At 37.4% G+C, this 57,671-nt stretch carries 50 protein-coding genes, 4 tRNA genes and 1 riboswitch (1 of these 55 running past the window's edge); of the genes, 46 read left to right on the forward strand and 8 right to left on the reverse strand.

The features are described 5' to 3' along the window. Positions 1-162 precede the first annotated feature (162 nt). The 6 genes from FC46_RS03955 (at position 163) to FC46_RS03980 (ending at position 5,679) form a co-directional block, all read left to right on the forward strand. Entirely contained in the window at positions 163-1,038 is an 876-nt protein-coding gene (locus tag FC46_RS03955) for a metal ABC transporter solute-binding protein, Zn/Mn family (protein ID WP_057798086.1), read from the forward strand. A 72-nt stretch (positions 1,039-1,110) separates the two neighbouring features. Further along, positions 1,111-1,182 (forward strand) — tRNA-Glu (locus FC46_RS03960). 4 nt (positions 1,183-1,186) lie between these two features. Next, positions 1,187-1,259: transfer RNA gene (locus FC46_RS03965), tRNA-Val, on the forward strand. Positions 1,260-1,399: 140 nt separating this feature from the next. Continuing rightward, the gene (locus tag FC46_RS10315) at positions 1,400-2,605 is read left to right on the forward strand and encodes a glucosaminidase domain-containing protein (protein ID WP_057798088.1); all 1,206 of its coding nucleotides are present in this window, start codon (positions 1,400-1,402) and stop codon (positions 2,603-2,605) included. A gap of 48 nt (positions 2,606-2,653) precedes the next feature. Continuing rightward, on the forward strand, positions 2,654-3,793 hold the full coding sequence (locus FC46_RS03975; protein WP_057798090.1) for an SLAP domain-containing protein: 1,140 nt from the start codon (positions 2,654-2,656) through the stop codon (positions 3,791-3,793). Between the two features lie 53 nt (positions 3,794-3,846). Beyond that, the gene (locus FC46_RS03980; RefSeq protein ID WP_057798092.1) at positions 3,847-5,679 is read left to right on the forward strand and encodes a monovalent cation:proton antiporter family protein; all 1,833 of its coding nucleotides are present in this window, start codon (positions 3,847-3,849) and stop codon (positions 5,677-5,679) included. Positions 5,680-5,726: 47 nt separating this feature from the next. Here FC46_RS03980 and FC46_RS03985 read toward each other — a convergent pair whose 3' ends face one another. Beyond that, a complete protein-coding gene (locus FC46_RS03985; protein WP_057798094.1) occupies positions 5,727-6,527 on the reverse strand; it encodes a DUF6612 family protein in 801 nt (266 codons plus the stop codon). Positions 6,528-6,566: 39 nt separating this feature from the next. Next, entirely contained in the window at positions 6,567-7,331 is a 765-nt protein-coding gene (locus tag FC46_RS03990) for a hypothetical protein (protein WP_057798096.1), read from the reverse strand. A 167-nt stretch (positions 7,332-7,498) separates the two neighbouring features. Between FC46_RS03990 and FC46_RS03995 the strand changes: the two genes are divergently transcribed. The 17 genes from FC46_RS03995 to FC46_RS04075 all read left to right on the forward strand — a co-directional run bounded on the left by FC46_RS03995 (position 7,499) and on the right by FC46_RS04075 (position 27,129). Further along, complete coding sequence (locus FC46_RS03995) at positions 7,499-8,191, forward strand: 2,3-diphosphoglycerate-dependent phosphoglycerate mutase (protein WP_057798098.1); 693 nt, start codon at positions 7,499-7,501, stop codon at positions 8,189-8,191. Positions 8,192-8,458: 267 nt separating this feature from the next. After that, a complete protein-coding gene (locus tag FC46_RS04000; RefSeq protein ID WP_057798101.1) occupies positions 8,459-9,022 on the forward strand; it encodes an aldose epimerase family protein in 564 nt (187 codons plus the stop codon). A gap of 114 nt (positions 9,023-9,136) precedes the next feature. Beyond that, positions 9,137-10,240, forward strand: a complete 1,104-nt coding sequence (locus tag FC46_RS04005) for an LCP family glycopolymer transferase (RefSeq protein ID WP_057798103.1) — start codon at positions 9,137-9,139, stop codon at positions 10,238-10,240. Further along, on the forward strand, positions 10,240-10,857 hold the full coding sequence (locus FC46_RS04010; protein ID WP_057798105.1) for a glycerol-3-phosphate acyltransferase: 618 nt from the start codon (positions 10,240-10,242) through the stop codon (positions 10,855-10,857). Before FC46_RS04005 ends, FC46_RS04010 begins: the two co-directional genes overlap by 1 nt. Before the next feature lie 46 nt (positions 10,858-10,903). Continuing rightward, complete coding sequence (locus tag FC46_RS04015) at positions 10,904-13,885, forward strand: LTA synthase family protein (protein ID WP_057798199.1); 2,982 nt, start codon at positions 10,904-10,906, stop codon at positions 13,883-13,885. A 318-nt stretch (positions 13,886-14,203) separates the two neighbouring features. After that, positions 14,204-15,469 carry a tyrosine--tRNA ligase gene (gene tyrS / locus FC46_RS04020; RefSeq protein ID WP_057798107.1) on the forward strand — a complete coding sequence of 422 codons (1,266 nt, stop codon included), beginning with the start codon at positions 14,204-14,206 and terminating at the stop codon, positions 15,467-15,469. A 151-nt stretch (positions 15,470-15,620) separates the two neighbouring features. After that, positions 15,621-15,977, forward strand: a complete 357-nt coding sequence (locus FC46_RS04025; protein WP_057798109.1) for an SLAP domain-containing protein — start codon at positions 15,621-15,623, stop codon at positions 15,975-15,977. 76 nt (positions 15,978-16,053) lie between these two features. After that, positions 16,054-16,126 (forward strand) — tRNA-Thr (locus tag FC46_RS04030). Between the two features lie 27 nt (positions 16,127-16,153). Then, positions 16,154-17,467, forward strand: a complete 1,314-nt coding sequence (locus FC46_RS04035; protein ID WP_057798111.1) for a C1 family peptidase — start codon at positions 16,154-16,156, stop codon at positions 17,465-17,467. A gap of 9 nt (positions 17,468-17,476) precedes the next feature. Then, on the forward strand, positions 17,477-18,130 hold the full coding sequence (locus FC46_RS04040; protein ID WP_057798113.1) for an HD domain-containing protein: 654 nt from the start codon (positions 17,477-17,479) through the stop codon (positions 18,128-18,130). Positions 18,131-18,293: 163 nt separating this feature from the next. Then, on the forward strand, positions 18,294-19,916 hold the full coding sequence (locus FC46_RS04045; RefSeq protein WP_057798116.1) for a peptide ABC transporter substrate-binding protein: 1,623 nt from the start codon (positions 18,294-18,296) through the stop codon (positions 19,914-19,916). 83 nt (positions 19,917-19,999) lie between these two features. Then, complete coding sequence (locus FC46_RS04050) at positions 20,000-21,637, forward strand: peptide ABC transporter substrate-binding protein (RefSeq protein WP_057798117.1); 1,638 nt, start codon at positions 20,000-20,002, stop codon at positions 21,635-21,637. A gap of 199 nt (positions 21,638-21,836) precedes the next feature. Continuing rightward, positions 21,837-22,979, forward strand: a complete 1,143-nt coding sequence (gene guaB, locus FC46_RS04055) for an IMP dehydrogenase (RefSeq protein ID WP_057798119.1) — start codon at positions 21,837-21,839, stop codon at positions 22,977-22,979. Positions 22,980-23,154: 175 nt separating this feature from the next. Continuing rightward, complete coding sequence (opp3b, locus tag FC46_RS04060; protein WP_057798121.1) at positions 23,155-24,084, forward strand: oligopeptide ABC transporter permease; 930 nt, start codon at positions 23,155-23,157, stop codon at positions 24,082-24,084. Positions 24,085-24,090: 6 nt separating this feature from the next. Further along, positions 24,091-25,122, forward strand: a complete 1,032-nt coding sequence (locus tag FC46_RS04065; protein ID WP_057798124.1) for an ABC transporter permease — start codon at positions 24,091-24,093, stop codon at positions 25,120-25,122. Positions 25,123-25,133: 11 nt separating this feature from the next. Beyond that, positions 25,134-26,168 (forward strand): ABC transporter ATP-binding protein, encoded by a 1,035-nt coding sequence (locus FC46_RS04070; RefSeq protein ID WP_057798126.1) that lies wholly within the window; start codon positions 25,134-25,136, stop codon positions 26,166-26,168. Between the two features lie 19 nt (positions 26,169-26,187). Continuing rightward, entirely contained in the window at positions 26,188-27,129 is a 942-nt protein-coding gene (locus tag FC46_RS04075; RefSeq protein ID WP_057798128.1) for an ABC transporter ATP-binding protein, read from the forward strand. A gap of 99 nt (positions 27,130-27,228) precedes the next feature. Here FC46_RS04075 and FC46_RS04080 read toward each other — a convergent pair whose 3' ends face one another. Beyond that, entirely contained in the window at positions 27,229-28,422 is a 1,194-nt protein-coding gene (locus tag FC46_RS04080; protein WP_057798201.1) for an AEC family transporter, read from the reverse strand. Between the two features lie 379 nt (positions 28,423-28,801). Between FC46_RS04080 and oxc the strand changes: the two genes are divergently transcribed. Both oxc and frc read left to right on the forward strand, forming a co-directional pair. Further along, positions 28,802-30,502: an oxalyl-CoA decarboxylase gene (gene oxc, locus FC46_RS04085; RefSeq protein ID WP_057798130.1), complete on the forward strand. Its 1,701-nt coding sequence runs from the start codon at positions 28,802-28,804 to the stop codon at positions 30,500-30,502. 47 nt (positions 30,503-30,549) lie between these two features. Next, on the forward strand, positions 30,550-31,896 hold the full coding sequence (gene frc / locus FC46_RS04090) for a formyl-CoA transferase (RefSeq protein ID WP_057798132.1): 1,347 nt from the start codon (positions 30,550-30,552) through the stop codon (positions 31,894-31,896). Between the two features lie 80 nt (positions 31,897-31,976). Here the strand turns inward: frc and FC46_RS04095 are convergent, their stop codons facing one another. Further along, a complete protein-coding gene (locus FC46_RS04095; RefSeq protein WP_057798134.1) occupies positions 31,977-33,293 on the reverse strand; it encodes a C1 family peptidase in 1,317 nt (438 codons plus the stop codon). A gap of 147 nt (positions 33,294-33,440) precedes the next feature. Then, entirely contained in the window at positions 33,441-33,869 is a 429-nt protein-coding gene (locus tag FC46_RS04100) for an Hsp20/alpha crystallin family protein (RefSeq protein WP_057798137.1), read from the reverse strand. A gap of 157 nt (positions 33,870-34,026) precedes the next feature. Here FC46_RS04100 and greA point away from each other — a divergent pair, with 157 nt between their 5' ends. From greA to FC46_RS04120, 4 genes are all read left to right on the forward strand, one after another. Beyond that, the gene (gene greA, locus FC46_RS04105; RefSeq protein ID WP_057798139.1) at positions 34,027-34,488 is read left to right on the forward strand and encodes a transcription elongation factor GreA; all 462 of its coding nucleotides are present in this window, start codon (positions 34,027-34,029) and stop codon (positions 34,486-34,488) included. Between the two features lie 124 nt (positions 34,489-34,612). Then, positions 34,613-35,932 (forward strand): Y-family DNA polymerase, encoded by a 1,320-nt coding sequence (locus tag FC46_RS04110; protein ID WP_057798140.1) that lies wholly within the window; start codon positions 34,613-34,615, stop codon positions 35,930-35,932. Next, on the forward strand, positions 35,925-36,299 hold the full coding sequence (locus FC46_RS04115) for a hypothetical protein (protein ID WP_057798142.1): 375 nt from the start codon (positions 35,925-35,927) through the stop codon (positions 36,297-36,299). The genes FC46_RS04110 and FC46_RS04115 overlap by 8 nt, the downstream gene beginning before the upstream one ends. A 68-nt stretch (positions 36,300-36,367) precedes the next feature. Beyond that, on the forward strand, positions 36,368-37,027 hold the full coding sequence (locus FC46_RS04120; protein ID WP_057798144.1) for a CPBP family intramembrane glutamic endopeptidase: 660 nt from the start codon (positions 36,368-36,370) through the stop codon (positions 37,025-37,027). Positions 37,028-37,077: 50 nt separating this feature from the next. Here the strand turns inward: FC46_RS04120 and FC46_RS04125 are convergent. Both FC46_RS04125 and FC46_RS04130 read right to left on the reverse strand, forming a co-directional pair. Then, positions 37,078-37,148: transfer RNA gene (locus tag FC46_RS04125), tRNA-Gly, on the reverse strand. A 41-nt stretch (positions 37,149-37,189) separates the two neighbouring features. After that, positions 37,190-37,786 carry an SOS response-associated peptidase gene (locus FC46_RS04130; RefSeq protein WP_057798147.1) on the reverse strand — a complete coding sequence of 199 codons (597 nt, stop codon included), beginning with the start codon at positions 37,784-37,786 and terminating at the stop codon, positions 37,190-37,192. 122 nt (positions 37,787-37,908) lie between these two features. Between FC46_RS04130 and trpS the strand changes: the two genes are divergently transcribed. From trpS to FC46_RS04210, 16 genes are all read left to right on the forward strand, one after another. After that, on the forward strand, positions 37,909-38,937 hold the full coding sequence (gene trpS / locus FC46_RS04135) for a tryptophan--tRNA ligase (RefSeq protein ID WP_057798149.1): 1,029 nt from the start codon (positions 37,909-37,911) through the stop codon (positions 38,935-38,937). A 12-nt stretch (positions 38,938-38,949) separates the two neighbouring features. Continuing rightward, positions 38,950-39,432, forward strand: coding sequence for a deoxycytidylate deaminase (locus FC46_RS04140; RefSeq protein WP_057798151.1), 483 nt, complete (start codon positions 38,950-38,952; stop codon positions 39,430-39,432). A 22-nt stretch (positions 39,433-39,454) separates the two neighbouring features. After that, positions 39,455-40,030 carry a TPM domain-containing protein gene (locus tag FC46_RS04145; protein ID WP_236702289.1) on the forward strand — a complete coding sequence of 192 codons (576 nt, stop codon included), beginning with the start codon at positions 39,455-39,457 and terminating at the stop codon, positions 40,028-40,030. Between the two features lie 51 nt (positions 40,031-40,081). Next, a riboswitch (M-box (ykoK) riboswitch) is annotated at positions 40,082-40,245 on the forward strand. Positions 40,246-40,327: 82 nt separating this feature from the next. Continuing rightward, positions 40,328-43,021 carry a magnesium-translocating P-type ATPase gene (gene mgtA / locus FC46_RS04150; protein ID WP_057798155.1) on the forward strand — a complete coding sequence of 898 codons (2,694 nt, stop codon included), beginning with the start codon at positions 40,328-40,330 and terminating at the stop codon, positions 43,019-43,021. A 98-nt stretch (positions 43,022-43,119) separates the two neighbouring features. Beyond that, entirely contained in the window at positions 43,120-45,096 is a 1,977-nt protein-coding gene (metG, locus tag FC46_RS04155; protein WP_057798157.1) for a methionine--tRNA ligase, read from the forward strand. Next, complete coding sequence (locus FC46_RS04160) at positions 45,096-45,863, forward strand: TatD family hydrolase (RefSeq protein WP_057798159.1); 768 nt, start codon at positions 45,096-45,098, stop codon at positions 45,861-45,863. The genes metG and FC46_RS04160 overlap by 1 nt, the downstream gene beginning before the upstream one ends. Then, the gene (gene rnmV / locus FC46_RS04165) at positions 45,850-46,419 is read left to right on the forward strand and encodes a ribonuclease M5 (RefSeq protein ID WP_057798160.1); all 570 of its coding nucleotides are present in this window, start codon (positions 45,850-45,852) and stop codon (positions 46,417-46,419) included. Before FC46_RS04160 ends, rnmV begins: the two co-directional genes overlap by 14 nt. Then, complete coding sequence (gene rsmA, locus FC46_RS04170; protein WP_057798162.1) at positions 46,409-47,293, forward strand: 16S rRNA (adenine(1518)-N(6)/adenine(1519)-N(6))-dimethyltransferase RsmA; 885 nt, start codon at positions 46,409-46,411, stop codon at positions 47,291-47,293. Before rnmV ends, rsmA begins: the two co-directional genes overlap by 11 nt. 80 nt (positions 47,294-47,373) lie before the next feature. Further along, positions 47,374-47,622, forward strand: coding sequence for a Veg family protein (locus FC46_RS04175; protein WP_057798164.1), 249 nt, complete (start codon positions 47,374-47,376; stop codon positions 47,620-47,622). A gap of 107 nt (positions 47,623-47,729) precedes the next feature. Next, positions 47,730-48,569, forward strand: a complete 840-nt coding sequence (purR, locus tag FC46_RS04180; protein ID WP_057798166.1) for a pur operon repressor — start codon at positions 47,730-47,732, stop codon at positions 48,567-48,569. Positions 48,570-48,608: 39 nt separating this feature from the next. Further along, a complete protein-coding gene (gene glmU / locus FC46_RS04185) occupies positions 48,609-49,994 on the forward strand; it encodes a bifunctional UDP-N-acetylglucosamine diphosphorylase/glucosamine-1-phosphate N-acetyltransferase GlmU (protein WP_057798168.1) in 1,386 nt (461 codons plus the stop codon). Positions 49,995-50,084: 90 nt separating this feature from the next. Continuing rightward, complete coding sequence (locus tag FC46_RS04190) at positions 50,085-50,762, forward strand: SLAP domain-containing protein (RefSeq protein ID WP_057798169.1); 678 nt, start codon at positions 50,085-50,087, stop codon at positions 50,760-50,762. Positions 50,763-50,853: 91 nt separating this feature from the next. Next, positions 50,854-51,549 carry an SLAP domain-containing protein gene (locus FC46_RS04195; RefSeq protein ID WP_057798171.1) on the forward strand — a complete coding sequence of 232 codons (696 nt, stop codon included), beginning with the start codon at positions 50,854-50,856 and terminating at the stop codon, positions 51,547-51,549. 137 nt (positions 51,550-51,686) lie between these two features. Next, a complete protein-coding gene (locus tag FC46_RS04200) occupies positions 51,687-53,480 on the forward strand; it encodes an SLAP domain-containing protein (protein WP_057798173.1) in 1,794 nt (597 codons plus the stop codon). A gap of 376 nt (positions 53,481-53,856) precedes the next feature. Further along, positions 53,857-54,915 carry a DUF871 domain-containing protein gene (locus tag FC46_RS04205; protein WP_057798176.1) on the forward strand — a complete coding sequence of 353 codons (1,059 nt, stop codon included), beginning with the start codon at positions 53,857-53,859 and terminating at the stop codon, positions 54,913-54,915. Positions 54,916-55,011: 96 nt separating this feature from the next. Next, positions 55,012-56,010, forward strand: a complete 999-nt coding sequence (locus FC46_RS04210; protein ID WP_057798178.1) for a ribose-phosphate diphosphokinase — start codon at positions 55,012-55,014, stop codon at positions 56,008-56,010. Between the two features lie 38 nt (positions 56,011-56,048). Here FC46_RS04210 and FC46_RS04215 read toward each other — a convergent pair whose 3' ends face one another. Further along, positions 56,049-57,413 (reverse strand): HD domain-containing protein, encoded by a 1,365-nt coding sequence (locus tag FC46_RS04215; protein WP_057798180.1) that lies wholly within the window; start codon positions 57,411-57,413, stop codon positions 56,049-56,051. An 87-nt stretch (positions 57,414-57,500) separates the two neighbouring features. Here FC46_RS04215 and FC46_RS04220 point away from each other — a divergent pair, with 87 nt between their 5' ends. Next, positions 57,501-57,671, forward strand: the start of a protein-coding gene (locus tag FC46_RS04220) for a YwiB family protein (protein ID WP_057798182.1). Its footprint extends 234 nt past the window's final position; the window shows 171 of its 405 coding nt (coding positions 1-171); its start codon is at positions 57,501-57,503; its stop codon lies off the right edge, out of view.

Here is a 57,671-nt window from a genome sequence, read left to right on the forward strand (position 1 = left end):
AGAGCGCTTGACTGTTAATCAAGATGTCGTCAGTTCGAGTCTGACAGCCGGAGCTAGCGGAATATGGAAAATAAGAGAAGCGTATGCTTCTCTTATTTTTTTTGCCTTTTTTAAAAACAAAGTCTATCCTTATCTTATAATTGGTAACTAGCGAGGATAATAATGAAGAAAAAATGTATTTTTTTGATGATTTTAGTTTCATTAGTAATAGTTCTAACAGCATGTGCAAATAATAAATCAGAAGAAAATTCCGCACATCATAAAGTTGATATTGTTACTTCAACTAATATCTATGCTGACATTGCTAAGCAAGTTATTGGTAAATACGGTAGAGTTACTGCAATCATTACTAATGGGGATACTGATCCACATGATTTTGAACCAACTGCCGACTCTGCTAAGGAAGTTGCAGAGGCAAATATCGTTATTTCAAATGGTTTAGGCTATGACGATTGGATGGATCGTTTAGCCGATGCTAACAATCTTCACCTAACTAAGGTAAGTAGCCTATTGCATAAGAAAAACGGCGCAAATCCACATATTTGGTACGACTTAGATATGCCTAAGGTCTACGTTGATTATATTGTTGAACAGGCAAGTAAAATTGATTCTGCACACGAAAACTACTACAAAACAAATGGACAAAAATATTTAAATAAGATTAATCAAATTAAAAAAATTGCTGACAAGATTGATGGTAAGCATACAAAACCAGTTTTTGTAAGTGAACCAGTATTTGATTATGCTTTAGAGCGTTGTAATTTTAGAATCGGTGACAAAGAGTTTGAAGAAGCTGTTGAAAACGAAACTGATCCTAGTGGACGCAGTATCTATCAAATGCAAAATTCTATTAAGAATAAAAAGATTGCTTTCTTTGTTAATAATGTTCAAGCATCTAGTTCTACCGTTAATGGTTTGGTCAAAATGTGCCAACAAAATAATATTCCTATTTTGAATGTAAGAGAGACAATGCCCAATGGAATCAGCTATTATCACTGGATGAAAAGTAATTATCAGAGACTTGCAAAAATTAATTAAACTTTTTTTGAAAAAAAACTTGCATTTTTTACTGAAGCTAGTATACTTATTATTGTTCTTGTGATGAGACATGACCCGTTGGTCAAGTGGTTAAGACACGGCCCTTTCACGGCCGTAACATGGGTTCAAATCCCGTACGGGTCATCATGGAGGATTAGCTCAGCTGGGAGAGCATCTGCCTTACAAGCAGGAGGTCACAGGTTCGAGCCCTGTATCCTCCATATTTTTAAAGAAGGTCTTCGGACCTTCTTTTTTGTTTTATTTCAAAACCATTATAATTTCAAAACAAATAGGTTTAAATGTTGTTTACCTTCCAATAACTAGATACAATGGAATTGTCATCTTAAGGGGGAAAACTCATTTGAAAAAGAAACTTTTAACAGGCTTAGCTGCTGCAACAGTTCTTTCTTCAACTGTTGTTACTGGACTAAGCAGCATGCCAATCGCAACTTTATCCAAAAATCATACTGTTAAAGCAGATTCAGTTCAAGATGCATTCTTAAATACTGCTGCCAAACAAGCACAAAAAGCAGCCAAGAGATACGGTGTGTATCCATCAGTTATGATTGCTCAAGCTATTCTTGAATCAGGTTGGGGTCGCTCAACTTTAGCAGTTGAAGCTAATAACTTATTCGGAATTAAGGCTGGAGCCGACTGGACTGGTCCAACTTATACCGCTAGAACGCGTGAAGAAGATTCTAAAGGTAAAAGTTATTATATTAATGCGGCCTTTAGAAAGTATGCTTCGTATGAAGATTCTTTTGAAGACAATGGTTCAAAATTGCGTTTGGGTGTCTCATGGCAACCTGACCGCTACAAGGGCGCATGGATTGAAAATGCTGCAACATATGCTCAAGCAACTAAAGCTTTGACGGGTACTTATGCTACTGATAGCAAGTACGATCAATCTTTAAATAGTAGAATTACGGAATACAATTTAAATAAGTATGATCCAACTATTTCTAAGACTGCTAAGAGCTATAAGGTTGAAAAAGATGCTGCAACTTATTCTTGGCCAACAGACCACGATGTAACTAGTAAGTCTGGTTCAGTCAAGAAGGGGCAAACTGTAAACGTTGATCAAACGATTACTTACTATAATGGTACAAAACGAATGCATATTGCTGGTCAAGGCTGGGTTAACTCAGATGTTTTCTCAAAGAATAGCGCACTTCCAGCTACTCAGGCTTCTAAAGGTACCAAGGTAAATAAAAATTTGATGCACAATGCCTACGTTTATGATGCTAAAGGCAAGCGAATTGCTGGTATGAAGGCACTTAAGGAAGATAACGTTATTGCTACTTATGGTACTAAGACTATTAATGGCAAGAAGTACTACAGAATTGGCACTGATCAATACATTTCAGCTGGCAATATCGACGGTACAATGCGTCTTCTTAAGCGTAATACCTATGTTTACAACGGTAGCGGCAATCGTGATAACGATACCAAGTATAAGAAAGGTCAATCTCTTAACACTTATGGTAGCCGTGTAACTATTGTTAACCAGAAGTACTATAAGATTGGGATCAACCAATACGTTAAGGTTGCTAACTTTGTTAAATAGATGAATTTCCTCTTTAAAAAGCGAGATAGATAAGGACTGAAACAAAGTTTGAATTTGAAAAAATTTTTTACTGCAACTGCAATGGTCGTTTTGTCTGCAGTTGCAGTTTCTTTTATCCATCCAAAGACAGCCACTGTTTACGCGGAAGAATCAATTAATAGTTTAGCCAAAAAACAAAAATATGTTGGTACAAGCTACTTATATCAGATTCTGGCAGCACAAAATATTACTTACAATAAATTTTATACGCAAAATAAAATTGAATACCGCAATGGTAAGCCGGAAGGAATTGTAATTCACGAAACAGCTGATCCAGGTGCAACTGCTATGAATGAGGCCATTTACTTCAATCGTGAGTGGCCTAATATGTACGCCTATGTTCATGCCTTCATCGATTCAACGACTGTTATTCAGATGATGACGCCTGATTACGGTGCTTGGGGTGCAGGTCCAATGGCTAACGACCGTTTCATTCATATTGAGCTGTGTGAAGAAGATAATCGCGCTGATTTTATCAAGAGTGTCAATAATGATGCTATCTATACTGCACGGCTTCTTCACCGCTATAATTTAAAGCCAGTTAATGCTACTCATGATGGTAAGGGAACGATCTGGTCACATGCTGCTGTTTCCAAGTTTTTAGGTGGGACAGATCACGGAGACCCTGATGGGTATTTTGCTAAATGGGGCTACTCAATGGATCAATTCTTTGATCTTGTTAAGTACTACTATGATTTGCAAAATAATAAAAACGAACCTACCAAGAAGGATAATCCTGAAGACAATATAACTAAGATTCCTGATGTTAAGAAGGGCGAAACCACCTTGATGCACGATGCTTATGTATATGATGCAAAAGGTAAGCGCGTTAAGAATAAAGCAGTTAAGCGTGCTGGTACTGCAGTTAATATTATTGATGCTAAGATGATCAATAAGACTAAGTATTATCAAATTGCTAAGAATGAATACATTAATGCTGCCAATATTGATGGTACGTTGCGTTTATTAGTCAAGAATTCTTATATCTACGACACTGTCGGAGTCAAGACTGGTAATACTAAGCTGCTTAAGGATAGTAAAGTTAAAACTTATGGTAGTGCTGTTAAAATTGCTGGTGAAAGTTACTATGCAATTGGTGCTACACAGTTTGTTAAAACAGATAATTTCAAAGCAATTAAAAGTCGCTAATCAGCGGCTTTTTTTATATAATAGACTGTGATTTTTAAGAAAGGGAGTTTGAAATGTCACAGTTATCACTTTTCTTAGTGGTTCTACTAGCACTAGTGATTCCGATCTTTATGGCGCGCTTCAGAGTGAACAATGTTCCAACTGCTGTTGCCGAAATCATCGTCGGAATAATTATGGGAACTAGTGGATTTAATTTGATTTCTAGTACGCATGACCTAACCTTCCTGTCGAACTTAGGCGTGATTTTGCTGATGTTTTTGTCGGGGATGGAAATCGACTTTGAATTATTAAGTAGAAAAAATAACCAAAAGACTCGCAGTCAAGCGGGTAAAATGGTTGATCCATTAACAACTGCTCTATTTGCATTTGTCGGGATAGCAATTACTTCTTGTGTTTTAGCTTATATTTTGAAAGTAATTGGCTTATTTAGTGAAGTTCCACTAGCTGCAATCATCTTCATGACCGTTGCTCTTGGCGTAGTTATTGCTACTTTGAAGGAAAAAGACATTTTGGGTCGACCAATTGGACAGACGATTTTATTAACAGCAGTTCTTGGTGAAGTTATTCCGCTCTTACTCTTAACGATTTATGCCAGTGTGCACGGCGGAGACGCAACTAGATTATGGTTGATCATTTTGTTATTTGTAGCTGCGATTTTCTTATTATGGCGCTTCCAGCAGCCATACTTGTGGTTTGTTAAAGTTACTAAGGCCACTACGCAACTAGATATTCGCTTAGCTTTCTTCTTGATTTTTGCATTAGTTACCGTTGCAGAAACGGTTGGTGCCGAAAACATCCTGGGTGCATTTTTAGCAGGGACAGTCATGAAATTACTTGAGCCGAGCGAGGCCACTAAAGACAAGTTAACTTCAATTGGGTACGGCTTTTTTATCCCCATCTTCTTCATTATGACTGGGGCGAGATTGAACTTGCGTAGCGTGTTTGCTCACCCAGAAGCATTGATGTTATTACCAATTTTGGTTATTTTCTTACTTCTTGCCAAAGCACCTGTTGTTGGCGTCTTTATGAGAAAATTTGATCACAGAAATGCTTTTGCTGGTGGTTTCTTAACCGCGACAACGATTACGATTGTTTTACCGACTTTGCAAGTTGCACGACGCTTAAAGGTAATTAGTACTACACAATCAGATGTTTTTATCTTAGCTGCAGTTGTTGTATGTATCGTAAGTCCAATCATTTTTAATTCTTCATTTAAATTACGACCAGAAGATCGAATTAAGCAACGCGTTATCATGATTGGGGCTAATACCTTTACTATGCCGGTTGTTCATGACTTGCACGATAAGTGGTACTCAGTCAAGATGTTTACTAGTGATGCAGAGCGCTATAATACTTTCAATAACCGAGCAGATTTGACTTTGATTGATAAATTAGATCAAGAGAATCTGGAAAAAGCTGGTGGCTTTGAGGGTGATATTTTTGTTGCCGCAATGAGGAATGACCAAGAAAATATCAGATTAGGCGAGTTGGCTCGTAAAGAAGGCGTTAAGCGAGTAATTATTCGTTTGAATCATACTGATGCTGAAGTGATTCATAAGTTGGTAAATGAAGATATTGAAGTTTTCAACTTTACTAATGTACGATCATCTTTGATGAGAGCATTGATTGAATCACCTGCTGTTTACCATGTAATGACTGACACGAAGAATGTTCTTTACTCAGTTGTAGTTCGTAATACGACGTATACAGGAAGACCATTGCGCGACTGGAATTTTGTTGATCAGATGACAGTTAGCCGGATTAGACGAGATGGTAAGTGGATTTCACCAAATGGTGCTACCGTTATTGAGCCAGGGGATGAAGTGATCTTCTCAGGTGAATTTGAAATTGCGGATCGGATCCGGAAAATTTTAGGAAAAGAATAACAAAAAATAAGACTTTCCGTTTGGAGAGTCTTATTTTTTGCAGTAAATTATTTGCTTGATTTTGGCAATGGTTTAGCGGCTAAAGCGTTACTTGGAACCTTTAAGAAGTCGTGGCTACCGAAATTGCCGAAGCTTTGACCAAATCTTGCCTTATTTAACTTACCAAGCTTCATATTGATGAAAATGTTGCAGCTATAGAGCTTATTGTTCTTAACTACTAACTTTACAGTCATATTTTGATAAGTACCATATTTTTGCATGCGGCGGAACAATTTTTCTTGTTCAGGAGTTTGACCTAGAGTTGAAACAATCGGATCAAGTGCCTTTTTCATAGTCTTCTTGTCGCTTAATTTAGCATTCAAAGTATAAGTTTGACCTTTGCGTGTCATCTTGTACGCCTTAACTAATTTCGAACTTGGATTGTTAATTGTATCATTACTCATAATCGCACTTACAAGTTCTGCGTAAGTATGACCACTTAATGTATCTAAGTTAGAACGATACCAAGTATGACCACCGTTTAAAAAGACGTTGTTCATGTTAACCCATTCTTCAGAATTTCTGGTTTTACCTTGAGCGGTTGTCTGATTGTTGATATGAAAAACTGTACTATTGTCGCCACCGAAGGTGGTATTGGCGATAACGCTTTGACTAGAGGTATCAGTTGAAAGGCGGACTGATTGAATTACTTGTCCACTCTTAAATGATTTTTGTGATTTTTGAATAACTTCACTTTTGGTCAAAACAGGTGTGGTCTTCTTGGTAGATTTGTTGTTGCTGCAGCCGGTTAAACCAATAGCTAAAGCAGCAAGGGCGATCAAGCCCACTTTTTTAAATTTAAAATTCATAAGATGATAACTTCTTTCTTAATCTCACTTAATTCAAGTCTAATGGGACATACTGCCTAAATCAACTGCTGATTTGACAATCTTATTTGGTATTTTCAATGGTTTTGACTTGTTAATTTGGTCAATCTTAACTTGAACGTTTTTATGACTTGAATCTTCATTGTAAGCTAAATTAGTAGTAAAGTCTGTTAAGTTGTATTTTTTATCAGTATTAATCGTAATATCTACTTTTTCAGTTTTTAGTTCATCAGGGTCAATTCCGATAACTGAAGTGATCATACCATTTTGCAGTAAGTTATTAGCGATTTTTTTGTCAGTACCTTTATAAGTGACAGAATAGCCGGAACTGGTTTTATTCACTTTGAATTTCTTAAGCGAAGAGGAACCAATACTCATTAAAGCGGTTTGGGCTAACTTGTCAGTTAATTGAGCATAAGAGGCTGTTTTAGTTAATTTAGTCTTGAACCACTTATTAGTAGCAGTTCCTTGCATTTGAACGTAGCTATTTTTACCAGAAATCCACATCTTGTAATGATTGGAAGTCGTGGTGAAATTAGCAAAGACTACTAGCGGCTTTTTGTTATATTTTGCTGTCGCCTTTTGTAAGGTTCGATTATTATTATCAGTTTGATTCCAACTTGCCGTCATCGTTTTGAAGTCTGTTTGTTCAGCCTTATTCAAAATTGTCTGCGCACTTGGCAAGGATTCACTAGTTTTTTGTTTACCATTATTTGAAGAGCAGGCGCTAAGTCCTATCCCTACAAGTAAAACGAGTGATAAAGCAAAGAATCGTCTTTTTTTCATTAAAATATCTCTTTCCTTTTTCCTAAAAATTATTATTTTAATTCATTTTCTATTTTAACATGTAATTTTTGCGACTTGCTTAAGCTTTTTTTGCGAATTCCTATGAAAATTCGGAAGAAGCGTGTAAAATATTTAGTGAAACATTGAATTTTCAAAGGAGATATTTCATGTCAAAATTAGTATTGATCCGTCACGGTCAAAGTGAATGGAACCTTTCTAACCAATTTACTGGTTGGGTTGATGTTAACCTTTCAGAAAAAGGTGTTGAAGAAGCTAAGAACGCTGGTCGTTTAATCAAGGAACATGGTCTTGAATTCGATCAAGCTTACACTTCATTGTTAACTCGTGCCATCAAGACTTTGCACTTCGTATTGGAAGAAAGTGGCCAACTTTGGATTCCAGAAACTAAGACCTGGAGACTTAACGAACGTCACTACGGTGCACTTCAAGGTTTAAACAAGAAGGACACTGCTGAAAAGTACGGTGACGAACAAGTTCACATTTGGCGTCGTTCATACGATGTATTGCCACCAGCAATTGATGATGACAACGAATACAGTCAAGCACATGACCGTCGTTACGCAAATCTTGACCCACACATCGTTCCTAAGGCTGAAAACTTACACGTTTGCTTAGACCGTGTAATGCCATTCTGGGAAGATCACATTGCTCCAGATTTACTTGACGGCAAGAACGTAATTATCGCAGCTCACGGTAACTCACTTCGTGCTTTAACTAAGTACATCGAAAACATTTCTGACGAAGACATTATGGACTTAGAAATGAAGACTGGTGAACCAGTTGTTTACACCTTCGATGAAAACTTAGATGTTGTTAAGAAGGAAAAGTTGGACGACTAATTTTTGGCTGTTTAACTCAAAAAGAAATAGGCACTTCTGTTCAGAAGTGCCTATTTTTTATCAACTTGCTCCAAAAATTAACTTTTATTTAATTTCTGATTTCTTTTGGAACAAATCTATTCGCAAATCTATTATATTATAAATAAAAACAAATTGCCATTATTCTTTAATCTTAGTGTTTTGCTAGATGAAATACTACTCTGAAAATTGACATTTGACTATAATAAGTGCTATTTTCAAAGTGGTGTATAGTTGGGAGAATAAATCATGCAAACAATTGAAAATTCCCTCTTACAAGTCTCTGTTGACGAAAATGGGGCGCAACTTGCGCACGTAATTTCTAAACAAGGTGACTTTGATTACTTCGATAATGAAGAAAAACAAGAGAAGGCAGTCGCTGTTTTTAAGGCGGCTGATAATGATGAAAATCTAGCATTAACACTGCCATGGACAGTTGTTGATAAGGGAGATGCCCGCGTCAGTTTAACCTTAATTGATACAGCAAATAGTTATAAGAAATTTCCATATCATTTTGAAATAATGTTAACTTATTCAATCGAAGCCAATCAAATGAAGATTGCCTTCCACCTCAAGAACAATTCAAATAAGGAAATGCCGTTTTCTTTAGATTATAATTTGCCGCTATCAAGCAATGTTGCTGAAGAAAGCGTCAATCGAATCGTTTTAGAGGATGCAGATAAGAAGGTTATCCTTGAATCTGCAGACTTCAAGATCAGTTCTGCTCAAGATGAGATTAGTTGTGCAATTAACCAAGCAACTTTGGCTCCAGAAACTAGTCAAGATGTGGAGTTGAATTTTGTTTTTGAGTAAAATTTAACGATTTTAATAAGAAAAATTAGGCAAGTCAAGGATGGCCTGCCTTTTTGCTATAATAGGGCATTGGTGTTCATAATCTAAATTGATAGATTTATTTAGGTAATAAATATGGGAAGAAGACAGAAATTTAGGAATAACAGTCGTGTTGAAAGACATTCCAAAGATTACAACAAAAAAAGCCACGTCTTGGCTTGGATTATCAGCATTGTTTTAATCATAGCTGTTGGAGCAATTGCTTATTTCGGCTATGTTTACTTTAAGACTAAGAATGCGGTTGATAAGACTTACGATCCGCAAAATAAAGTAACGATTAAGAGCGGAGAATTTAATGGTAAAAACAAGTTTGCTGTCTTACTGATGGGGACAGATACCGGGGCGTTAGACCGTAAAGAAAAAGTCGGAAATACTGACACAATGATTTTAGCAATTGTAAATCCGCAGAAGAAACGCTACACATTGATGTCAATTCCGCGTGATACGATGGCGCAAATGATTGGGACTAGTGAATTTCAAACAGAAAAAATCAACGCTGCCTATTCAATTGGTGGAGCCAAAATGGCGATGGCTTCTGTTTCAAAATTAATTAATGTGCCGATTAAGTACTACGCTGTGATTAACATGGGCGGACTTATGAAAATGATCCGCTATGTTGGTGGAATTAATATTCGGCCAACTCTGAGCTTTGAATATGGTGGTTACGTCTTTAAGAAGGGCCAATTAACCCATATGGGTGGTGGCGGAGCATTGGCATATTCAAGAATGCGTTATGATGATCCAAAGGGCGATTATGGCCGCCAAGAGCGTCAAAGGCAAGTTATTACGACTTTGATCAAGAAAGCAGTGTCTGCTAGTTCATTGACCAATCTTGACTCGATTCTTACTTCAGTATCAGGCAACGTGAAGACTAATCTGCCATTTAGTGCTCTGCAATCAATTGCTTTAAATTACCGTGCTTGCTCAGATAATGCTAAGAGTGACTACTTGCATGGTTACTCTGCAACTATTGATGATGCAGCTTACCAAGTTCAACCAACTAAGGAATTGCAGCGTGTATCTAACTACTGCCGCAAGGAATTAGGACTTTCAGAAGAAGTAATCAGCAATAATGAAACTTTCCAGAACGAAAAGAATGTTGCAAATGGCTTCGACTTTACCAGTAGTAAAGTTCAGGAATACCATATTTATGATTACACTGAGGAGGATGGTAATTAATGGACCGCTTTTGGAGCGTCTTAATCGGTTATATCTTTGGTAATTTCTTATTTGCCATGATTGTTGGTCAGGTCTTTTTGAAAATTAATCCGACAGAATATGGTTCAAAAAATCCGGGAACAGCCAATATGGGAGCTGTTTTTGGTAAAAAGTGGGGCATTTTGACTTGTTTAGGAGATTTACTCAAGAGTTTAATTGCCTTGTTTATCGTTTATTTTGCCTTTCCAGCTCATATTAATATTGCCTACACGGGCTTAGGGCTGATTTTAGGACATTGCTTTCCTTTCTGGAACCATTTTAAAGGTGGCAAAGGGGTAGCTGTCGCCGCTCAAGTGGCGGTTTTTTATGACTGGAAAGCTGGTTTTGCGACTTTATTAGTTGCATTAGTTTTAACGGCAATTATGCAAAATTTGACGATTCCGCCATTAGTGTTTATCCTGTTATTCAGTATTTTTGTTTTAACCAAAAATACTGAAGCCGGAATAATCTTTTTGATAATTACAGCGATTATGGCATTTACTTTCCGCAAGGATATCGTCGATTTTATTCATGGAGATGGAAAAAAAGTCGATATTTTATATTCTCTTAAGAAAAAGTTAGGAATAAAAGTGCAATAATAGAGAACTGTAGTTGAAAAATATTAGTAAGGATTTTTTTAGAAAGATGAATGAGAAAAAAAAGAGTTCATTAACAGCTTGGCAGATTATTTGTCTGCTGGTAGCGACATTCTTTATGCTCGTACAAATCTTTAGCTTTAGTGGATCACTTGCACGTTTTCCACTTGGAAGTTTATTAAGATTTATACCTAAGATGGCTGAGAATGCCACTTTGATATTAGTTCCAATGGTTTTTGGGGCTGTGTACAGTAAGAGAAAAGTTAAGACTACTGAAGCAGTTAGATATTGGATTCTAGCCGTATGTACGCTGGTTATTCTATATCTGGTTTACTTCTTTAGATTGCCTGGAAGATTTAATATGTGGAAGGTTTGGGGAGTATTCTTCCCAGTTTTGACTAGTACTTCCGTCTTACTTTCAGGTTCAATCTTCAGTATGTTGGCTCAACCATATCTTTATGAATTGCAAAGCCGCATTACTGAAAAACAAAATTGGCTTTTACTCAGTGCATTGACACTGGTAGGTTTTGCTACTAGTGCTGGTACGATGATGTTCGATTACTCTATTTATGGAGTATATCTAATTTTGTATTTTGCTTGGGGAATGTTCCTAGCAAAAACCAAGATTAACAGCAAAGCCTTTAGCCTAACAATTTTTACAGGAATTATTTCATTCTTTGTAGTATTAGTTGGTGTACCTGGATTTAACGGGGTATATTGGTACCAACTTTTGTCAGGTAGAGCAGGAAGTTTTGATTCATGGAATAGAGACTTCTTGAATAACCCAACTTCCCCAGCTATGTTCTTGATGGTGCTAGCAGTTTTCTTAATCTTTAAGAAAGTAATCGTTTCTTACACCAGAAGAGAAATGCGCTACTTTATTCCAGTAATCATCTTTATGCAAGCTCCAGTAACTGGTGGTCTTCTTAGATCATTCCGGTTTACTTCAAGTGCCGGTTTAAACAAGTTCATCATGATCATTATTATGATGCTTGTAAGTCTCCTGCTTGCAAGATTGTATGGTAAGTACTTGAACAGAATCAGATTGTTCAGATCGATGATCTTCACTGCAGATAAGTCACAGAACTTAGCAGAAGCAGTGGAAAAAGCCTGGGGCGGTTTTACTGCTTGGGTAATTGAACACCGAGTACAATTATTAACTTGGACTTGGTTCTACATCTTGAGCTTTATTTCATTCTTAATCGAGTCAGATAACTTAAGAATTCAAATTAGTACTGCATCTGACATCAACGCAGTTGTCTTTTTACTTGGTACCAGATTCTTTGCCATTGTTTTGACAACGATCTTCCTTGATGCAATGTTCACTATTTTCTACTTTGTTACTACCCGTTATTGGACGTCTAATGTCTTAGTCAGCGTAATCACTATTGGTTGGGCTGTTGCTAACAAAGTTAAGCTTAACTTGCGTGGGGAACCAATTTACCCAACTGAAATTTCTGAAGCTGCCAACTTCAAGACTTTGATTCCAATGATCGGAACAACCTTGTTAATTGTGGTGGCTATTGCATTAATTGCAGTTATTGCCTTAGATATTTTCCTTGAAGTTAAATTCCCAATTAAGAAAAAGGGTTCATGGAGACACCGCGGTTTCTGGGCTTTGGCAAGTTTAGTTTTGTTCTTAACGCCACTTAGATTCAACCATGACGGTGGAATTATTTACCACATTTCTCGTGGATTTGATAATAAGCAATCATTCAGAAACCCTGAACGTGATATTCAGATCAATGGACCTGTCTTGAATTTCTTGAACTATATTGATCTCCAGATCATGGATAAGCCAGCTAATTACTCGCAAAGTACGATTAATCATTTGAATGAAAAGTACTCCAAGATTGCGGATGAAATTAATAAAACGAGAAAGAACACACTCAAGAATCAAACAATTGTCTTTAACTTGAGTGAAAGTTTTGTTGATCCATATACTTTCCCAACAATTAAGATTGATTCGTCTGCACCAAACCCAGTTAAGTTTATTCAATCAATGAAGGCTAGATCAACTTATGGTAACATGCTTAGTGCAGGTTACGGTGGTGGTACTGCTAACATGGAATGGGAAACTTTGACTGGTCTTAACATGGGGATGTTCAGAACTACTTTGACTCCTTATGTTCAAGTTGTTCCTAGATACAAGTACTACCCAACTATCGGTATGAACTTCGACTACAAGTCCGCAGTTCACCCATTCATTGGTACTTACTACTCAAGAGTTGAAGATTACAACAGATTTAAGTTTAATAAGTTTGCTTATGTTGGTTCTAAGTACAAGATTATTGACCAACGTAAGCTTGGCTCAAGTTCATACAATTCTGACTTCACTACTTACGCTAATGGTTTGAAGCAAATTAATGATCGCAAGGGTGGTCAATTTATTAACTTGATTTCAATTCAAAACCATATGCCATACAATAACTGGTATCCAAAGAATGAATACATGGGTAAGATCTCAGGTGAATTGTTCAAGAGCGGCGCAGTTAAGGAACAGATGGCAACTTACATTAAGGGTGTTCAATATACTGATCAAGCTGTGAAGAAATTCATTGGTCAAATTGATAAGATCAAGAAGCCAATTACAGTTGTCTTCTACGGTGACCACTACCCAAGTATCTTGTCACAGAGCTATACTAGTCAATATCCAGTACAAATGCACTCAACTCGCTACTTTATTTATTCAAACAAGTACGCTAGAGAACATGGTGCTAAGTCTAAGTTGACTAAGAATACTAACTACGTCAATACTAGTGACTTTATCGCAATGATGCTTGAACAAACTAACTCTAAGGTAACTCCTTACCAAGCATTGTTAACCGAAGTTCACAAGAAGTTACCAGCAATTACAATTAATTATGCTGGTGAAAAGGGCTTCGAATTGATCAACGAAAAGGGTCACCAAGTAGATCCTAAGTCTTTGACTTCAGAACAACAGGCACTTTTGAACGATTATGAAACTGTTCAATATGATATGACTGCTGGTGAAGCTTATGGTTTGAAGGCTAAAGGATTCTATAGATAAAATTAAACATGAAAAGGTCAGCTTTGGCCTTTTTATTTAAACATTTTTCTTAAATTAGTGATTAGCAGTTGACTAAAATCGTTTTTCTAGTTAAGATCATAACTAAATAAGTAGTTCGTTGACTCAGTGTTCAGAGAACTAGCGGTAGGTGTAAGCTAGGCAGGTCATCGTGACGAAATACGTGAAAGGGTAGTTCCTTTAACAACTGTGTTGAGATGCCAATTGGCATGAACGTGGGTGGTACCACGGCTAAAGAAGATAATTAGTCGTCCCTGGATTTCGTGAGAAGTTCAGGGACGTTTTTTATTGGAGGAAATTATGGCTAAATTTGATATTTTAGAAGATTTAAAATGGCGCGGCGCTATTAATCAAGAAACTGATGAAGAAGGCTTGAGAAAGTACCTAGCAGAACATGATGACTTAGCTCTCTACTGTGGTACTGATCCAACTGGTGATTCACTACACATCGGTCACTTAATTCCATTCATGATTTTGAAGAGATTCCAAATGGCTGGCTATCACCCAGTTATCTTAATTGGTGGTGGTACTGGTTCAATTGGTGATCCATCAGGCCGTAAGACTGAAAGAGTTTTGCAAACCGCTGATCAAGTTAAGCACAATGAAGAAAAGTTAACTGCCCAAATGAAGAAATTGTTTGGTACTGAAAACTTTGAAATTAAAAATAATGCTGACTGGCTTGGTAAACTTAACTTAATCGACTTCTTGCGTGATTACGGTAAATACTTCCAAGTTAACAACATGATTAACAAGGATGTTGTTGCTAGTCGACTTGAAAATGGTATTTCATTCACTGAATTTTCATACCAAATTTTGCAAGCGATAGACTTTTACCATTTAAACAAGGAAGATGGTGTTCAATTGCAAATTGGTGGTAGTGACCAATGGGGTAACATTACTGCAGGTATCGATTTGATCCACAAGCTTGAAGGAAGCGACCGCCCAGCATTTGGTTTAACCATTCCATTGATGCTTAAGGCTGACGGTACTAAGTTTGGTAAGTCCGCTGGTGGTGCTGTTTGGCTTGATCCTGAAAAGACTAGTCCTTATGAATTCTACCAATTCTGGATTAACCAAGATGACCGTGATGTTGTTAAATACCTTAAGTACTTCACTTTCCTTAGTCGTGAAGAAATCGAAGATTTGGCTGAAAAGACTGAAAAGGAACCTTGGAAGCGTGCTGCTCAAAAGAGATTGGCAGAAGAAGTTACTAAGTTTGTTCACGGTGAAGATGGCTTGAAAGAAGCTAAGATGATCACTGATGCATTGTTCTCAGGAGACATCAAGAACTTGTCAGTTAAGCAAATTGAACAAGGTTTAAAGAATGCACCAAGCGCTGTAGCAACACCAGATAAGAAGAACATCGTTGAATTCTTGGTTGATACTAAGATTGAACCTTCTAAGCGTCAAGCACGTGAAGATGTTCAAAATGGTGCGATTTACGTTAATGGCGAACGTGAACAAGATCTTGAATTTGTAGTTGATCCATCAAGAGAATTTGATGGTAAATACGTAATTATCCGTAAGGGTAAGAGAAAGTACACTTTGGTAACGATTAGTAAATAATTGATTTTAAAAAAACTCTAGCAGAATTTTGCTGGAGTTTTTTCTTTGTTATAAAAGCATCATAAAAATACTAACTTAAATGGTCTATTTTTCGTGAATGGTGTTATAGTAAGTGTGAAAGCAGATATAAATATAGAAAGAGGTTTTTAAAATGTTGGAAGCTAGAAAAATATTTACAGCTGTAACCGGCTTGGTACTTGGCTTGAGCTTATTAGGAGTCGGCACAACCACTGTTTGCGCTGACACTTTTAATGCCCCAAAGCTAGGTATTAGCCAGATTGCTCCAACCGATCCAGCTATCAAAAAAGGTGACAAAATTTTTGTCATAGTTAAGGACACTGACAATCAAACTGTTGAGGTATATAACCAAAGTGGCGAAAAGACTGGTGAAACAGTTGATATGGGGACAACCTACACCAACATGGCTGTAAAGAAAATCAACGACAAAAAGATGGTTCAAATCAATAAAAATCAATGGTTGAACATCAAAGATGTTGTGAAGGAATAGCATTTATTTTAAATAAAAATAATTTAGGTGAAGATGTTTGAATGAATATCTTTGCCTTTTTTGTTACAATTAAGTCGCTGCTTTAGCTCAGTAGGTAGAGCACCGCCGTGGTAAGGAGGAGGTCCTCAGTTCAAACCTGAGAAGCAGCTTTGTTAGTTTTATAGGAGGGGTTCAATATGGCTCACAAGCTTACTTTCGAAGAAATTGCAGAATTTCAAAAAGATTATGAATCAAAATCACAAAATAAAGTTGCAGAACTTGCAGTGGTTAATAATGGCGTGCAAAAGGCTAGTTTAAATCCAGCTAGTTACCGTCAATTAAACCGGACTTTCTCAATTGAAATTCCAACAGATGCTGTAACAAATCAAAAACAATCTGGTCGCTGCTGGCTGTTTGCAGCACTAAACGTGATGCGCCACCAATTTGCTAAGAAGTATAAGGCAAAGAATTTCTTGTTCTCACAAGCTTATTTGTTCTTCTGGGATCGAATTGAAAGAGCCAACATTTTCTTTGATGAAATTATTGAAACTGCTGATCAACCAGTCGATGATCGAACTGTTCAATCATATTTACGTGCTCCAGACACAGACGGTGGTCAATGGGCCATGGCTGTTTCTTTGATTAGAAAATACGGTCTTGTTCCTGATTATGCGTATGGTGAAAGTTTCACTGCTAACAACACTTCTAACTTCAATCAAGCATTGAATATGAAACTTCGCGAAGATGGTTTGGTTTTACGTAAATTAGTGCAAGAAGGAAAAGATAGTGAAGTTGAAGTAAAGCGTAAGGAATTCTTGAACGAGGTTTACCGTATGGCTACAATCGCTTTCGGTGAACCAGTTAAGAAGTTCGATCTTGAATACAAAGATGATGATAGTAAGTACCAGCTTGATCAAGATTTAACGCCAACTGACTTCTTCAAGAAGTACTTTGTTGACGATTTAGATGACTACGTTGTTTTGTTCAACGCGCCTGATCATGAAATGGATAAGCTCTACGCCTTACCATTTGAAGATAATGTTGTTGGCGGTACACCTGTCCAATTCTTGAATACTGATATTCAGAACTTGAAAGATGCCACAATTAAGCAACTTGAAGCCGGCGAAACTATTTGGTTTGGTTGTGATGTTGGTAAGTCTAGTGATCGTCAACTTGGAATTATGGCTAATGGGATGTACCAAACCGACAACTTATTTGATATCAAGACCACTTTATCAAAGAAAGAGCGCTTATTAACAGGTGCATCTGGATCCACTCATGCCATGACTTTAGTTGGTGTTGATGTCGTTAACGGCAAGCCGCGCCAATGGAAAGTTGAGAACTCTTGGGGTGAAAAAGTCGGCAAGAACGGCTACTTTGTCATGGGGGATGACTGGTTTAACGAATACTTATTCAAGGTAGTTGTGAAGAAGCAATACATTCCAGAGAAATTAGTTAAAATTTGGGAAGGACCAGCAACCCCAGTTCATCCTTGGGATTCAATGGCTTAGGTGAGGAAAATGGATTTAGCACCAGTAGTTTTATTTGTTAAAGAGCAATTAGACGGCGAAAGAACTGGACATGATTTTTATCATGCTCAACGTGTTGCTAAATTAGCTTCAAAAATGTATTTAGCTGATTATCCTGATGCACATGCTGATAGTAGAATGGTCGCAATCATTCAGACTGGCGGATATTTGCATGATACAATTGATGAGAAGATTTGTGATAATCCAGAGGCAGTAATTGAAAAAATTAAAGAATTACTGCCAACAGTTGGTTTTGAAGAATTAGAAATCGCTGATATTCTGTTTACAATTCAGCATATGTCTTTTTCACAAAATATTGAGCAACACTACAAACTACCGATCTCTGGTCAATATGTTCAAGATGCTGACAGAATTGAAAGTCTTGGTGCGATGGGAATTGCTCGTGCATTCACTTATGGCGGTAAGCACGGTAATTTAATCTATGATCCTAAGATTAAACCAGAGAAGCTTGTCAGTCATGATCAATACCGCAATCATGAAGAAACAACCATCAACCACTTTTATGAGAAACTTTTTCATTTAGAGGGCTTAATGAACACTCGTGAGGGTAAAAATGAGGCTCATCGCCGCACTGAATTCATGCGAGAATTTATTAATGAATTCATGCAGGAGTGGAATGTTTAAAAATATTTAATCTGAAAAAGTGCCTTAGTAATAGCAACTAAGGCGCTTTTTGCTTACAAAATAAAATTAAAATGAGAATAATACTTGCAAAATTAAACGTGATCTATTAAACTATTAATCAAGTTAAAGAACTATTAAAAAGTTTCTTGAGAGGGGAAATTCGATGAAATTTACTAAAGTTTTTGCAGCAGGTGCGACACTTTTAGTATCTGCTTCAGTTTTGGCAGCTTGTGGATCTAATAGTAATTCTGGATCTTCATCTGGCAGTAAGAAGATTATTAATTGGGAAGAAAGTGCAGAAATCCCAACTATGGACTTATCAAAAGCTACTGACATTACTAGTTTTAACCAATTAGGTAACGTTGAAGAAGGGCTTTATCGTTTAGGTAAGAACAACAAGGTTGAAAATGCTTTGGCAACTGATACCAAGGTCAGCAAAGATGGTAAAACTTGGACTTTCACTCTTCGTGATTCCAAGTGGTCAGATGGTTCTAAGTTAACTGCCAAGGACTTCGTCTATTCATGGCGTAGAACTGTTAATCCAAAGACCGCCTCTCAATATGCTTACCTCTTCGAAGGTATCCATAATGCAACTAAAATTTCTAACGGCAAGGCACCAGTTAACTCATTAGGTGTTAAAGCCGAAGGTGATAACAAGCTTGTTGTTACTTTAGACAAGCGTATCCCATACTTTAAATTGTTAATGGGCTTCCCATTGTTCTACCCACAATCACAAAAGGCCGTTGAAAAGTACGGTTCTAAGTATGGTACTGCTTCTAAGTACATGGTTTACAACGGTCCATTCGTTCAAACTGGCTGGACTGGTTCAAACCTTTCATGGAAGCTTAAGAAGAACAATAATTACTGGGACAAGAAGGCTGTAAAGCTTGATACTATTAACTACAGTGTTCAAAAGACTCCTTCAACAGCTTATAACTTGTACCAATCAAACAAGATCGATGCAGTTGTACTTGATGCACAACAAACTAAACAACTTAAGAACAATAGTGGTTACACTTTGCGTGACACCGCTGCAACATTCTACTTACAATACAACCAAAAACGTAAGATCTTCCAAAATGAAAACTTGCGTAAAGCTATCTCAATGTCAATTAACAGAAAGGCTCTTGGTAATGCTTTAGGTGGTTCAAACACTCCTGCAACCTCATTAACTGCTAAGGGTGTTGTAAACCACGATGGTAAAGACTGGGCAAGCGTTGTTGGTAACAAGGAATATACTCAATACAATCCATCAGAAGCTAAGAAGCTTTTCAACAAGGCCTTGAAGGAATTAGGCGTTAAGTCAGTATCATTCTCAATCCTTTCAGACGATACTGATCCAGGTAAAAAGACAACTGAAACTCTTCAAAGTCAAATTGAAGAAAACTTGAAGGGTGCTAAGGTATCAGTTGCTAATGTACCATTCAAGACTCGTTTGAGCCGTTCAGTTGCCGGAAACTTCGATATCGTTGTTTCAGGTTGGTCAGCTGACTTCGCCGACCCAATTTCCTTTGTTGACTTGTTCACTTCAAAGAACGCGCAAAACAACGGTAAATGGTCAAACTCACAATACGACAAGTTGATAGCAGATTCTAAGACTACTGCTGATACTAATAAGCGTTGGGATGACCTTCAAAAGGCAGAACAAATCTTGCTTAACGAACAAGGTATTTCTCCACTTTACTACAAGACTGAAGCATGGCTTGTTCGCCCATCAATCAAGGGTATCGTTTACAACGGTGCAGGACTTAACTACAACTTTAAGAATGCTTACGTTGCAAACTAAAGTAGAGTGATATGGTGAGATAATGCTGAAGGGATGACTGCAAGTAGACAGTCGTCCCTTTTTGTATAAATGAGGTTATAAGAATGGATAAAAAATGGAAACGAGTTTGGGCAAGTGCTTTTGCTGTTGGAGCATGTGCATTAGCTTTAACAGCCTGTTCAAACAATAATAATTCATCTAGTTCAAAAAAAGATCAAAAGATTTCTTGGATGGAAATTTCAGAAATTGAAGGAATGGATCCATCAGTTGTTACAGATGCCACTAGTTTTAATCAATTAAACAACACAATGGAAGGATTTTATCGCTTAGGTAAAAATTCTAAGATTGAACCAGGTGTTGCTACTAAAACTACTACGTCTAAAGATGGTAAGAGTTGGACTTTTACTTTACGTAAGAATGCTAAGTGGTCAAATGGTGATCCGGTTACTGCTCAGGACTTCGTCTACTCATGGCGTAGAACTGTAACACCTAAGACTGGCTCACAATATTCATACCTCTTCTCAGGAATTAAAAATGCTGATGATATTGTGGCAGGTAAGAAGTCACCAAGTACTTTAGGTATTAAGGCTGATGGTAAGTACAAAGTTACCGTTACTTTGGACAAGCGAATTCCATACTTCAAGTTGTTAATGGGCTTCCCATTGTTTGCACCGCAAAATCAAAAAGCTGTTGAAAAATACGGTAAGAAGTATGGTACAGCTTCAAAATACCAAGTCTACAATGGTCCGTTTGTTCAAACTGGCTGGACTGGCTCAAACCTTACTTGGAAACTCAAGAAGAATAATCAATACTGGGATAAGAAGGCTGTAAAGCTTAATACAATTGATTACAGTGTTCAAAAGACACCATCAACTGACTACAACCTGTATCAAGCAGGCAAGCTTGATGCCGCATTGCTCAGTGCTCAAGCTTCTAAGCAATTGAAGAACCAAAGTGGCTACACTATCCGCCAAACTTCATCAACTAAATACCTTGAAATGAACCAGGGTAAGAAGAATGGTCTTGAAAATGTCCACTTAAGACGTGCAATTTCAATGGCAATTAACCGTAAGGCGTTAGCTAATGCGGTAGGTGGTGCTAACAAGCCAGCTAATACTTTGTCAGCTGAAGATATGACTTTAGTTAACGGTAAGGACTACACTAAGACTGTAGAAAATGCCAAGACTGATAAGTTGATGACTTACAACCCATCTGAAGCTAAAAAAGAACTTAAGGTAGCTCTTAAGCAATTAGGCAAGAGCAAGTTAACTTACACAATTCTCTGCTACGATGATGATGAATCTAAGAAGGCAGCTGAAGCAATTCAAAGTAGTGTCGAAGAAAACTTGAAAGATGTAAAGATTAACATCAACAGTATGCCTAAGAAATCTGCTTTAAACCGTGGTGTACAAGGTAACTTTGAAATCTTCTTAATGGGTTGGAATGCCGACTTTAACGATCCAATCTCATTCTTGGACATGAACACTACTAACAACTCATACAACTGGCAAAAATGGTCAAACAAGGAATACGACAAGTTGATTGCGGATTCTAAGACTACTTCAAGCGAGAAGACTCGCTGGAACGATTTAGCTAAAGCTGAAGAAATTATCTTGGAACAGCAAGGTGTAACTCCACTTTACCACCCAGCTACTGCTTGGATGATCCGTCCATCACTTAAGAACGTTGTCTTCAACGGTGCTGGTGCTAACTACGACTTCAAGTACGCTTACGTACAATAAAAAATCAAACACAAAAACAATATTCAATACACTTTTTAACTACTAATTCAAACTTAATAAATAAATCCCCTCTAGATGAGAAAAGAAGTGAAAAACTTTCACTTCTTTTCTTTTTGCTCTTGACCTGAAAGCCATTGGCTAGTACAGTAGATTTAATTTAAATTAAATTAATGTTTTTTAGAAAAGGGGAGCAATTTCGATGTCAAATTGGGATACAAAGTTCGCTAAAAAAGGTTTAACCTTTGACGATGTTTTATTAATTCCAGCAGAAAGCCATGTTTTGCCAAATGAAGTAGATTTGAGCACTAAGTTGGCTGATAATTTAAAGTTACATATTCCATTAATCAGTGCCGGAATGGATACGGTTACTGAAGGTGCAATGGCCATCGCAATGGCTCTCCAAGGTGGACTTGGTGTTGTTCATAAAAATATGTCAATCCAAGCTCAAGCAGGAGAAGTTGCTAATGTTAAGAGTGTAGTTGTACCAACTAGTGCAGGTAAAGCTGCAGTTGATGATGAAAATCGTTTACTCTGTGCAGCAGCTGTTGGTGTTACTAGTGATACTTTCGAAAGAGCAGAAGCTCTTCTTGAAGCTGGTGCTGATGCGATTGTTATTGATACTGCACACGGTCACTCAGCAGGTGTACTTCGCAAGATTAAGGAAATTCGTGAACATTTTCCAAAAGTAACTTTGATTGCAGGTAACGTAGCCACTGGCGATGCTACTCGCGCATTATTTGATGCCGGAGTTGATGTAGTTAAGGTTGGAATTGGACCTGGTTCAATCTGTACTACTAGAATCGTTGCTGGTGTTGGTGTTCCTCAAATTACTGCTATTTACGACGCCGCAAGCGCTGCTCGTGAATACGGTAAGCCAATTATTGCAGATGGTGGTATTAAGTATTCAGGTGATGTTGTAAAGGCATTAGCAGCTGGTGGTAATGCAGTTATGCTTGGTAGTATGCTTTCAGGTACTACTGAAGCACCTGGTGACTTATTCGAAGAAAACGGTGTTAAATACAAGAAGTACCGTGGTATGGGTTCAGTAGGAGCAATGGCTCAAGCTCACGGTTCAAGCGATCGCTACTTCCAAGGCGGTGTTAACGAAGCTAACAAGTTGGTACCAGAAGGTGTTGAAGCCCGTGTTCAATACAAGGGTGATGTATCTGATGTTATCTTCCAAATCGATGGTGGCCTTCGTTCAGGTATGGGATATTGCGGCGCAGCTAACATTACTGACTTGATCGAAAAAGCACAATTTGTTCAAATTACTAATGCTGGTCTTCGTGAATCACATCCACACGATGTGCAAATGACTAAGGCTGCTCCTAACTATAAGTAAGTAATATATTATTAAAATAAAACTAAATATATAAACAAATGAGAGAAAGAAATAAAAAGCGTTTCTCTTATTTTTTTAATTTTTTCGCACTTTTTCCTAGCAATTATTAATTTATTTGCTATAATAATAAAAAGATTAAATATGAATGTTAAATTAAAAATAAGGAGCTGTAAAAATGGCTAAATATTTATTAAAACGTATTTTTTACATGATCCTGACTTTGTTGATTGTTGCAACGGTAACTTTCTTCCTAATGAAGTTGATGCCGGGGTCGCCTTATGCTAACGAAGCAAAGATGACTAGTCAGCAGATTCAAATCATGAATGAGCAATATGGATTAAATAAGCCGATCTGGCAACAATATTTAATTTATATTGGTGGAATGCTTCACGGAGATCTCGGAACAAGTTTCCAATACAGCAACCAACCAGTTTCTTCTTTAATTTCTTCTAGATTAGGTGTATCTGCTCAACTTGGTTTACAAGCTTTGATTCTTGGTGTTGTCCTTGGTGTAATCGTTGGGGCAATTGCTGCTATGAGACAGGGTACTTGGATTGACTCAACCGCAACTGTAATTTCAGTTATTGGTAAGTCTGTTCCTAACTTTGTTTTGGCAGTACTTCTTCAATACTACATTGGTCTTAAATTAGGCTGGTTCCCAATTGCAGGCTGGGGTTCATTTTCAGCAACCATTTTGCCAACAATTGCTCTTTCCGTTGGACCACTTGCTGAAACAGCCCGGTTCATCAGAACAAGTATGGTTGACACTTTGAACACTGACTACATTGAACTTGGTAAGGCTAAAGGTCTTAGCAGAATGGAAGTTATCAGAAAGCACGCTTTACGTAACTCCTTAATTCCTTTAGTTACTTTAATTGGACCATATGCAGTTGCTCTTATGATTGGTTCAATGGTTATCGAAAACATCTTCAATATCCCAGGAATTGGTGAACAGTTCGTTAAGTCAATCTTAACGAACGACTACCCAACTATCATGGGAATCACAATGGTATATTGTGCCGGCTTGGTAGTAATCTTGTTGATTACTGATATTATCTACGGTTTGATTGATCCAAGAATTAGATTATCTGGAAGCGAGGCTTAGAATTTTATGGATGAAAAAGATTTAAATTTAAGTCCTGATGCCTTTGAACCTTTAACTAAAGATGAGGCTCAAGACAGCGAAAAAATTGCCGGGCCATCACTTTCATTTGGTCAAAATGTTTGGCTCAGATTTAAGAAGAGAAAGGCAGCAGTTTTATCTGCAATTGTTATTATTTTGATGGTGGTTGTAGCCTTCGGTTCTACGCCATTTATCAATAACTCCACCTTAGTTAAGTCACATCCTCAATATGCAAACTTACCACCTAAAGTGCCAGGGATGGATGCAATTGATGGTTTAAACGGTAAGATTAAGCAAAATGGTCAATGGGTTGATGCGTATGCACAAAACAATGTGCCAAAAAATAAGTACTTTTTAGCCGGAACTGACTACTTAGGTCGTTCACTTGGCCAAAGAATTGTTTATGGTACTAAGATTTCATTGATCGTTGCCTTAGTTGCAGCATTCTTCGACCTGACGATTGGGGTGGCCTACGGGATCATCTCGGGATGGAAAGGCGGGAGTGTCGATAACGTCATGCAGCGAATTATCGAAATCATCTCTTCAGTTCCTAACTTAATTATCGTTGTTTTAATGTTAGTGGTATTAAAGCCAGGTATTACTTCAATTATCTTGGCTATCGCCATCTCTAGTTGGACTACAATGGCTCGGCAAGTCAGGGCGGAGACGCTTAGTCTTAAAAATGAAGAATATGTTTTGGCAGCTAGATCACTTGGTGAATCAGGTTGGAAGATTGCAGTTAAGCACTTGGTTCCTAACCTTTCAAGTATCATCATTATCCAAACTATGTACACCATTCCAACTGCCATCTTCTTCGAAGCATTCTTAAGCTTCATTGGTATTGGTATTTCAGCTCCAGAAACCTCATTGGGTGTACTTCTTAACGAAGGTCAAAAGAACTTCCAATTCTTGCCATACCAAATGTGGTATCCAGCAATTGTCTTGTGTATTTTGATGATCGCCTTTAATTTACTTGGTGATGGTTTAAGAGATGCATTTGACCCAAGAGGACAGAGATAGGAGGAAATTAAATGTCAGAAAGAATTCTAGATGTTAAAAATTTGAAAATTGATTTCCATACCTATGCTGGTGAAGTTAAAGCGATTCGTGATGTTTCCTTCCACCTTGATGAAGGTGAAACATTAGCAATCGTAGGTGAATCTGGTTCAGGTAAGTCAGTTACTACTCGTAGTATTATTGGATTACTTGCTAATAATGCAAATATTGCCGGTGGTGAAATCAACTTCCACGGTAAGAACTTATTAGATTTATCAGAAAGAGAATGGCAAAAGATTCGTGGTAATGAAATTGCGATGATTTTCCAGGATCCAATGACCTCTTTGGACCCAACCATGAAGATTGGGCAACAAATTGCAGAACCTTTAATTAAGCACAAAGGTGTTTCTAAGAAGGAAGCTTGGGCTAAGGCCTTAGATATGATGAAGGCTGTAGGTATTCCTAATGCTGAAGAGCGAATTAATGAATATCCACACCAATTCTCAGGTGGTATGAGACAAAGAATCGTAATTGCGATTGCTTTGATCTGTGAACCTGAAATTCTATTAGCCGATGAACCAACCACTGCCCTTGATGTAACTGTTCAAGCCGAAATTTTGGACTTAATGAAGAGTCTTCAAAAGAGAGTTAAAACTTCAATTATTTTCATTACTCACGACTTGGGCGTTGTTGCAGGTATGGCTGATCGTGTTGCCGTAATGTACGCTGGTGAATTAATGGAATTTGGGACTGTTGATGAAATCTTCTACGATCCACAACACCCATACACTTGGGGCTTAATCAACTCAATGCCAACTTTGGACAGTAAGACTTTGGAATCTATTCCAGGAACTCCACCAGACTTACTTGATCCTCCTAAGGGTGATCCGTTTGCTCCGAGAAATAAATATGCAATGAAGATTGATATTGAGCGTAAACCGCCTTTATTTAAGATTACTGATACTCACTATGCAGCTACTTGGTTATTAGCACCAGGTGCTCCTAAGGTTGAACCACCTCTTGAAATTCAAAGACGCTGGAAAAAGTATCAAGAAATGCAAAAGAACTAGACAGTGAAAGGAGATTTTTATGCCAGAAAAGAAAAAAATTCTCGAAGTAAAGCATTTAAAACAATACTTCAAAAATGGGCGTACATTCACCAAAGCTGTCGATGATGTGAGCTTTGATATTTATGAAGGTGAAACCTTTGGTTTAGTAGGTGAATCTGGTTCAGGTAAGACTACGACTGGTCGTTCAATTTTACAATTATACAATCCAACTAGTGGCGAAGTGATTTTTGAAGGCAAAAACGTTGAGAATTTAAAATCACGTAATGATAAATTAAAGTTTCGTCGTGATGCCCAAATGATCTTTCAGGATCCATATGCTTCTTTGAATCCTAGAATGACAGTTGAAGACATTATCGCTGAAGGATTAGATATTCATAATTTAGTAAATAGCAAGGAAGAACGTCGTCAAAGAGTTGAAGAATTGCTTGAAACTGTTGGCTTGAACAAGAGTCATGCTAGTCGTTTTCCACATGAATTCTCCGGTGGTCAACGTCAAAGAATTGGGATTGCACGTGCTTTAGCAGTAGAACCTAAATTTATTGTTGCCGATGAACCAATTTCAGCCTTGGATGTTTCAATTCAAGCGCAAGTTGTTAACTTAATGATTGATTTGCAAAAAAAGCACAGCTTAACTTACTTATTCATTGCCCATGACTTATCAATGGTTAAGTTTATTTCAGACCGAATTGGGGTTATGCACTTTGGTAAATTACTTGAAGTAGGACCAGCCGATGCCGTATATGACACCCCTTTACATGACTATACTAAGAGTTTGATTTCAGCGGTCCCAATACCAGACCCTGAAATCGAACGCACACGCCAGCGAATTGACTATGATGCTGAAGAAGAAAACGATGGTAAAGAAAGAACTTTACATGAAATCACACCAGGTCACTTCGTGCGTTGTGCAGATGACGAAGTTGCACACTACAAAGAAGTTGCAGCTAGTTATAATAAATAATTTTTAATTTCTTTTTCTTAACTTTCAATACACACAAATAACACAAAACAGCGCATTAGCATGAAAATTTGCTAGTGCGCTGTTTGTTTTTTATTGATATTAAAGAATGTGTGCCAAAACTGGTAGGAACCAAATCCAGAAAATACAGCTGACAGCAAAGGCAACTGTTGAGATAGCAACTGAACTGGCACCCTCTTTAACGTAGATATTATAACGACTTGAAATAATGATTCCAGAAAATGCAGGTGGCAAAGCTGTTGCCATACAAAGTAGTGAAATCTTAGCTGGGTCAGATCCCATTCCGAAAAGATATGCAGCAGCAACTATGATTGCTGGTGTCAAAAATAGACGGAAGAAGGTGTTCCAAATGGCTTCTTTATCAATTGAAAACTTAACTGTTGAAAGGGCTAGACCAGCGGCTAAAACAGCAACACCAGAGTTTGCCTTGGCAATTAAATCAAATGATGGAGCCCAAGAAGCTGGAATGTGCAAACCAAGTAATACCAAAATTACAGCAATTAATGGTGCAGCAGCAACTGGTTGCTTAACGGCGTTGACAATTGATGTCCACATTGAGTTCTTGTCAGCTTCTTTTTGTTTGCTTGTGCCGGCATGATCTTTAAGCTCAGCTTCAACTAAGTCAATTTCACGCTTAAGACCTTTTTCACCCAAGGCTTTTGCTTCAGCATCAGTAACAGGGATGTCTGAATTTGTATCGATGTGATTAAGGTGTTCTTTACTAATTACGTATTGTCCTTCCTTCACATCTTTAGCGCGGTGTTCTTGCAACTTCTTGATACTATCAGGATTTGCTTTAGCTTTAACTTCGGCTTGACCTTTGTTAATTAAAGCTAATCCGATTGGGATAGTAATAGCATTAACAACGATTGAAACAATCCCGATTACCAAGTTAGTGGTAACACTGTTACCATAAATTGGATCCAAAACGGCGAACCCTAAGAAACCGATTGTTGGTGAACCAGCAATCAACGCACAAACTGCAGCTTCTTGGGTCGTCCGGTGAAACATTGCTTTATCTAAGAAATAACTTAATAAAAACAGTCCTGTAACACCGAAGATTGAAATTAACGTTAAAACAATATCTTGAGCAAACATACTTCTTGTTGCTTTAACAATTGAAATAAATAATGCGGCAGGTAAAGCAATATTTAAGACTAATTTGTTAAGTCCTTGTCTTTGATCGTTATCAAAGAAGCGAAACTTACCGCAGACATAACCTAAAATCATGATGACAAGGATTGGAATGATGTCATTGACTAATATGGTTTTCATTTTTCGCATCCCATTCTTTCTTTATTAAAGGGTTTTAAACAAAAGGAAAGGGACACTATATTCATATGGTTAATTTTATATCTATCATATGATAATTCAATTACTTTTTATTAATATAATTGAATATATTGCCAGCAATGTGTGAAAAAGGCACTAGGACTGAGCGTAAATTTAATTACAAAAAATCATAAAAAAACGCTAGAATTCAATAACGACTGCTATTTATAGAAAATGATGAAAATACTAAATAATAAAAATTACATATATTAAAAATTCTAAAATAAGATTAATTTGCAAAGTTAGATTTAAAGAGTACACTTGGCAGTGAGGAACACTATATTCATATAAAAAACACTTTCTAAGAAAAAGAGGAAAAAAGATGGAAGATAACACAGCATATAGTGGCGCTGACTTGTTGATTGACGCTCTTCAAGCTAACGGAATTAACAACATGTATGGTATTGTAGGTATTCCTGTTACTGATTTCGCGCGTTTAGCAGAAATCAAAGGAATGAAGTTCTACGGATTTAGACGTGAAGATGCCGCAGTTGATGCTGCAGCAGGTGCTGGTTTTATTACTGGCAAACCTGGCGTTGCTTTGACTGTTTCTGCTCCTGGATTTTTGAATGGATTAACTGCTTTAGCTCAAGCTACTGAAAACTCATTCCCATTGATTATGATCTCTGGTTCATCTAGTCGTCACATTATCGACATGGGGCGTGGTGACTACGAAGGTATTGACCAATACAATCTTGCTAAGCCTTTCTGTAAGGCCGCATATCGCGTTGACCGTGCTCAAGATATGGGATTAGCTGTTGCTCGTGCTGTTAGAACAGCAGTTAGTGGTCGTCCTGGTGGTGTTTATCTTGATCTTCCTGCCGCAACGATCTCTGATACTGCTACTAAGGCTGAAGCAAACATTTTTGAACCTGTTGAACCAGCTTTAGCTCAGTATCCATCAGATGCTGCAATTAATCGAGCAGTTTCATTATTAAAGAATGCTAAACATCCAGCTATTATTATTGGTAAAGGTGCAGCTTATGCTCGCAGCGAAAATGAACTTCGTGAATTAGTTGATAAGACTAATATTCCATTCTTACCAATGTCAATGGCAAAAGGTGTTATTCCAGATAATTCAGTTCATACTGCTGCTTCAGCTCGATCATTTACATTAAGCAACGCTGATGTAATTATGCTTGTTGGTGCAAGATTGAATTGGATGCTTTCAAACGGTGAGGCACCATTATTCAATCCAAATACTAAATTTATTCAAATTGAAATTGATGCAACTGAATTTGACTCTAACCGTAAGATTGATGCTCCACTTCAAGGTGACATTAAGTCTGTCTTAGAAAAATTAGTACCTGCTGCTGAAAAAGCAGGTGTTAAGGCTCCTCAAGATTGGTTAGATCAAGTTAAGGCTGAAAGCGATAAGAACAACGCTAAATTTGCTAAGATTATTGAAGCTTCACACAAGTCTGATACTCTTGGCTACTTTGGTGCTATTACTCCAATTAATGAAATTTTACAAGAACATCCTGATACTTATATCGTAAGTGAAGGTGCTAATGCATTGGACGATGGGCGTAATTTAGTTGGTATGAACCTTCCTCGTCACCGTCTTGACACTGGTTCTTGGGGCGTTATGGGTGTTGCTTTAGGCTACGGTATTGCTGCAGCTGTTGAAACTGGTAGACCAGTTATTGCTATTGAAGGTGACAGTGGCTTTGGCTTTGACGGAATGGAAGTTGAAACTATTTGCCGCTACAACTTACCAATTACGATCGTTATTATCAACAACGGTGGTATTTACAATGGTGATAGAAACCCAGTTAAAGACCAACTCGGTCCTACTGTTCTTAGCCACTCTGCACGCTATGAAGAAATTGCCAAAGCTTTTGGTGGAAATGGCTATCGTGTAAATAACTATGCTGAAATGAAGAAGGCTTTAGACGAAGCTTATGCTTCAAAGAAGCCAACTGTTATTGACGCTCAAATTCCTGTTTCAATGGGTAAGGAATCTGGTCACATTGGTAATTTGAATCCAGAACTTGACCTAGATCCTGCCAAGAATAAGTAAAAATTTTAATTAAACAAATTAATATTAACTAATGGGAGAAAAATAAAATGGCTGAAACTAATGAAGATTACGCACCATTAAAAGGTATTAAAATTGTTGACTGGACCCAAGTACAATCAGGCCCATCATGTACTCAATTATTAGCATGGCTTGGTGCTGAAGTTATTAAGATTGAACGTACTAACACTGGAGACCCAACTAGAAACGAACTTCTTGATATTCAAGATTCATGGAGTCTTTACTACTTACAATTAAATGCTAACAAGAAGTCATTGACTCTTAACATTAAGTCTCCAGAAGGTAAGAAGATCATGTACGACCTTTTGAAGAAGGCTGATGTCTTTGTTGAAAATGTTCGTCCAGGTGCTGCAGATCGAGCAGGTTATGGCTGGGACACTGTTCACAAGCTTAATCCAAGATTAATTATGGCATCACTTAAAGGCTTTAATGAAGGATCACGTTTTGCCAATGTTAAGGCTTTTGAACCAGTTGCTCAAGCTGCTGGTGGTGCTGCTTCAGCTACTGGTTGGAATGATGGTGAATACAATGTTCCAACTCAATCAGCTGCTGCTTTGGGTGACTCAAACTCAGGGATGCACCTTGCAATTGGTATTTTAGCTGCTTTAATGCAACGTGAACGTACTGGCGAAGGTACTTTTGTTTACCAATCAATGCAAGATGCTGTCTTGAACCTCTGCCGTATCAAGTTGCGTGACCAACTTATGCTTGATAACCTTGGTGCTCTTCCACACTACGCAGTATATCCTGACTACAATTGGGGTAAAGCTATTCCTCGTGCCGAGAACACTGAAGGTGGTCAAGTTATTGGCTGGACTTACAAGGCTAAAGGTTGGGAAACTGATCCTAATGCTTATGTTTACATTGTTGTTCAAAACAGTAACAAGTCATGGGAAGCAATTTCTAATGTAATGGGGCATCCAGAATGGATTACTGATCCACGTTTTGTTGACTGGCAACACCGTCAATTGAATAAAGAAGACCTTTACAAGTGCATCGAAAGCTATACTAAGAACTACGATAAGTATGAATTAACTAAGACTTTAGGTGAAGCTGGAGTTCCAGTTGGTCCAGTTCTTGATTGGCATGAACTTGAAAATGATCCTGACTTAAACGAAGATGGTACGATTGTGACTATCGATCAAGGTGGTAATCGTGGTAAGTTCAAGACTATTGGTTTACCATTTACTTTGGCCAACTACAAGCCTGACTACAAGCGTGCACCAGACTTGGGTGAAAACAATAAAGAAATTTTAGCTTCACTTGGTTATGATCCAGATCAAATCGAAAAATTAACCGAAGAAGGCGTAATTTCTAAGGTGGCAACTCCTAAGAATCCACGTGTTCAAGTTATTAAGGGTAAAGATAACGAATAAATTCAGTAATGAAGTATAAAAATAACCTTCAAAATTCAAATTGGATTTTGAAGGTTATTTGTTTTCTTTTTAACTTTTTATTAAGCTAATGAATCCCAAAGTGGTAAGTCAGTGATTTCACCTTCGGCAAGCTTCTTTTGTTCAGCGGTCAAATACTTCTTGTGGACAACAACTTCGTAAACGTATTCGTTGAACCAATCATTGTTCATAACGTAGTAACCTTTTTCACCGCTCTTGTCACCCCATGAGTTTTCAACTTTCCATTGACGAACTTCACCGTTGTCTTCATCAACACCGACTAAGGTCATAGCGTGAGAAACTTCACCAACACCGGTGCGAAGACGATCAGCCTTACTCATGTTAAGGTCAACGCCAAATAAATCATTTAACTTGTACAAGTTAGTATCTAAGTAACCAGTCTTACGGTCCATTTGACGAAGAACATCGTTACCAAACCATACAGCTTCGCCGTCCTTTAATTGAGCGCTTGCAGCTTGAGTTAAGTATTCCATTGGTACATTCAAAAGCTTGATTCTGTATGAGCCTTCGATGTTGTCTTCACCTGGCAAACCATATAGCTTGTCATATTCGTGATCTGGAGCGTTAGTTAAGACCACATAGTCGTTCCAGTCAAGATCAGCTAAATACTTGTGGACAAATTCAAGTGGGGTAAGATTCTTTTCTAAGTGATACTTCTTATCGTCATCACGATATTCAAGATCAAAAGTCTTAGGTGGTTCACCAACAGCAATTGCAGTCATGCGGTAAACTTCACTTAAGAATTTTTTACGCATTTTTTCGATTTCGTCATCTTTGCCATCTTGCTTTAATTTACGTAAAACTAAGGCATCTTTCTTAAGCTTGTCACCAAGAGCGGTTGCAAAACCAGTGGTGTCATTAGTGTTGAAAGTTTCAGGCATTGCATATGAAGGTACTAAGCCGTATTTTTCTACTAAAGCAGCACCCATGTGGAATTGACCACCATCGGCTCCTGCAAAGTCTAAGTCAGCTTTAACTTCACGCGAGTCAAGAGGCTTGTCAGCGGTTTTTAAGATGTTGTCGTAGAAAATGTTAGCGCGTTCGATCTTGTCCCAGAAAAAGTTGTAAGCTTGTGAGAAAGTGAAATTCTTAGCCTTATACTTTTTACCGAAGAAGTGACGAGCAATGTTGAGTGTAGAGAATAACCAGCAACGACCAGAGTGCTTTTGGTTAGTTACATTGTCAGTATCAAGCTCGGTTGAGAAGACGCGGGTTAATTCACCTTGAACGCGGTCATTATATGAAGCTTCAAGTACACCGCTACGTTGTGCAGCACGAGCAATGACTTGGTTTTCAGGATTATTGTTAAATTCTTGTGAAAATTCATCTAATTCTTGAAGAGTTAATTTATGTGACATAGAATGCTCCTTTTTAATTTTTTCTTAAACTAACTCCATTTTATTCCTATTTTGAGCAAAAGAAAAGCAGACCTTTAATAGTCTGCTTTTCCCAGAGAATTATAAAATTGTTAACTTATAGGGACTTCTTGCATATTAATCTATAAGTTAATCTATTTGAATTGAACTGTTATTGCTATCAGCAGTTTGCTTAGGCAAATTAATAGTCAATACACCATTATCATACTTTGCATGAATCTTGTTTGCAACTACATTTGGAAATCTGTAACTACGAGAAACATGTCCTTCGCTTCTTTCTTGGTGAATAACGTTATCTTTTTCGTTGTTTAAGTCCTTAATGGTCTTTCTGTTACTTGAGACAGTTAAAACGTTATTACTGTAATTTAACTTGATTTCGTCTTTCTTAAGACCAGGCATATCGATCTTGACCGTATATTCCTTGTCATTTTCAGTGACGTCTGATTGCATCATGTCGCTGATTTCATTGTCATCAAAGAAGTTCTTTGGAAAACCAAACCAGTCGTTCATTGCATCAAACATATCATTTCTGCGACGATCTATCATTTCATTTGCCATAGTAAAACTTCCTTTCTTTACACTGATTATTGTAGAAGCTTTTCATAAAAATTAAACTATTTAGCACTCGAAAGCATATAGTGCTAATTTTTGAACTTTACAGGTTGTTGATCTTTTTCTAAAATCAAATCAAATAAAAAAGTGAAAGTGCAAAAAAATGGTATATTATCAAAAAATGACCCCAGAAGGGTACAAACAAATTGAAGATGAAATTGCAAGATTAAAGAAGGATCGTCCTCGAAGAATTAAAATTTTGCAGCAAGCCCGGGCTCTTGGCGACTTATCTGAAAATACTGAGTATACAGAGGCTAAGCACGATTTAGGGCACCTACAAAGCCGTCTGCGCTATTTGGATAAGCAACTAAAGTATGCGGAAGTAATTGAGCAAAAAAACGATGGTAAGGTCAATATGGGCACGACAGTGGTATTAAAGTTTGATGATGATAATGAAACGGAAGAATACAAGGTGGTTGGTAGGATGGAAGCAGATTTGGCTGCTGGCAAAGTTTCATTTGATTCGCCATTGGGCCAAGCAATTATGAAGCAAGAAGCGGGTGTAACTGTGACGGTTGAAGCACCGGCAGGTAGTTATCAAGTGACAATCATCAGTGTTAAATAAGGAAAATTGAATATTAAGATGAACAGGCGAAAGTCTGTTTATTTTTTTACAAATTTTTATTGCTTTTCAAAACGTTTGTTCTTATAATATTTATAACGAACGAATGTTTAAAGAGGTGAAGCCGATGTATGATTATCGATATGAACCCCACAGGGTAATCTTCATGATTGATAACAAATCATTTTTTGCTAGCTGTGAAGCCTTGCGCTTGGGTCTTAATCCAATGAAGGCGGCTTTGGCCGTTGTTTCGCAGCAGCCTAATTCGGATTGGGGATCGGGCTTGATCATGGCAGCTTCACCGCTTGCTAAGAAGAAGTATGGGTTGAAAAATGTGATGCGGGCACGGGATTTGCCTGATTTAAGAAAAGCGCCAGACTTGAAGATTGTTGAGCCACACATGAATTTATACATCAAGCGCAGTATGCAGATACTTAATATTTTCAAAAAATATGCGGCTGATGAAGATATACATGTGTATTCAATCGATGAGAGTATGATCGATATGACCAAGTCTTGGCACCTATTTGGCGATGATCCTTATTATGTTGGCCGTAGGATTCAAGAAGATATTCGTAACACTTTAGGTTTTTATACAACCTGCGGAATCGGTGAGAATCCACTGCTAGCTAAACTTGCTATGGATATTTCTGCTAAGCATCGCACCTCAATGATTGATTATTGGCATTATATTGATGTCCCTGACACGATTTGGAAAATTTCCAAATTAGAAGATGTTTGGGGGATTAATACGCGGACAGCTGAACATTTGAGAAGGATCGGCATTAACAATATGTATGAATTGGCCCACACTGATCCTGATATTTTGAAAAAAGAATTTGGAGTGATTGGCGAGCAATTATTTGCTATGAGTTGGGGCGTGGATCGCAGTATTATTAGCCACAAGTATTTCCCGCAGAATAAAAGTTATGGCAATTCTCAAGTATTAACTCGTGATTATCTCGATCAGCGGCAGATTGAGATTGTAATTCGTGAAATTGGCGAACAAGTCGCAGCGCGAATTCGTGCTTATGGCTTAAAAGTAGGAAGAATTGGCTTATTTGTTGGATATTCTTTTAAAGAGCGCGAGAATGGGGACCGTCGTGGCGGCTTTAGAATTCAGCAGAAGATTACGCCGACCAGCAACAATGATGAATTAGTACGCGAATTGCATGCACTATTTAGGAAAAAGTGGCATGGTGAAGCTGTTAGAACAATTGGAGTTGATTATAGTCAGCTCAATCCGGATCTTGACCAACAACTTAGCTTTTTCATGACGCCTGAACAAGAGATTAAGAAGCGCAATTTTGACATGACGGTAGATAAAATTCGTAAAAAATATGGCTTTGCAAGTTTAGTGAAGGCATCAAGCTTACTTGAAGGAGCAACCGCAATTAGGCGCAGTATCTTAGTTGGTGGACATAATGGTGGTAATGCATATGAGTGATTTTGATCGCAAAGTTGAACTATTTTTTAAAAATTATCAAGATCGCGGAATGAAGAAGTGGGCTGGCTTTTTTCTAAGTGACCATACCCTGAAAATCAATAAAGATCAGGCTAAGCAAAAAATTGTTCATCATAAGAAGGAAACGATGCCACTTGTCGAAATTGGTGATCTCTTGTTTAAAGCCTTTAGCGAGCATCGCTATGTGGAAATTCAGCTAAAGGAATTAGATGGCGAGGGTGAATTTAAAGACTGTCTGAGTGGTTTTGTTGAAGGCTATTATGGAAGCATGATTATGGTTTCTGGGCAAAAAATTGATTTAAATAATATTAATCATATTAGCTTGTCACAAAATAATTTGCATAGTTAAGCCATTAATTCAGTTTTTTTGCTATAATGTATATTTTAGATACGTAAATATGCATAGGAGTGAAAGTCGTGAATACACCTGAATCAAGAGAAGGCAACTTGATTCGCTACCTCGTTTATTTCGTAAGCTATTTATTAGCTGCCGGCGTGGTGAAATTAGTTACTTTAAAAAATCCGTTGCGAGTTTGGGATATTATTTTATTTGTCTTAGTTGCCGCAATGGTTCTCTTATTTTATATATATCGCTTTAATCGTGAACAGAGATTTTTTGAAAGTCGCAAGTGGCCATGGCTTGGAGATTTAGGGCTAATTATTGGATTAACATTACTAGTAACGGGATTACGAGTCCTGGTGATGTACTTACAGACATATAAGTATGTTAATTTATATGGCTTTCAAGAGATGTATTTAAAACAAGAAAACATCCATATGTTTTGGTTCTTAATCGTGGCAGAAGGAATTGTTATGCCGATTTTGCAAGAATTTTTAGCAACAGGATTTGTCTTTAATTATGCCTTTAGAGGAAATTCTAAAGCTACAGCATTATTTGGAATGTTAGTATCAGGCTTGATATTTAGCGTGCTTAATTTCCAATTTTCACTCCCACTGTTTTTAATTGAAACTTGTTTTGGTGCATTTTTTGCTTGGTCATATTTGTATACTCAATCAATCTGGATGCCTATTTATCTAGCTGTTGTCAGTGGAATTCTTAGAATAATTATGATTTAAATATAAAAAAGAACTGAGATGATAATTCAATCTCAGTTCTTTTTTTATTAAGCGGATAGCGTGAATCGAACCCGCATCTTCAGCTTGGGAAGCTGACGTTCTACCATTTAACTATACCCGCATTACCTGTTTATTTTACCATGTATAGCAGGCGAAACCAAATTATTTTTTCTTAGGCATTTTTCTAACGGTTAAATCAAAATCGCTTCGATCAATTAAACTGGTGAAGTTTTGAAACAACCATCGGCGCAGTTCGTCAGGCTTGAGTACTAATGGCATGCGATTGTGAACAGGAGACATTGACGCATTAGGCTCAGTTGTCACCATGGCGAAGTGGTCGCCGTCATAAATCCCCGCAATTAAAGTCAAAGGATGGTCTGGATCTGCAAAAGAAAATTTTTCGTGATACTTTTTATTGTTCACTTGATATGTTTTCTTGCTGTATTCAAAAAAGTTTTGAGCCACAATTAAGCAACGCTGGCGAGCAAAAGATTGATCCCACATTGAAGGCTTTTCTTCATAAAAACGTTCAATACGTGCGTTAAATAAAGGCTTGCCGTCAACTGGGCTAGGGTAGCCCCACTTTTTTTGAACCAGTTTTAATTCGTCATCTTGATAAAGCAAGATTGGTGCGGGTTCATTTGGAAAAATATCCTGCTCGTCGCTACTGAAATCTGGCTTTTTTAATGGTAAATCTAAGTCTTGTGTGAGATATTGCTGAATCTGGCGTAAACTTGGCAGACTAAATTGATTGCACATACTGATACCCCTTTTCCTAATTACTAGGATAGTTTAATCGAAATCGTTTTTTTGTTAGAATTAGAATAATTATAAAAATATTAATGAGAATCAAACAATTAAAAAGAATGTGAGGAATTATTATGGCAAAGGAGATTATGCTTACAGGTGATCGACCAACTGGTAAATTGCATATTGGTCACTATATTGGTTCATTAAAGAATAGAGTTAAGCTTCAAAATGAAGGTAAATATGATCCTTATATCATGATTGCGGACACACAAGCTTTAACTGATAATGCCCGCGATCCTGAAAAGATCCAAAACAGTTTAATTCAAGTTGCCCTTGATTATTTAGCTGTTGGTCTTGATCCAGCTAAGTCAACCATTTTTGTCCAATCACAAATTCCAGCCTTATTCGAATTGACTGCTTACTACATGGACTTAGTTACTGTTGCTCGTCTTGAAAGAAATCCGACTGTTAAGACTGAAATTAAGCAAAAGGGCTTCAAGGACTCAATTCCAGTTGGTTTTTTGAATTATCCAGTTTCTCAAGCTGCAGATATCACCGCTTTTAAGGCAAGCATTATCCCAGTTGGTGATGATCAAGAGCCAATGATTGAACAGACCCGTGAAATCGTTAGAACGTTCAACCGCGTTTACGACTGCGATGTGTTAGTTGAACCAAAGGGTTACTTCCCACCAAAGGGTTCAGGGCGTCTTCCCGGTCTTGATGGCAATGCCAAAATGTCTAAATCATTAGGCAACGCGATTTACTTATCTGATGATGCTAAGACTGTGCAAAAAAAGGTTATGTCAATGTACACTGACCCTAACCATATTCACGTTGAAGATCCAGGTCAAGTTGAAGGTAATACCGTCTTTACTTACCTTGACGTCTTTGATCCAGATAAGGATAAGGTTGCTGAACTTAAGGAAGAATACCAAAAGGGTGGTCTTGGTGACGTAAAGATCAAGCGCTACTTGAACAAGGTCTTGGAAGCAGAGCTTGCACCAATTCGTGAACGCCGTGAAAAGTATGCTCAAGATACTGACAGTGTTTATGAAATGTTAGTTGAAGGCTCAAAGAAGGCAAACGAAAAAGCAAATGAAACTTTAGCTGAAGTTAGAAATGCAATTGGTTTGAATTACTTCGGCAAATTTGATAAGTAAGAGGGCAGTAAAATGCGCGATCGAATTCCTTGGAAACAATATTTTATGATGCAGGCCTTAGTCATTGCTCAACGTTCAACCTGCAATCGGGCTTTGGTCGGCAATGTTTTAGTTAAAGAAAATCGCATTATTGGAACAGGCTATAATGGGTCAGTATCTGGACAGCCACACTGTGATGATGTCGGCCACCAGATGGTTGATGGTCACTGCGTTAGAACCATTCACTCAGAAATGAACAGTCTCATTCAATGTGCTAAAAATGGTGTTTCAACTGATGGCACTGAAATTTATGTAACGCATTTTCCTTGTTATAACTGCACTAAAGCCTTATTGCAAGCTGGGGTTAAGAAGATAAACTATTATTTTGATTATCACGATAATCCTTTAGCCATCGACTTATTACATGACAGCGGAGTACCATATGAGCAAATTAAAATCGATCGAAAATACGTTGAGGGCTTGGCACATAAGCTTGAAGAAGACGAAAATAACTAACTTTGTAGGAGCCTTAGCTTTAATGTTAGTGTTTGTAACAATGAGTGGGTTTGTCCAACCTAATATCGTTGACGATGCGCATATTATTGATAAGCAAACACAACAATTAATCAATGAAAAAAATAATCGCTACTTGCAAAATAAAGAACAGCCGCAGATTGCTGTGATTACAGTTAAACGACTGAATAAGTTAACGCCCAAGCATTTAGATCAAATAAAGAGAACAGCCTTTATCGTTGTAGGGCAAAAGGGGAAGAAGCGTAATGTGCAAATTTATTCAACTAAAGATTTGCACGCGGCTTTTACTGCGGAGTCACGAATGAATATTATTCGCGCGGCAAGTAAAGAATTACGGAGTCAAAAAAATTCTGAGTTCAATAAAGGACTACGCTTTGTTTTCCGAGCTTGTGCAACAAAAATTGATATGCAATATCAATATTCACTAGATAAGTATGACTTATCACAATCTGAGCAAGACAAAATTGATCATCCGCGTCGAGTGGCCTTGCCAATTGCGCTTGCCTTAGTAGTGATAGTTGTCGCTTTGATGTATTTCTTTAGAAGAATTCGTTCTAATAATCCAAATAGTCGTCAATAATATTTGACGAGTAGTTACTGTTTGGATTACACTACCAATTGAATAATTTAGCAAATAAACTGTTAGGTGAGACTCCTACGTGAACACACGCTATCGCCCAGAAACATCTAGAGATGCCAACGGGGCAAATAGGTGTCGTCGACTTAAGGCGAGATCCAGATAGCTAGCATGTGCTTACGTCACGTAGTGTTAAAACTGAACGACGAGTTATATGAAGCCTTGTTTGGCATGAAGTCACTTGCAGTTTTTGTAAGTGGCTTTTTTAGTTTGTTTGCTCGAAAAACGAGGGGGAAAAAGATGCTAAATCTAAACAAAAAGAACCAAAGTGTAGTAAATCTACGCTTAGTCCAAAGAATTGCCAGAGAATCTCGAGCAGAAACACTAGCAAGATTGCATGTTAGTGCCGAAGGATTATCAACTAAGCAAGCCAATATTAATCGTGAAGAATATGGCTCTAATGAAATAGCAGCTCCTAAGAATAATTCTAAGTTGAGATTTTTAGCAGAATCTTTTATTACGCCATTCACGATTGTTTTGTTCATATTAGCAGCAGTTTCTTTGTTCACTGACTATATTTTTGTTCCAGCTAATCAAAAAGATTTGAGTACAGTGATCATCATGCTGGTCATGGTGCTTATTTCTGGCATCACTAGTTATGTGCAAAATGTTAGAACTTCTAATGCTGTTGATGATTTGCTCAGCATGGTATCAGTAACTACCAATATTAGACGGGATGGCCAAGATCAAGAATTACCAACTAGTGATGTAGTAGTAGGAGATATCATCAATTTGGCTGCTGGTGACATGGTTCCTGCCGATATGCGTTTGCTTAAGAGTAAAGACTTGTTTTGCTCATCAAGCTCACTCAACGGTGAATCAAATCCGGTTGAAAAAATAGCTACTAAATTTCCAAAAATTGGCGGCGATAAGGACTATCTAGACTATCCTAATGTCCTTTATGAAGGAACAACGATTGTTTCTGGTTCCGGTACAGGGGTTGTTTTTGCGACAGGGAACCGGACACTTTTTGGAAAACTTGCTCAAGATATCTCTAAAAATAATTTAAAGCAAACAACTTTTGATAAAGGAATTAAAGACATTTCCAAACTATTGATCACAATGACTGCCGTAATTGCACCGTTAGTTTTTTTGATCAATGGTTTGACTAAGGGAGATTGGATCAATGCGTTAATTTTTGCCATTGCAACAGCGGTTGGTTTAACTCCGGAAATGTTGCCAGTAATTGTGACTTCCAATTTGGTTAAAGGATCAGTTGAAATGTCCAAGCATGGCACAATTGTCAAGAAGATGAATTCTATTCAGAATTTTGGCTCTGCTGATATTCTGTGTACCGATAAAACAGGTACATTGACTCAAGACAAAGTTGTTTTAGAGCGCCACTACAATATGGATATGAAAGAAACTAAACGGATTTTGGAGCTTTCGTATTTAAATGCATATTATCAAACAGGAATGAAAGACTTGATTGATGAGGCGGTAATTGATGCGGCAGGTGATGAGCTAGATGTTAGTGAAATCCAGCGTGATTATAATAAAATCGATGAAATTCCATTCGATTTTACTCGCCGGCGCATGAGTGTTGTGGTTGCTAATTCTGATCAAAATCACGGCAAACACCTCTTGGTAACCAAAGGTGCAGCAGAAGAAATGCTGGAAGTTTCTTCCAAGATAGAAAAAGATGGGCAAATCGTATCGTTAACCGATGATAGAAAAGAAGAAATCTTAAAGCAGATTAATTCAATGAATGAAGACGGCTTTCGTGTTATTTTGCTAGGCTATAAAGAAAATCCAGCTCCTGTTGGTGAATTCTCAGCTAAAGATGAAACTGATTTAACTTTGGCTGGTTACCTAGCCTTTCTTGATCCACCAAAAGAAAGCGCAAAGGCTGCTTTAGCTAAGCTTCATCGGGATGGAATTACTGTTAAGATTTTGACTGGCGATAACGAAGCAGTTACTCGTGCAGTTGGCTTGCAAGTAGGGTTGAACGTTGATCTTGTTTATTCAGGGGCAGATCTTGAGGATAAGAGTGATGAAGAATTATCAAAAATGGTGGAAGACTGCAATATTTTCGTTAAGTTATCACCAGAATTAAAGACCAAGATTATTGAAGTCTTAAAGGAAAATGGTCATACTGTTGGCTACATGGGAGATGGCATTAATGATGCTCCTGCAATGAAGGCAGCTGATGTGTCAATTTCTGTTGATACTGCTGTTGATATTGCTAAGGAATCAGCTGACATTATCTTGCTTCACAAAGATCTGAACGTGCTAGAAAAAGGCGTAAGAATCGGTCGAAAAGTTTTCGGCAATACAATGAAATATATTAAGATTACCTTGTCATCTAACTTTGGTAATATCTTATCGATTTTGATTGCTTCATCATTTTTACCATTTTTACCAATGTTGCCTTTGCAACTCTTAATTCTTGATTTGCTTTATGGTACTAGTTGTCTGTCCATTCCATTTGATAAAATGTCTGAACATTATTTGGAACAACCAAGAACTTGGTCGACTAAGAAGCTGCCAAAATTTATGTTTTACTTTGGTCCGACTTCTTCGATTTTTGATATTATAACGTTCACTTTACTGTTCTTTGTTGTTTGTCCACATGTTGTTGGTGGCAGTTTCTTAACTTTATCTGCAGCTAAACAAGCAGAATTTATTATTCTGTTTCATACTGGCTGGTTCATTGAAAGTCTTTGGACACAAGAAATGGTTATTCACGCTTTACGCGATAAGCGTTTGCCGTTTATTCAGCAACGTGCAACTTTACCAGTCTTGCTAGCAACTTTTGGTGCAGCAATTATTGGTAGTGTGATGCCATTTATTGAGCCACTTGATAAGGCGCTAGACTTTGGTATTTTGCCAAAGTACTACTTGTTGATAGTTATAGGGTTATTAGTTGCTTATATTTTGTTAACAACGGTCGTTAAGGCATTTTATATGCGCAAAGAAGAGTTTTTAATTTGACGAAAAAGGAATTTCCCTCAGGGAATGCCTTTTTTTGTTTGACTTGTTGATGGTATGATAGATATTAAGACTAAAATCAGTTAAAGGAGTAATTATTAATGGCTGAAAAAGATACTTTTTATATTACAACCCCAATTTATTATCCGTCTGGCAGATTAACGATCGGTAATGCTTACACTACAATTGCAGCTGATACAATGGCTCGTTACAAGCGTAGCCAAGGCTTCGATACTTTCTTTTTAACTGGTACTGATGAACACGGTTTAAAGATTGAACAAAAAGCTGAGGCACAAGGAATTAAACCTCAAGAATACGTAGATAAGATGGCAGATTCATACAAGAAATTGTGGAAGAGTCTTGATATTTCTTACGACAAGTTCATTAGAACTACTGATGAAGAACACGTTAAGGCTGTTCAAAAGATTTTTGAACGTCTTTTAAAACAAGGCGACATCTACTTAGGCGAATATACCGGTTGGTACTCAGTTGAAGATGAAGAATACTTTACTGAGTCACAACTTAAAGAAGTTTATCGAGATGATGAAGGTAACGTTATTGGCGGTATGGCTCCAAGTGGTCACGAAGTTCGTCTTGTTAAGGAACCTTCATACTTCTTCAAGATGAGCAAGTACGCTGATAGATTGATGGAATACTACAAGGAACATCCTGAATTTATCTTGCCAAATTCTCGTGAAAAAGAAATGGTTAACAACTTCATTAAGCCAGGTTTGGAAGACTTATCAGTAACTCGTACTACAATTGACTGGGGAATTCCGGTTCCAAGTGATCCAAAGCACGTTGTTTATGTTTGGATCGATGCACTTTCAAACTATATTACTGCTTTAGGTTATGGTTCAGATGATGACTCACTCTTTAAGAAGTACTGGCCTGCTGATGTTCACTTGGTAGGTAAGGAAATTGTCCGCTTCCACACTATTTACTGGCCAATTATGCTTATGGCACTTGATTTACCACTTCCAAAGCACATCATCGGTCACGGTTGGGTCTTAATGAGAGATGGTAAGATGTCTAAGTCCAAAGGTAACGCAGTTTACCCAGAATCACTTACTAGCCGCTATGGTGTTGACCCACTTCGTTACTACTTGATGCGTGCACTTCCATTTGGCGCAGATGGAATTTTTACACCAGAAGACTTCATTGATCGAATCAACTTCGACTTAGCTAACGACTTAGGTAACTTGTTGAATAGAACTGTTTCAATGATTAACCAATACCAAGCTGGTCACGTTGATCCACTTCCAGTAGGTCAAGATAAGTTTGGTAAGGACTTAGATGATACTGCCGCTAGCGTGATTTCTGAATACAGAGAATACATGGATTCATTGCACTTCTCCCAAGCTTTAGACAGTATTTGGAAGCTTGTTTCTCGTGCTAACAAGTATATTGATGAAACTACTCCTTGGACTTTGAATAAAGAAGGCAAGACTAAAGAACTTTCACACGTAATGTCTAACTTGGCTGAAAGCTTGCGCTTAATTGCAGTTATGATCGAACCGGTAATGACAGAAACTGCACCTAAGATGTTCGAACAACTTGGTCTTAATTGGGAAGATGAAAGCCAAAGAAACTTAGCCTTTAATGACTTTGGCTGGGGAGTTAAGGTAATTGAAAAGGCTAAACCAATTTTCCCAAGACTTAAAGCTGATGAAGAAATTAAGTACATCAAGGACGAAATGGCTAAGGCTAAACCTAAGAAGACCACTAGAAGTGAACAAAAACAAAGCAATGAAATCACTATCGATGATTTTGATAAGGTAAAGATCCAAGTTGGTCAAGTTTTATCAGTAGAACCAGTTAAGGGTTCAAGCAAGCTGTTGATGTTCAAGCTTGATTTTGGTGATGGCAAGGAACGTCAAATTCTTAGTGGTATCCGTAAATTCTACCCAGATGCAAGTGAGTTGCTTGATAAGAAAGTCTTAGCTGTAACTAACTTGAAGCCTCGCAAGATGCTTGGTCATCTTAGTGAAGGGATGCTTTTGTCTAGTGAAAAAGACGGCAAGATCAAGTTAGCTATCGTAGGCGATGAACACGCAAATGGAGCAGAATTAGGCTAATGGAGTTAATCGATAATCATACGCACTTAAATGATGAACCATTTCGCGGTAAGGAAGAATTTTACCTTGAAAAGGCGCGTTCATTAGGTGTTACTAAGATGATTTGTGCAGGGCAAGACCCTGAATTTAATGATCGAGCAATCGATTTAGCCCAGCGCTTTGACAATGTTTATGCAATGGTGGCATATTGTCCTGATGTTGCTAAAGACTTTGATCAAGCAGCAGAAGATAAGTTGATTGAACAACTTCAGATGCCTAAGGTAGTTGCATTAGGCGAAGCTGGTCTTGATTATTATTGGGATGAATCGCCGCGTGACAAGCAGCGTGAAGTTTTTAGGCGGCAAATTGAGATTGCACATGATCTTAAGATGCCAATTGATATCCATACAAGAGATGCGTTTGATGATTGCTACAAGATTTTGAAAGAAAGTAATCTTGAATATGGAGCAATTTTGCATAATTTTAATGGTGGAGTTAATTGGTTGAATAAGTTTTTAGATCTTAATGTCTATTTCTCATACTCTGGTGTTGTTTCATTTACTAAGGCAGTTGAAGTACATGAATCTGCCCAAGCTATACCGATGGACCGCTTAATGATAGAAACTGATGCGCCATACTTGACTCCTAAGCCATATCGCGGCCGTCAAAATGAACCAGGCTATGTACGTTATGTTGCTGAAGCGATTGCTAAATTGAGAGATATTAGTCTTGAAGAAGTAGCAAACGCAACTTATGAAAATACTGTGAGAGTTTATGATCTTAAATAAAAAGAATTTCAATGCAGTTGTAGTTGTAGAAGGAAAAGATGATACGATTCGTTTAAAGCAGTTTTTTCCGGGAATTGAGACAATTGAAACTAACGGCTCAGCTGTATCTGAAGTAGTTTTATCTGAACTGAAAAAATTAAGTAAGAGTCGAGAGATTATTATTTTTACTGACCCGGACTTTAATGGTGAACGAATTCGTCGAATTGTGACTGAAGCAGTGCCAAGCGCTAAGCAGGCCTTTATCACTCGTAAAGAAGGCGAACCAGAAAAAAGGGGCAATAGTTTAGGAGTTGAACACGCTTCAAAAGAAGCACTTGAGCGTGCTCTTAGTGATTTACACGAAGTTGAAGAACGCCAAAGTGATCTAACTGAAGAAGACTACCGCCGATTAGGTCTAGCTGCAGGAGCAGGTTCTAAGCAACTGCGTGAGCGCGTTGGCGCAATTTTGAGCGTAGGCTATGGTAATGCAAAAACTTTTTATAAGCGGCTAAATACTTTTGGTATTAGTCTTGATGAATTAACTCATGCGGTTGAGGAGGCAAACAGTGGTAAATAAAATTCCAATTGGTTCTCCAGTTAGAACTCAAGCAATTGTTAATCGTTATTTTGTTAAAGCAAAAAAGAATTTAGGTCAAAATTTCTTGGTTGATATGGATGCCATTATGGGTATCGTGCATGCTGCTGACGTTGAGCCAGGTGATCAAATCATTGAAATTGGACCTGGGATCGGTTCTTTAACTGAGCAACTTTTGCTTGCTGGTGGGAAAGTTTTTGCTTATGAAGTTGATGATTCTTTACCTGAAATTTTGAAAAATGAATTACCAGCTAAGATCGATGGTGAGGACTTAGACCAGCGCTTCAAGATTATGTTGAAGGATGTTTTGAAGGCTGATTTTGAAACAGATTTGAGCGGGTTCTTTGATTTATCCAAGCCCGTTAAAGTTGTGGCTAACTTGCCATACTATATCACTACACCGATTATTTTTGCTTTAGCGGAAAGTGGTTTGAACTTTACTAGCTTAACTTTGATGATGCAAAAAGAAGTTGCAGAGCGTCTTGAAGCAGATCCGGGTAGTAAGGAATTTGGACCATTAACAATTGCCGTTAAGACGCAGCTTGAAGTTAAGCTTGCTTTAAACGTTAACCATAATTCTTTCATGCCTAAGCCTAAGGTAGACTCAAGCGTTGTTGTTTTAATCCCGCTTAAAGATAAGCCAAAAATCGCTAATCGTAAGCACTTTAATTGGGTAGTTAAGATGTGTTTTAGCCAGAGAAGAAAGACTTTAAACAATAATTTGAAGACACTGATTCCTGATGCTGATAAGAGAGCGGAATTAATTGCTTCTCTAGGTGTAAAGCCAACTGTTCGTCCTGAAGATTTGACAATTGAACAATTTATTCAAATTGCAAAAACAGTTCCAGAAAAATAGAATAGATAGTTTACAGCTTTGTGAAAGACTTGCTATGATAATAAAGTTGTGGTAAAATCGATCCAAAGGAGCTGTTTTATTTGTCATCATCGATTATCACGATTAAAAATAAGTTGGATTCTCACTTAGGCGAATCCCTAACGATTGTAGCTCAAGCGGGACGTAAGAAAATTACTAAAAGACGTGGGGTTTTAAAAGAAACTTTCCCTGCAGTCTTTGTAGTTGAATTGGATCAAGATCAAAATAATTTTGAACATGTTTCTTACAGTTATACGGATCTTTTAACTAAGAACATTGCTTTAGAATTTGATAATGAAGCTGAAGCTTAATAAAAAAGTGAATAAAATTTATCACTAACATCAAAATGTTAGTGATTTTTTTTAGCTTTTAGAGTATATTTGTTTAAGATAAAAACAAACATTAGAAAGGAAACAAGATGAAACGTTCAGAAAGATTAGTGGACATGACCAAATATTTAATGGAACGTCCGCACACCTTGATATCACTACCATTTTTTGCTAAGCGTTATGATGCTGCCAAATCATCAATCTCTGAAGACTTAGCTATTTTGAAACACACTCTAGCAAGCAACCAAGACGGAATTTTGGAAACTGTAGCAGGTGCTTCCGGAGGTGTCCATTATATTCCGTACTTAGGTCAAAAACATGCTGACAAGTATTTATCCGACTTAGCATCCCGAATTGAAGATCCAAGTCGAATTTTACCAGGTGGCTTTGTCTACTTATCTGATGTTTTGGGCAATTCTCAAGACTTACGCCGCATTGGTGAATTAATTGCGACTCGCTATGCTTATTCAGACGTTGATGCTGTGATGACTATTGAAACTAAAGGTATTGCTTTAGCACAAGCTGTTGCACGTTATCTTAATGTTCCTTTTGTGACTGCAAGAAAGCGTTCAAAAGTAACGGAAGGTGCCACTGTTTCTGTTAACTACATTTCATCGTCATTAGATCGTGTTTCGAAGATGGAGTTGCCAACTAGAGCATTGCCTAAGGGATCTAACGTTTTAATCGTTGATGACTTTATGAAAGGCGGCGGAACTTTAACGGGGATGGAAGGCTTAGTTAAAGAATTCAGCTGCACTGTTGCTGGCGTTTGCGTACTTTGCGAAGCAGATTTTGATAAGCAAAAATTGATCGACAATTACATTTCTTTGATCAAGATTAGTAAGATCGATACTCAAAAACGAATTATCTTAGCTGAACCAGGCAACTTTTTGAGTGAGACTGATTTTAGTCGTTTTCAAAATAAATGATATACTTATATCTAGTTTTGAAATTAAGAGGTTAAACTAATGAAGAAATTTGTAGTAGTTCTTGCAGCTGGCAAGGGGACTCGTATGAAGTCCAAGTTATACAAGGTTTTACATAAAGTTTGCGGTAAGACCATGGTTGAACATGTTGTTGATGCAGCAAGCGGTGTCGATCCAGAAAAGATTGTCACTGTTGTTGGTACCGGTGCAGAAGATGTGGAAAAAGTTTTGGCAGGTAAGTCAAAATTTGCTTTTCAAGAAAAACAATTGGGTACCGGTCACGCTGTTTTGACCACTAAGGATATCTTAGGTAATGAAGATGGCGCAACTTTAGTTGTAACAGGTGATACGCCATTATTTACTACTGAAACTTTCAAAAACTTGTTTGAATATCATGCTGAAAAAGGCTATGCAGCCACTGTTTTAACTGCAGAAGCCCCTAATCCATTCGGCTATGGACGAATTATTCGTGATGATCAAGGCAATGTTTTAAGAATCGTTGAACAAAAAGACGGTAATCCAGAAGAACTTAAGATTAAAGAAATTAATACTGGCGTTTTCTGCTTCAACAACAAGGAATTATTTGAAGCCTTGAGCCATGTTACTAATAACAACTCTCAAGGGGAATATTACTTGACTGATGTTCTTGAAATCTTGCGTAATGAAGGTAAAAGAGTTGGTGCATACAAAATGCCTGACTTCAGCGAAAGTCTCGGTGTTAACGACCGCATTGCCTTAGCTCAAGCTACTAAGATTATGCAAAAGAGAATTAATGAAAATCACATGCGTGATGGTGTATCTTTCATTGATCCTGATACTGCTTATATCGATGCAGGTGTTGAAATTGGTAACGATACTGTCATTGAAGGCAATGTTGTAATTAAAGGTAAGACTAAGATCGGTAGTGGCAGTTTAATTACTAACGGTTCAAGAATTATCGATTCTCTAATTGGGGATAACGTTACTGTAACTTCTTCAACTATTGAAGAATCTGAAATGGATGATAATACAGATATTGGCCCTAACTCACACCTTCGTCCAAAGTCTGTAATTCGTTCAGGTGCTCACATCGGTAACTTCGTTGAAATTAAGAAGGCTGAAATTGGTGTTGATAGTAAAGTAGGTCACTTAACTTATGTGGGAGATGCTACATTGGGTAAGGACATTAACGTTGGCTGTGGTACTATCTTCTCAAATTATGATGGAGTTCAAAAGTTCCATACTAATGTCGGTGATCACTCATTTATTGGTGCTGGATCAACTTTGATTGCGCCAATTAACGTTGCTGACCACGCCTTTATTGCTGCTGATACTACTGTTACTCAAGATGTTGGTAAGTACCAAATGGCAATTGGCCGCGGTCGTCAAGTTAACAAAGATAACTATTGGCAAAAATTACCTCTTTCCCAAGATAAGGATTGGCAATAAATAATAAAGACTGAGACAGAATCTGTTTCAGTCTTTTTTTGCGGTTTTAGCATATAATAAAGGCAAGGATGATTTTGAAAAGGATTAAAAATGAAAAAGATAAAAGAATTAGTGATGGTTTTATTACCATTTGCTTTATTAATGCTAGCCCAACCTGTAGATGCGGATACTACCAAAACAGCTAAAACTACTAATAGTAAAACGGTAAGTAAAAGCACTAAAACAAAATCAAAAAAAGACAGTGTCAAAATTATTACTACCGATCAAAAAAATAGCTATGTTATTTTGAACAAAAACACTTATTTTGTCGATTCAAATAATAAAAAAACAAAATCACTTGCTAAAAAAGAAAGTGGATATCGTATTTACTATGCCCGCTATTCTGGTTCGATTATTTATTACGGTACTAAAAGCAAAAAATGGTTGCCATCTTCAAGTGTCCGCGGGACAGTTTGGTATCGTGAAGATAACAATAACATGATGATTTTGAGCACAGACTCCAAAGGCGTCTTGAGTTACCAACTTTATAATCCAGTTAATGCCGTGCAGTTACGAGTTAAGCGTAATTCTTATGTTTATAACGATCAAGGGCTTTTAAATAAAGGGACGGTCATTACCCTTAAGAAGGGGCAAAAAGTCACAGGATACGCTTTAAAGACCGTTAACGGGACACAATTTTATATAACCGATCAAGGTTGGGTGAAGGCTAAAAATCTTGAAAAAATTCCAGTAAGTAATAAAACAGTTAAAAAGACTAAGAAAAAGTAAAATAAGCATTTAATAGCACTATTTCGTTACAAATGTTTTACAATAGTTAGCGAACTATTAAATTAGAATTTTTTAACGAGGAATGAGATATATGAAGTTAAGTCGCAAATTAGTTATGGTTTCAGCTGCTGCAATTTTAGGAGTTAGCCCAGTAGTAGGAACTACATTGGCAAGTAACGCTACTGTGCAAGCTGCTTCTACTATCTACAACACTGATGGTAAGAACAGTAAGGTTAAGACTGTTAAGAGTGTACGCTTTGTAGATAGAAACGGTAAGAAGACTAATAAAACTGCTCCTAAGGGTGGCTCATACACTATCTGGAACGTTAAGAAGATCGGTAACGAAACTTACTTAAGCATCCAAACTGACTATAAGTACTGGCTTCCAGCAAGCGCTGTTAAGGGCTCAGTTCAATACAAGGATGGTTCAAGCAATGTTACCTTGAACTTAAATGGTTCACAAGCTTCAAGTTCTAAGTCAAAGTCAACTAAGAAGGCAACTTCAAAGAAGACTACCACTAAGTCAACTACTTCAAAGAAGTCAACTAAGTCATCAAAGACCACCAAGAAGGTTTCTTCAACTCCATTAGTAACTACTAAGAAGACTAGAGTTTATGATGAAAATGGTAAGCTTGCTAAGACTTACATGGGTAGCAAGAAGTGGACTACTATTGGCAAGGGTGTCAAGATTATGGGTCACGGTACTGAAACCATCAATGGTACTAAGTACTATGCATTGGAACCAAACCACTTTTACATTTTAGCTAGCGACGTTAAAGCTAGATAATTGTTACAAAGACTTGTCAGTTTAATTAATAAATTGTTAGAAAGGCCACTTTTATTCGGAGTGGTCTTTAGTTTGTTGTATAATACGACTTGTCGTTAAAAAGAGATAATATATGTGTCTATTAATGAGAGGTAAAAATGAAATTAAGTCATAAGATTGTTATGGTTTCAGCTGCAGCATTGATGGCCGTAAGTCCAGTTGTTGCAGGTCAAAGTAACTTTGCTCAAGCTGCTACTAGCAAGACTACTAAGAAGTCAACTACTAATACAAAGACTACAACCAAAACTACTAATGCAAATAGTGCAGCTAACATTGTAACTACTGCTAAGACCAGAGTTTATGATGAAAATGGTAAGCTTGCTAAGACATACATGGGTAGCAAGAAGTGGACTACTATTGCTAAAGGTGTAAAGCTTATTAGCAAAGGTACAAAGACCATCGATGGGGAAAAATACTATTCTCTTGGTAATTCAAGCTACATCAAGGCTTCTGACGCTACTTCATTAAGCACTAAGAAGAAGTCAACTACTTCAACTAAAGACACTAAGTCAACAGAAGCTAAGTCATCTACTGCTTCATCAAGTAAGTCAACTAAAGCTTCAACTAGTACTTCAAAAACTACTGCAACCAAAACCACTACTAAGAAAACCACTGCTAAAAAGACTACCAAAAAGGTTACCCCTAAGCTTGCAAAGGTAACTAAGAATTCTTACGTTTACGATAAGAATGGTAAGAGAATTAAGTCTGCAGGTACTCTAAAGAAAAACGCTGAAATTACTTACGTAGGCACTATGTCACTTGGTGATGATGCGTACTACAACTTAGGAAGCGGCCGCTATGTTAAGGCTAATAATGTCGAAACTGCTGATACTGTTAAGGTAGTTAAGAATGCTTTTGCTTACGACAAGAATGGTAAGAGAAATAAAGCAGCAGGCGTTGTAAAGAAGAATGCTAAGATTGAAACTTTAGGCACTAAGAAGATTAAGGGTAAGGAATACTACTACATTGGTGCTGGTCGTTACATCAAGTCTGGTAATATTGAAAAGAAGACTGAAGATTCAGAAAAGGAAATTACCTACATCAAGCTTGTTAAGAATTCAATCGTTTACGATGAAAATGGTGATGCTTACTCACCAGAAATTCTCTTCAGTAAGGGTGCAGAATACCAAGCTTACTCTGCAAAGAAGATTGATGGTAAGTGGTACTACCAAGTTGGTAATGACTCAGAAAATTCACAATGGATCAAAGCTGTTAATGCATATGTAGAATCTGGACCTAAATTGATTGATGATTCATCATACGTTGAACCAAGTCCATCAACAACTAATGCTTCAACTGATACTGTTGTAACTTTGAGAAACAACGCTTCAACTTACAACAATAAGGGTCAAGTTGTATCAAACCAAACTTTCGCTGAAGGTTACCGTCTTCGCGTATCAGAACGTACTTGGATCTGGATTGCTTCAGAAAACAAAGCTGAAGAATTCTACAAGATCGTAAGTAAGGACAACTCATATATCAAGGTTTCTGATGTAAGCACTCTTAGTGGAACTTCATTGGTTGCTAATAATACTCCAGAACAAGCTCGTCAAGCTGCAACTGTAGCTACTGCAACTGACAAGGCTAATTTGAATGCTTTGGTTAACACTGCAACTACTGTTAGAAACAGTGTGAAATACACTGGTTCTTCAAGTGAATTGAAGACTGCTTATGATAACGCTATTTCTAAAGCACAATCTATTATTAGTTCAACTACTGCTAGTGTGTTAGATGTTAACAATGCTGTAGATGCTGTTAAGAAGGCTGAAGCTGCATTGAATGGTCAAGCACAACCAACTCAACCAGCAACTTCAACAACTACAACTGATACTAATAACAATGTAGTTAATAATTCTACTGCAACTACAACTCAATCAACTACTAACAACTAATAATTAGTTTGATTTGAGTTAAATAACATAGTTTTATTTAAAAGTGCCAAGCAAAAATTTGATTGCTTGGCACTTTTTTTGCTAAAAAACTTGTATAAAATAACCGATGTTATATAATATAAACAACTTAGGGAATTAAGTTTGTAGGAAATATCTTTAAGTGAGTAATAGATACAGATAAAAGTTGATTGACCTCATCAAAGGGCTTTTGACTTTGTTTTCTAAAAAATCAAAACACAAGAAAGAGGCCTGACGATGTAGGCCTCTTTTTTTGTTACATTACAATTTTGATACAGAAAAACATAATTAATAAATTTTAAGAGTTTTTAGTTTAAAATAATAGCATGAAAAGAAAACGCTTTTATAGGAGTATAGTATGCTAGGTTTTTCAGTATATTTAGGCCGTGATTTAACGGCGATTGATTACAATTACTTAATCACGATGCGTAATGCTGGTTTTGATACAATTTTTACTTCTTTACAAATTCCAGAAGAAGATCCATCCAAAGTATTGGCGCGCTTAAAAGAATTAACTAAATGGTGCCAGAACTTAGATCTTGAAGTTTTAGCAGATGTATCAGAAGACAGTTTGAAAAATATGGGAGTAGACGTTGCTGATGTTGGTCAAGTACAAGCTTTGAATTTGACTGGGCTAAGAATTGATGATGGGATTGCGATGAATATCGTTGCTAAATTGTCAAAGTCGATGCCGATTGCCTTGAATGCGAGCACGATTACAGATGAGCAATTAACGCAATTAAAAGAATATAATGCTGCTTTCAGTCATTTGCAGGCATGGCACAATTTTTATCCACGTCCTGAGACCGGATTAGATAGTCAATGGTTTAAAGAGAAGAACGACTGGCTTAAGCAATATGACTTTGAAATTGCGGCCTTTGTTCCAGGAGATGGAGAATTGCGTGGACCGATTTTCGCTGGTTTACCAACTCTTGAAAAACATCGTTATCAAAATCCACTTGCCGATGCTTTAGAGCTTAAGCAATTAGGATGTGATCATGTCTTTATTGGAGACGCTTCTCTTAAATCGTCAACAATTGATAGCTTCACTAATTATTTAAAAAAGAATGCGATTACTTTACATCTTGATGAAGATGTCGAGGAGTTAACTACTAATACGTGGCATAACCACCCAGATGCAGCAAGAGACGTGATTAGATTGGTTGAGAGTAGAAGTCGCCAGCTATTCAATATTGAGCCTATAGCAGCTGTTTCACGCCCTATGGGGAGCGTTACTTGTGATAATGATAAATATTTGCGCTATAAAGGCGAAGTTGAAATTACTAAGCGAGATTTGCCAGCAGATGAAAAAGTTAATGTGTTAACTCATATTAATCCAGAGGACCTACAACTTTTGAATTATGTTGATTCTGGTAGACAAATTATCTTTGTTAAAAAAGAAGATGAAAGCGAATAAACTAGGCCAATCAATAAAAATATGTTTGTAAATAGTACATTTTTATGCAATCTCTGCTAAAATAAGGGTTGTTAGCATATTTTTACGGAGGAAATTATGTCTTATAAAGACGATTTAATGATTTTTGCCCTTAATTCAAACGTACCTTTGGCACAAAAAATTGCCGACCGCGTAGGGGTACCACTTTCAAAGTCAAGTGTTGAAAGATTCAGCGATGGTGAAATTCAAATCAATATTGATGAATCAGTTCGTGGTAAAGATGTTTATTTGATTCAATCAACAAGTGCACCAGTTAATGATAATTTGATGGAATTACTGATTATGATTGATGCTGTACGCCGTGCAAGTGCTCGCACTGTTAACATTGTGCTTCCTTACTACGGCTATGCTCGTCAAGATCGTAAAACGCGTGCGCGTGAACCAATTACTGCTAAGCTTGTTGCCGACATGCTTCAAACAGCAGGTGCAGATCGTGTTCTTTCACTTGATTTGCATGCTCCACAAATTCAAGGATTCTTTGATATCCCTGTTGATAATTTGATGGGTGCACCACTTTTGGCAGATTACTTCTTGCGTAACGGTCTTGAAAAAGATGCAGTTGTTGTTTCACCTGACCACGGTGGTGTTACTCGTGCAAGAAAGCTTGCTGAATTCTTAGGTACTTCAATTGCGATTGTTGATAAGCGCCGTCCACGTGCCAATGTTGCTGAAGTTATGAACATCATTGGTGACGTTAAGGGTAAGCGTGCAATCATCATTGATGATATGATCGATACTGCTGGCACCATTACTTTAGCTGCACAAGCTTTAATTGATGCAGGTGCAACTGAAGTTTATGCAAGTGCAACTCATGCTGTTTTATCAGGTCCAGCTATCAAGAGATTAAATGATTCTCCAATTAAGAATTTGGTCTTGACTGATTCTATTAATCAACCAATTGAAAAGAAGTTGGACAAGATGGTTCTTGTATCTGTTGGTCCACTTATGGGGGATGCAATCAAGCTTATTCAAGAACATAAGCCACTTAGCCCATTATTTAATACTAGATATCAAGAAGAAAAGCACAGACAAAATTGTGCAAAAAAACACTGGTAGATTTGCCATAATTGGTAAACCTACCAGTGTTTTGTTTTTTACGATTTTTTCTTAGGCTTTCTTAAATATCTTAATTCACCATTTCTGACGTATTTTTGAAATTCTTGATAAAGTGGATCAAAAATCTGCGGTTCATTGCTTTGCGAAAGCATAGTCTTTGGGAAGAAGAAACGCTCATCACCTTGAAAAGTACCGTTAAGTGCACGCACTAACGGACTTAATTCAGACAATTCAATCATTGTACCATCGTCTTGCATGATTTCGATCTGACTATTTGCATTTTTACCTGTTGGCTTATAAGCATCATATGGTTCATCAAAGGCTGAATTAATATCAGTGTAATAATCAGGATCAAACCCGGCTTGACTAATTAAATCATTTAACTTAGGAAGGAGATTTTTGGTCTCTTCGTTAATACGGACGCTAGCTAACGGTTTACGATACAAGTAGCGTTTACATAAGTCTGATAAGATTGGATCCCCTGAATCAATCCACATTGAGAAATTGGTTTCCATTACTCCGTCATCAAGTTTAAGATAGTCATCTAGTGTCCAAGTGCCTTCTAAGAACTTGGATAAACTTGGTGTGACTTTTAAGTTGCCGTGTTGATAGACATCTTTAGCTCTTTGAAGTAAATGATGTAAGATAACTTCCATTGAGCGACCAACGCGGTGGAAATATATCTGTTGGTACATTTGGTAGCGTGAGACAATGTAGTCTTCAACAGCGTGCATCCCATTATTGTTAAAGCAGATCCCATCACGATATGGTCTGATTACTCGTAAAACCCTGGATAAGTCAAAGCGACCATAATTAACGCCAGTAAAGTAGGCATCCCGTTGCAAATAGTCCATTCTATCAGCGTCTGCTTGGCTAGAAATCATCTTAACTACTTGATTGTTAGGGTAAGTTTTAGCAATAACGCTAGCAACTAGATCAGGAAAGTTGCTGGAAACTTGTTTTAATGCACGGTTAATTTCGGTATTTGGATTAGTGATGATTTGTTGGCCGATCTTTTCATGATTGGTGTCAAATAAATGCTCAAATGTATGAGAATAAGGGCCATGACCGATATCATGAAGTAAGCCGGCACATTCAACTAATAAGCGATTGTCATCATCCCAAAGACCATCACCTGGCATAATTGATGGGTATTTTTTTGCAAAAATATCACAAATTTGTCTAGTTAATTCATAAACGCCGAGATTATGTTCAAAACGAGTATGGGTAGCACCTGGAAAAACATAACTAATAGGGCCCAGTTGCTTGATTCGTCTCATGCGTTGAAATTCTTTTGATTGTAAAATATCAAGGATAACTTTATCCTCAATGTGGATATAACCGTATATCGGGTCACGAAGAACGACTTCGTGATTTAATTTTTCACTTTGAAATCTTGGCATAAAAAATTCCTCAAGCTGAATCTTTAATTTTTTAGTAAATCTATATTAGAATGTATATAACTAAATTATAGCAAATAAGTGAGTAGTATGACGAAGATAAACATTGATTTAACAAGTACAATCACACAAGGTGATGATACAGAAACATTTCATAAAAATGCAACTGGTGAAATTGAGATCAGCGATCAAGCTATCAGAATTTCATATTTAGAAGATGGCGAAATTCCTGTTAAAATGTTGCTAAAGGATAAAGAATTA

The sequence above is a fragment of the Lactobacillus kalixensis DSM 16043 genome (genome assembly GCF_001434335.1).
Lineage (GTDB): Bacteria > Bacillota > Bacilli > Lactobacillales > Lactobacillaceae > Lactobacillus > Lactobacillus kalixensis.

Excerpts from the sequence above, each read along its gene's own strand:
- FC46_RS03955 (WP_057798086.1), top strand. The coding sequence starts at position 163 with ATGAAGAAAAAATGTATTTTTTTGATGATTTTAGTTTCATTAGTAATA.
- FC46_RS03980 (WP_057798092.1), top strand. The coding sequence starts at position 3,847 with ATGTCACAGTTATCACTTTTCTTAGTGGTTCTACTAGCACTAGTGATT.
- FC46_RS03985 (WP_057798094.1), bottom strand. The coding sequence starts at position 6,527 with ATGAATTTTAAATTTAAAAAAGTGGGCTTGATCGCCCTTGCTGCTTTA.
- FC46_RS03990 (WP_057798096.1), bottom strand. The coding sequence starts at position 7,331 with ATGAAAAAAAGACGATTCTTTGCTTTATCACTCGTTTTACTTGTAGGG.
- FC46_RS03995 (WP_057798098.1), top strand. The coding sequence starts at position 7,499 with ATGTCAAAATTAGTATTGATCCGTCACGGTCAAAGTGAATGGAACCTT.
- FC46_RS04000 (WP_057798101.1), top strand. The coding sequence starts at position 8,459 with ATGCAAACAATTGAAAATTCCCTCTTACAAGTCTCTGTTGACGAAAAT.
- FC46_RS04005 (WP_057798103.1), top strand. The coding sequence starts at position 9,137 with ATGGGAAGAAGACAGAAATTTAGGAATAACAGTCGTGTTGAAAGACAT.
- FC46_RS04010 (WP_057798105.1), top strand. The coding sequence starts at position 10,240 with ATGGACCGCTTTTGGAGCGTCTTAATCGGTTATATCTTTGGTAATTTC.
- FC46_RS04015 (WP_057798199.1), top strand. The coding sequence starts at position 10,904 with ATGAATGAGAAAAAAAAGAGTTCATTAACAGCTTGGCAGATTATTTGT.
- tyrS (WP_057798107.1), top strand. The coding sequence starts at position 14,204 with ATGGCTAAATTTGATATTTTAGAAGATTTAAAATGGCGCGGCGCTATT.
- FC46_RS04025 (WP_057798109.1), top strand. The coding sequence starts at position 15,621 with ATGTTGGAAGCTAGAAAAATATTTACAGCTGTAACCGGCTTGGTACTT.
- FC46_RS04035 (WP_057798111.1), top strand. The coding sequence starts at position 16,154 with ATGGCTCACAAGCTTACTTTCGAAGAAATTGCAGAATTTCAAAAAGAT.
- FC46_RS04040 (WP_057798113.1), top strand. The coding sequence starts at position 17,477 with ATGGATTTAGCACCAGTAGTTTTATTTGTTAAAGAGCAATTAGACGGC.
- FC46_RS04045 (WP_057798116.1), top strand. The coding sequence starts at position 18,294 with ATGAAATTTACTAAAGTTTTTGCAGCAGGTGCGACACTTTTAGTATCT.
- FC46_RS04050 (WP_057798117.1), top strand. The coding sequence starts at position 20,000 with ATGGATAAAAAATGGAAACGAGTTTGGGCAAGTGCTTTTGCTGTTGGA.
- guaB (WP_057798119.1), top strand. The coding sequence starts at position 21,837 with ATGTCAAATTGGGATACAAAGTTCGCTAAAAAAGGTTTAACCTTTGAC.
- opp3b (WP_057798121.1), top strand. The coding sequence starts at position 23,155 with ATGGCTAAATATTTATTAAAACGTATTTTTTACATGATCCTGACTTTG.
- FC46_RS04065 (WP_057798124.1), top strand. The coding sequence starts at position 24,091 with ATGGATGAAAAAGATTTAAATTTAAGTCCTGATGCCTTTGAACCTTTA.
- FC46_RS04070 (WP_057798126.1), top strand. The coding sequence starts at position 25,134 with ATGTCAGAAAGAATTCTAGATGTTAAAAATTTGAAAATTGATTTCCAT.
- FC46_RS04075 (WP_057798128.1), top strand. The coding sequence starts at position 26,188 with ATGCCAGAAAAGAAAAAAATTCTCGAAGTAAAGCATTTAAAACAATAC.
- FC46_RS04080 (WP_057798201.1), bottom strand. The coding sequence starts at position 28,422 with ATGAAAACCATATTAGTCAATGACATCATTCCAATCCTTGTCATCATG.
- oxc (WP_057798130.1), top strand. The coding sequence starts at position 28,802 with ATGGAAGATAACACAGCATATAGTGGCGCTGACTTGTTGATTGACGCT.
- frc (WP_057798132.1), top strand. The coding sequence starts at position 30,550 with ATGGCTGAAACTAATGAAGATTACGCACCATTAAAAGGTATTAAAATT.
- FC46_RS04095 (WP_057798134.1), bottom strand. The coding sequence starts at position 33,293 with ATGTCACATAAATTAACTCTTCAAGAATTAGATGAATTTTCACAAGAA.
- FC46_RS04100 (WP_057798137.1), bottom strand. The coding sequence starts at position 33,869 with ATGGCAAATGAAATGATAGATCGTCGCAGAAATGATATGTTTGATGCA.
- greA (WP_057798139.1), top strand. The coding sequence starts at position 34,027 with ATGGTATATTATCAAAAAATGACCCCAGAAGGGTACAAACAAATTGAA.
- FC46_RS04110 (WP_057798140.1), top strand. The coding sequence starts at position 34,613 with ATGTATGATTATCGATATGAACCCCACAGGGTAATCTTCATGATTGAT.
- FC46_RS04115 (WP_057798142.1), top strand. The coding sequence starts at position 35,925 with ATGAGTGATTTTGATCGCAAAGTTGAACTATTTTTTAAAAATTATCAA.
- FC46_RS04130 (WP_057798147.1), bottom strand. The coding sequence starts at position 37,786 with ATGTGCAATCAATTTAGTCTGCCAAGTTTACGCCAGATTCAGCAATAT.
- trpS (WP_057798149.1), top strand. The coding sequence starts at position 37,909 with ATGGCAAAGGAGATTATGCTTACAGGTGATCGACCAACTGGTAAATTG.
- FC46_RS04140 (WP_057798151.1), top strand. The coding sequence starts at position 38,950 with ATGCGCGATCGAATTCCTTGGAAACAATATTTTATGATGCAGGCCTTA.
- FC46_RS04145 (WP_236702289.1), top strand. The coding sequence starts at position 39,455 with ATGTTAGTGTTTGTAACAATGAGTGGGTTTGTCCAACCTAATATCGTT.
- mgtA (WP_057798155.1), top strand. The coding sequence starts at position 40,328 with ATGCTAAATCTAAACAAAAAGAACCAAAGTGTAGTAAATCTACGCTTA.
- metG (WP_057798157.1), top strand. The coding sequence starts at position 43,120 with ATGGCTGAAAAAGATACTTTTTATATTACAACCCCAATTTATTATCCG.
- FC46_RS04160 (WP_057798159.1), top strand. The coding sequence starts at position 45,096 with ATGGAGTTAATCGATAATCATACGCACTTAAATGATGAACCATTTCGC.
- rnmV (WP_057798160.1), top strand. The coding sequence starts at position 45,850 with ATGATCTTAAATAAAAAGAATTTCAATGCAGTTGTAGTTGTAGAAGGA.
- purR (WP_057798166.1), top strand. The coding sequence starts at position 47,730 with ATGAAACGTTCAGAAAGATTAGTGGACATGACCAAATATTTAATGGAA.
- glmU (WP_057798168.1), top strand. The coding sequence starts at position 48,609 with ATGAAGAAATTTGTAGTAGTTCTTGCAGCTGGCAAGGGGACTCGTATG.
- FC46_RS04190 (WP_057798169.1), top strand. The coding sequence starts at position 50,085 with ATGAAAAAGATAAAAGAATTAGTGATGGTTTTATTACCATTTGCTTTA.
- FC46_RS04195 (WP_057798171.1), top strand. The coding sequence starts at position 50,854 with ATGAAGTTAAGTCGCAAATTAGTTATGGTTTCAGCTGCTGCAATTTTA.
- FC46_RS04200 (WP_057798173.1), top strand. The coding sequence starts at position 51,687 with ATGAAATTAAGTCATAAGATTGTTATGGTTTCAGCTGCAGCATTGATG.
- FC46_RS04205 (WP_057798176.1), top strand. The coding sequence starts at position 53,857 with ATGCTAGGTTTTTCAGTATATTTAGGCCGTGATTTAACGGCGATTGAT.
- FC46_RS04210 (WP_057798178.1), top strand. The coding sequence starts at position 55,012 with ATGTCTTATAAAGACGATTTAATGATTTTTGCCCTTAATTCAAACGTA.
- FC46_RS04215 (WP_057798180.1), bottom strand. The coding sequence starts at position 57,413 with ATGCCAAGATTTCAAAGTGAAAAATTAAATCACGAAGTCGTTCTTCGT.